The sequence below is a fragment of the Rhodococcus cercidiphylli genome, from assembly GCF_033042225.1.
Taxonomy (GTDB): Bacteria; Actinomycetota; Actinomycetes; order Mycobacteriales; family Mycobacteriaceae; genus Rhodococcoides.
In genome coordinates, this window is sequence record NZ_JAWLKE010000006.1 from 312,958 (window position 1) to 370,628 (window position 57,671).

General features: G+C 64.8%; 52 protein-coding genes (2 of these 52 only partly in view). 23 read left to right on the top strand and 29 right to left on the bottom strand.

What is annotated here, in order from left to right:
- The 3 genes from R3P95_RS17280 to R3P95_RS17290 form a co-directional block, all read left to right on the top strand.
- Positions 1–265 carry the 3' portion of a carboxyl transferase domain-containing protein gene (locus R3P95_RS17280; RefSeq protein ID WP_094669688.1) on the top strand. It extends 1,238 nt beyond the left edge of the window, so 265 of the gene's 1,503 nt are visible here — the last part of the coding sequence; its start codon lies beyond the left edge, outside the window; its stop codon occupies positions 263–265.
- Positions 266–359: 94 nt separating this feature from the next.
- The gene (locus R3P95_RS17285) at positions 360–1,112 is read left to right on the top strand and encodes an IclR family transcriptional regulator (RefSeq protein WP_068054358.1); all 753 of its coding nucleotides are present in this window, start codon (positions 360–362) and stop codon (positions 1,110–1,112) included.
- 67 nt (positions 1,113–1,179) lie between these two features.
- Entirely contained in the window at positions 1,180–2,355 is a 1,176-nt protein-coding gene (locus R3P95_RS17290) for a 4-hydroxybenzoate 3-monooxygenase (RefSeq protein ID WP_068284235.1), read from the top strand.
- Between the two features lie 77 nt (positions 2,356–2,432).
- Here R3P95_RS17290 and R3P95_RS17295 read toward each other — a convergent pair whose 3' ends face one another.
- The 6 genes from R3P95_RS17295 to benA all read right to left on the bottom strand — a co-directional run bounded on the left by R3P95_RS17295 (position 2,433) and on the right by benA (position 12,520).
- Positions 2,433–3,680: a benzoate/H(+) symporter BenE family transporter gene (locus R3P95_RS17295; protein ID WP_149407156.1), complete on the bottom strand. Its 1,248-nt coding sequence runs from the start codon at positions 3,678–3,680 to the stop codon at positions 2,433–2,435.
- A complete protein-coding gene (locus tag R3P95_RS17300) occupies positions 3,677–5,038 on the bottom strand; it encodes an MFS transporter (RefSeq protein ID WP_317548994.1) in 1,362 nt (453 codons plus the stop codon). The genes R3P95_RS17295 and R3P95_RS17300 overlap by 4 nt, the downstream gene beginning before the upstream one ends.
- Positions 5,039–5,189: 151 nt before the next feature.
- Positions 5,190–7,880, bottom strand: a complete 2,691-nt coding sequence (locus R3P95_RS17305; RefSeq protein ID WP_149407157.1) for a LuxR C-terminal-related transcriptional regulator — start codon at positions 7,878–7,880, stop codon at positions 5,190–5,192.
- 60 nt (positions 7,881–7,940) lie between these two features.
- On the bottom strand, positions 7,941–10,655 hold the full coding sequence (benC, locus tag R3P95_RS17310; protein ID WP_223145659.1) for a benzoate 1,2-dioxygenase electron transfer component BenC: 2,715 nt from the start codon (positions 10,653–10,655) through the stop codon (positions 7,941–7,943).
- On the bottom strand, positions 10,645–11,151 hold the full coding sequence (gene benB, locus R3P95_RS17315) for a benzoate 1,2-dioxygenase small subunit (RefSeq protein WP_149407159.1): 507 nt from the start codon (positions 11,149–11,151) through the stop codon (positions 10,645–10,647). The genes benC and benB overlap by 11 nt, the downstream gene beginning before the upstream one ends.
- 1 nt (position 11,152) lies before the next feature.
- A complete protein-coding gene (benA, locus tag R3P95_RS17320) occupies positions 11,153–12,520 on the bottom strand; it encodes a benzoate 1,2-dioxygenase large subunit (protein WP_149407160.1) in 1,368 nt (455 codons plus the stop codon).
- A gap of 251 nt (positions 12,521–12,771) precedes the next feature.
- Here benA and R3P95_RS17325 point away from each other — a divergent pair, with 251 nt between their 5' ends.
- The 5 genes from R3P95_RS17325 to R3P95_RS17345 all read left to right on the top strand — a co-directional run bounded on the left by R3P95_RS17325 (position 12,772) and on the right by R3P95_RS17345 (position 17,596).
- Positions 12,772–13,701 (top strand): LysR family transcriptional regulator, encoded by a 930-nt coding sequence (locus R3P95_RS17325; RefSeq protein WP_068054375.1) that lies wholly within the window; start codon positions 12,772–12,774, stop codon positions 13,699–13,701.
- Positions 13,698–14,801: a mandelate racemase/muconate lactonizing enzyme family protein gene (locus R3P95_RS17330; protein ID WP_149407161.1), complete on the top strand. Its 1,104-nt coding sequence runs from the start codon at positions 13,698–13,700 to the stop codon at positions 14,799–14,801. The genes R3P95_RS17325 and R3P95_RS17330 overlap by 4 nt, the downstream gene beginning before the upstream one ends.
- Positions 14,802–14,824: 23 nt before the next feature.
- Entirely contained in the window at positions 14,825–15,691 is an 867-nt protein-coding gene (catA, locus tag R3P95_RS17335) for a catechol 1,2-dioxygenase (RefSeq protein WP_068054380.1), read from the top strand.
- 5 nt (positions 15,692–15,696) lie between these two features.
- Positions 15,697–15,981 (top strand): muconolactone Delta-isomerase, encoded by a 285-nt coding sequence (catC, locus tag R3P95_RS17340; protein WP_094638852.1) that lies wholly within the window; start codon positions 15,697–15,699, stop codon positions 15,979–15,981.
- A gap of 112 nt (positions 15,982–16,093) precedes the next feature.
- Positions 16,094–17,596 (top strand): amidase, encoded by a 1,503-nt coding sequence (locus R3P95_RS17345; protein ID WP_149407162.1) that lies wholly within the window; start codon positions 16,094–16,096, stop codon positions 17,594–17,596.
- Here the strand turns inward: R3P95_RS17345 and R3P95_RS17350 are convergent.
- Positions 17,575–18,627 carry an NAD(P)H-binding protein gene (locus tag R3P95_RS17350; RefSeq protein ID WP_149407163.1) on the bottom strand — a complete coding sequence of 351 codons (1,053 nt, stop codon included), beginning with the start codon at positions 18,625–18,627 and terminating at the stop codon, positions 17,575–17,577. The two genes, R3P95_RS17345 and R3P95_RS17350, sit on opposite strands and share 22 nt — an antisense overlap.
- 87 nt (positions 18,628–18,714) lie before the next feature.
- On the opposite strand from R3P95_RS17350, the gene R3P95_RS17355 reads away from it, so the two are divergent.
- Both R3P95_RS17355 and R3P95_RS17360 read left to right on the top strand, forming a co-directional pair.
- Positions 18,715–19,515, top strand: coding sequence for an alpha/beta fold hydrolase (locus R3P95_RS17355; RefSeq protein WP_188078764.1), 801 nt, complete (start codon positions 18,715–18,717; stop codon positions 19,513–19,515).
- A complete protein-coding gene (locus R3P95_RS17360; protein ID WP_149407164.1) occupies positions 19,515–20,660 on the top strand; it encodes a PP2C family protein-serine/threonine phosphatase in 1,146 nt (381 codons plus the stop codon). Before R3P95_RS17355 ends, R3P95_RS17360 begins: the two co-directional genes overlap by 1 nt.
- Here R3P95_RS17360 and R3P95_RS17365 read toward each other — a convergent pair.
- The 5 genes from R3P95_RS17365 to R3P95_RS17385 form a co-directional block, all read right to left on the bottom strand.
- On the bottom strand, positions 20,637–20,996 hold the full coding sequence (locus R3P95_RS17365) for an STAS domain-containing protein (protein WP_068054398.1): 360 nt from the start codon (positions 20,994–20,996) through the stop codon (positions 20,637–20,639). The genes R3P95_RS17360 and R3P95_RS17365 overlap by 24 nt on opposite strands.
- Positions 20,997–21,065: 69 nt before the next feature.
- The gene (locus R3P95_RS17370) at positions 21,066–22,397 is read right to left on the bottom strand and encodes an MCE family protein (protein WP_149407165.1); all 1,332 of its coding nucleotides are present in this window, start codon (positions 22,395–22,397) and stop codon (positions 21,066–21,068) included.
- 131 nt (positions 22,398–22,528) lie between these two features.
- Positions 22,529–22,984 (bottom strand): hypothetical protein, encoded by a 456-nt coding sequence (locus tag R3P95_RS17375; RefSeq protein WP_068054403.1) that lies wholly within the window; start codon positions 22,982–22,984, stop codon positions 22,529–22,531.
- Between the two features lie 60 nt (positions 22,985–23,044).
- Positions 23,045–24,286: a DUF6745 domain-containing protein gene (locus R3P95_RS17380; RefSeq protein WP_068054406.1), complete on the bottom strand. Its 1,242-nt coding sequence runs from the start codon at positions 24,284–24,286 to the stop codon at positions 23,045–23,047.
- A gap of 156 nt (positions 24,287–24,442) precedes the next feature.
- A complete protein-coding gene (locus tag R3P95_RS17385) occupies positions 24,443–25,426 on the bottom strand; it encodes a sugar-binding transcriptional regulator (protein ID WP_094638970.1) in 984 nt (327 codons plus the stop codon).
- Between the two features lie 122 nt (positions 25,427–25,548).
- Between R3P95_RS17385 and R3P95_RS17390 the strand changes: the two genes are divergently transcribed.
- Genes R3P95_RS17390 through R3P95_RS17400 form a run of 3 tightly spaced genes read left to right on the top strand, consistent with a single transcriptional unit; the run spans position 25,549 to position 29,620 of the window.
- Positions 25,549–26,403, top strand: a complete 855-nt coding sequence (locus R3P95_RS17390; RefSeq protein WP_032379865.1) for an MIP/aquaporin family protein — start codon at positions 25,549–25,551, stop codon at positions 26,401–26,403.
- Positions 26,400–27,917: a glycerol kinase GlpK gene (glpK, locus tag R3P95_RS17395; RefSeq protein WP_094687540.1), complete on the top strand. Its 1,518-nt coding sequence runs from the start codon at positions 26,400–26,402 to the stop codon at positions 27,915–27,917. Before R3P95_RS17390 ends, glpK begins: the two co-directional genes overlap by 4 nt.
- Entirely contained in the window at positions 27,914–29,620 is a 1,707-nt protein-coding gene (locus R3P95_RS17400; RefSeq protein ID WP_149407166.1) for a glycerol-3-phosphate dehydrogenase/oxidase, read from the top strand. Before glpK ends, R3P95_RS17400 begins: the two co-directional genes overlap by 4 nt.
- Positions 29,621–29,680: 60 nt before the next feature.
- Here R3P95_RS17400 and glgX read toward each other — a convergent pair whose 3' ends face one another.
- Positions 29,681–31,723 (bottom strand): glycogen debranching protein GlgX, encoded by a 2,043-nt coding sequence (glgX, locus tag R3P95_RS17405; protein ID WP_149407167.1) that lies wholly within the window; start codon positions 31,721–31,723, stop codon positions 29,681–29,683.
- A 122-nt stretch (positions 31,724–31,845) separates the two neighbouring features.
- Here glgX and R3P95_RS17410 point away from each other — a divergent pair, with 122 nt between their 5' ends.
- A complete protein-coding gene (locus R3P95_RS17410) occupies positions 31,846–34,227 on the top strand; it encodes an ATP-binding protein (RefSeq protein WP_188078765.1) in 2,382 nt (793 codons plus the stop codon).
- On the opposite strand, the gene R3P95_RS17415 is transcribed toward R3P95_RS17410, so the two are convergent.
- Together R3P95_RS17415 and R3P95_RS17420 are read right to left on the bottom strand one after the other, a co-directional pair.
- Positions 34,221–34,607 carry a DUF5313 family protein gene (locus R3P95_RS17415; protein ID WP_149407169.1) on the bottom strand — a complete coding sequence of 129 codons (387 nt, stop codon included), beginning with the start codon at positions 34,605–34,607 and terminating at the stop codon, positions 34,221–34,223. The two genes, R3P95_RS17410 and R3P95_RS17415, sit on opposite strands and share 7 nt — an antisense overlap.
- Positions 34,604–35,056 carry a MarR family winged helix-turn-helix transcriptional regulator gene (locus R3P95_RS17420; protein ID WP_149407170.1) on the bottom strand — a complete coding sequence of 151 codons (453 nt, stop codon included), beginning with the start codon at positions 35,054–35,056 and terminating at the stop codon, positions 34,604–34,606. The genes R3P95_RS17415 and R3P95_RS17420 overlap by 4 nt, the downstream gene beginning before the upstream one ends.
- Positions 35,057–35,301: 245 nt before the next feature.
- Here R3P95_RS17420 and R3P95_RS17425 point away from each other — a divergent pair, with 245 nt between their 5' ends.
- The gene (locus R3P95_RS17425; protein WP_149407325.1) at positions 35,302–36,279 is read left to right on the top strand and encodes an alpha/beta hydrolase; all 978 of its coding nucleotides are present in this window, start codon (positions 35,302–35,304) and stop codon (positions 36,277–36,279) included.
- Between the two features lie 2 nt (positions 36,280–36,281).
- Here the strand turns inward: R3P95_RS17425 and R3P95_RS17430 are convergent, their stop codons facing one another.
- Genes R3P95_RS17430 through R3P95_RS17440 form a run of 3 tightly spaced genes read right to left on the bottom strand, consistent with a single transcriptional unit; the run spans position 36,282 to position 39,305 of the window.
- A complete protein-coding gene (locus R3P95_RS17430) occupies positions 36,282–37,232 on the bottom strand; it encodes an AraC-like ligand-binding domain-containing protein (protein WP_149407171.1) in 951 nt (316 codons plus the stop codon).
- Positions 37,233–37,252: 20 nt separating this feature from the next.
- Positions 37,253–38,254 carry a phenylacetaldoxime dehydratase family protein gene (locus tag R3P95_RS17435; protein WP_149407172.1) on the bottom strand — a complete coding sequence of 334 codons (1,002 nt, stop codon included), beginning with the start codon at positions 38,252–38,254 and terminating at the stop codon, positions 37,253–37,255.
- Entirely contained in the window at positions 38,247–39,305 is a 1,059-nt protein-coding gene (locus tag R3P95_RS17440) for a carbon-nitrogen hydrolase family protein (protein WP_068284223.1), read from the bottom strand. Before R3P95_RS17440 ends, R3P95_RS17435 begins: the two co-directional genes overlap by 8 nt.
- A gap of 291 nt (positions 39,306–39,596) precedes the next feature.
- Between R3P95_RS17440 and styD the strand changes: the two genes are divergently transcribed.
- From styD to R3P95_RS17475, 7 genes are all read left to right on the top strand, one after another.
- Positions 39,597–41,081 carry a phenylacetaldehyde dehydrogenase StyD gene (styD, locus tag R3P95_RS17445; protein WP_068054454.1) on the top strand — a complete coding sequence of 495 codons (1,485 nt, stop codon included), beginning with the start codon at positions 39,597–39,599 and terminating at the stop codon, positions 41,079–41,081.
- Positions 41,082–41,335: 254 nt separating this feature from the next.
- Positions 41,336–41,905: a TetR/AcrR family transcriptional regulator gene (locus R3P95_RS17450; protein ID WP_082899042.1), complete on the top strand. Its 570-nt coding sequence runs from the start codon at positions 41,336–41,338 to the stop codon at positions 41,903–41,905.
- Between the two features lie 88 nt (positions 41,906–41,993).
- Entirely contained in the window at positions 41,994–43,940 is a 1,947-nt protein-coding gene (locus R3P95_RS17455) for a primary-amine oxidase (protein WP_149407173.1), read from the top strand.
- Complete coding sequence (locus R3P95_RS17460; RefSeq protein WP_149407174.1) at positions 43,933–45,351, top strand: APC family permease; 1,419 nt, start codon at positions 43,933–43,935, stop codon at positions 45,349–45,351. Before R3P95_RS17455 ends, R3P95_RS17460 begins: the two co-directional genes overlap by 8 nt.
- Positions 45,352–45,356: 5 nt before the next feature.
- Entirely contained in the window at positions 45,357–45,839 is a 483-nt protein-coding gene (locus tag R3P95_RS17465) for a DUF5134 domain-containing protein (RefSeq protein ID WP_068054461.1), read from the top strand.
- A 116-nt stretch (positions 45,840–45,955) separates the two neighbouring features.
- The gene (locus R3P95_RS17470; RefSeq protein WP_262498522.1) at positions 45,956–46,522 is read left to right on the top strand and encodes a GMC family oxidoreductase; all 567 of its coding nucleotides are present in this window, start codon (positions 45,956–45,958) and stop codon (positions 46,520–46,522) included.
- A gap of 4 nt (positions 46,523–46,526) precedes the next feature.
- The gene (locus R3P95_RS17475; protein ID WP_262498523.1) at positions 46,527–47,474 is read left to right on the top strand and encodes a GMC family oxidoreductase; all 948 of its coding nucleotides are present in this window, start codon (positions 46,527–46,529) and stop codon (positions 47,472–47,474) included.
- Between the two features lie 30 nt (positions 47,475–47,504).
- Here R3P95_RS17475 and R3P95_RS17480 read toward each other — a convergent pair whose 3' ends face one another.
- The 11 genes from R3P95_RS17480 to R3P95_RS17530 all read right to left on the bottom strand — a co-directional run bounded on the left by R3P95_RS17480 (position 47,505) and on the right by R3P95_RS17530 (position 57,271).
- Positions 47,505–48,410 carry an AraC-like ligand-binding domain-containing protein gene (locus R3P95_RS17480; protein ID WP_269594699.1) on the bottom strand — a complete coding sequence of 302 codons (906 nt, stop codon included), beginning with the start codon at positions 48,408–48,410 and terminating at the stop codon, positions 47,505–47,507.
- Between the two features lies 1 nt (position 48,411).
- On the bottom strand, positions 48,412–49,719 hold the full coding sequence (gene paaK / locus R3P95_RS17485) for a phenylacetate--CoA ligase PaaK (RefSeq protein WP_149407176.1): 1,308 nt from the start codon (positions 49,717–49,719) through the stop codon (positions 48,412–48,414).
- A 16-nt stretch (positions 49,720–49,735) separates the two neighbouring features.
- Positions 49,736–50,830 (bottom strand): 1,2-phenylacetyl-CoA epoxidase subunit PaaE, encoded by a 1,095-nt coding sequence (gene paaE / locus R3P95_RS17490; protein ID WP_149407177.1) that lies wholly within the window; start codon positions 50,828–50,830, stop codon positions 49,736–49,738.
- A complete protein-coding gene (gene paaD / locus R3P95_RS17495; RefSeq protein WP_373454764.1) occupies positions 50,830–51,291 on the bottom strand; it encodes a 1,2-phenylacetyl-CoA epoxidase subunit PaaD in 462 nt (153 codons plus the stop codon). Before paaD ends, paaE begins: the two co-directional genes overlap by 1 nt.
- A 41-nt stretch (positions 51,292–51,332) precedes the next feature.
- Positions 51,333–52,250 carry a 1,2-phenylacetyl-CoA epoxidase subunit PaaC gene (paaC, locus tag R3P95_RS17500; RefSeq protein WP_149407178.1) on the bottom strand — a complete coding sequence of 306 codons (918 nt, stop codon included), beginning with the start codon at positions 52,248–52,250 and terminating at the stop codon, positions 51,333–51,335.
- Positions 52,251–52,278: 28 nt separating this feature from the next.
- Positions 52,279–52,641, bottom strand: coding sequence for a 1,2-phenylacetyl-CoA epoxidase subunit PaaB (gene paaB, locus R3P95_RS17505; RefSeq protein WP_149407179.1), 363 nt, complete (start codon positions 52,639–52,641; stop codon positions 52,279–52,281).
- Positions 52,638–53,585, bottom strand: a complete 948-nt coding sequence (gene paaA, locus R3P95_RS17510) for a 1,2-phenylacetyl-CoA epoxidase subunit PaaA (protein WP_149407180.1) — start codon at positions 53,583–53,585, stop codon at positions 52,638–52,640. Before paaA ends, paaB begins: the two co-directional genes overlap by 4 nt.
- 152 nt (positions 53,586–53,737) lie before the next feature.
- Positions 53,738–54,508: an enoyl-CoA hydratase/isomerase family protein gene (locus R3P95_RS17515; protein WP_317548995.1), complete on the bottom strand. Its 771-nt coding sequence runs from the start codon at positions 54,506–54,508 to the stop codon at positions 53,738–53,740.
- Positions 54,505–55,356, bottom strand: a complete 852-nt coding sequence (locus R3P95_RS17520; protein ID WP_317548996.1) for a 3-hydroxyacyl-CoA dehydrogenase family protein — start codon at positions 55,354–55,356, stop codon at positions 54,505–54,507. Before R3P95_RS17520 ends, R3P95_RS17515 begins: the two co-directional genes overlap by 4 nt.
- On the bottom strand, positions 55,353–56,075 hold the full coding sequence (locus R3P95_RS17525; RefSeq protein WP_149407183.1) for an enoyl-CoA hydratase/isomerase family protein: 723 nt from the start codon (positions 56,073–56,075) through the stop codon (positions 55,353–55,355). The genes R3P95_RS17520 and R3P95_RS17525 overlap by 4 nt, the downstream gene beginning before the upstream one ends.
- Positions 56,072–57,271, bottom strand: coding sequence for a thiolase family protein (locus R3P95_RS17530; RefSeq protein ID WP_317548997.1), 1,200 nt, complete (start codon positions 57,269–57,271; stop codon positions 56,072–56,074). The genes R3P95_RS17525 and R3P95_RS17530 overlap by 4 nt, the downstream gene beginning before the upstream one ends.
- 110 nt (positions 57,272–57,381) lie before the next feature.
- Between R3P95_RS17530 and R3P95_RS17535 the strand changes: the two genes are divergently transcribed.
- Positions 57,382–57,671 carry the start of a TetR/AcrR family transcriptional regulator gene (locus R3P95_RS17535; RefSeq protein ID WP_032380646.1) on the top strand. Its footprint extends 322 nt past the window's final position, so the window shows 290 of its 612 coding nt (coding positions 1–290); it begins with the start codon at positions 57,382–57,384; its stop codon lies off the right edge, out of view.

Genomic DNA, 57,671 nt, shown 5'->3' on the forward strand with positions numbered 1-57,671 from the left:
CATCGTTCACCGCGACACCGCCCACGCCGCGGAGATGGCGACGAAGCAGGGAGTGCGCTCGCTCGATCTCTTCCGAGCCGGCGTTGTCGACATCATCATTCCCGAATTGCCCGACGCGGCAGACGAATCGCAGCAGTTCTGCGACCGGGTGGGTGCGGTACTGCACCGGGAGCTCGCCGAACTGATCGCTCAGGACCCGTCGATGCGGATGATCGCCCGAGAGAAGAGATTCAACAGAATCGGCTTCGCGGCCGCCGCGGTGTAATTCCCGCCGAACTCGAAGTTATGGACGGTTTTCGGCCGAAATGTATCCATAACTTCGAGTTCGGCGGGTGGTCGGGGAGGCTATCGTCGTCCGGGTGGCGGGCAATGCGCGGGATCCAGGGGTGTCGGTGGCCTCGCGGCTGCTGGCGCTTCTGGCTGTGTTCGACGAGAAGACCCCTGCGCTGACGCTGTCCGAACTGGCCGACGGCGCAGGCCTGCCCATCGCCACCGCGCATCGGATGGTGCGTGAACTGGTCGACTGGGGCGCGCTCGTTCGCGGCGAGGACGGCCGCTACGTGGTGGGGCGTCGACTGTGGAAGTTGGGATTGCTGGCACCGGATCAAGCCGATCTGCGAGAGATCGCCTCACCGTTTCTGCACGACATCTACGGCGCGACACTCGCCACGGTGCATCTGGCCATTCGCGACGGCGACGAGGTGCTCTATCTCGACCGGCTTGCCGGGCACGCGTCGGTGCCTGCGGTCAGCCGGGTCGGAGCGCGTCTGCCCCTGTATGCGACCGGAGTCGGCAAGGTGTTGTTGGCCTACGCCCCGCGTGAGGTGCACGACCGCGTGTTGAGGAACCTGACCCGCATCACCGCGTACACGGTGACTCATCCGGGGAAGTTGGACAGCGAACTACGCCGAGTGCATCGCGAGGGGTATGCGCAGACGGTCGAGGAGATGACGCTGGGGGCGTGTTCGGTGGCCGTACCGGTCCGCGGCGAGGGCGAACGAGTGGTGGCGGCGTTGGGAATCGTGGTTCCGAGCATCGGACGAGATCGAGCCAGACTGGTTGCCGCTCTGCAGGTTGCCGCGCGAGGAATCGAGCGAAGTCTGCGGGGATGAGATCGATGTTTTCGCTGAGTGGAAACATGGTCTTGTTCGCGGCCCCGATGCGCGGTGTACTCGATGCATGCGAACACAGGTCGCCATCATCGGTGCAGGGCCCGCGGGTCTGCTGCTGTCCCACCTGCTCGGGGAGCAGGGAATCGACTCCGTTCTGATCGAGTCACGCACGCAGGAGTACGTGCTCTCGCGCATTCGGGCCGGCATCCTCGAACACTCGACGGTTCAGCTGCTCGACGACCACGGCCTGGGGGAGCGGTTGCATCGCGAAGGCCACGAGCATCGCGGAATCTATCTGCAGTGGCCGGAAGAGCGGCACCACATCGACTTTCGCGACCTGGTGGACCGAAGCGTGTGGGTGTACGGGCAGACCGAGGTGACCAAGGATCTCGTCGCGGCCCGGGAGAAAGCAGGCCAGCAGATCTTCTACGACGTCTCCGATACCGCGTTGCACGACGTCGAGTCCGACTCCCCGTACGTCACGTTCACCGATGCCTCGGGTACTCCGATGCGGATCGACGCGAATGTCGTTGCCGGGTGCGACGGTTCGTTCGGTCCGAGCCGCGCTGCGATGCCGGACTCGGTGCGCAACACCTGGGAGCGAACGTATCCGTTCTCCTGGCTCGGGGTGCTGGCTGACGTCGCGCCCTCGACCGACGAGCTCATCTATGCCTGGCATCAGGACGGATTCGCGATGCACTCCATGCGATCGTCGGCGGTCAGTCGGCTGTATCTGCAGGTGCCGAACGGGACCGACATCGCCACCTGGTCCGACGACCGAATCTGGGATGCATTGGCACGCAGGCTCGGTCACGGGCAGAACGGCTGGGAGCTCACTCCTGGACCGATCACCGAGAAAAGCGTCTTGCCGATGCGCAGCTACGTGCAGACGCCGATGCGACACGGCAACCTCTTTCTGGCCGGCGACGCCGCGCACATCGTGCCGCCGACCGGGGCGAAGGGCCTCAACCTCGCAGTGGCCGACGTCGCCCTGCTGGCACCGGCACTGACGTCGCTGCTGGGCAAGAACGATTCCCGCGCCGCCGATGCCTACAGTGACGACGCGCTCCGACGCGTCTGGCGTTGCACGCACTTCTCCTGGTGGATGACGACGATGCTGCACACCGGCGACGACCCGTTCGATGCGCAGTTGCAGCTCTCGCAGTTGAAATGGGTTGCTTCCAGCGAGGCCGGGGCAACGGGACTGGCGGAGAACTACGCCGGTCTGCCGATCGGCTTCTGACCCTCGAACTCTGCCGAACTCGAAGTTGTGGACGGAATATGCCCGGAATCCATCCATAACTTCGAGTTCGGCGGGAGCTACCGTCGACGATCCAACACGTAGGTCACCGCCACACCGGCGACCAGTCCCCAGAACGGAGCCCCCAGGCCCGCGACGTCGGTTCCCGAGACGGTGACCAGCAGGGTGATCAGCGGCGCGAGTACCGGACGGCCGGTCGAATCGGAGAATGCGGCGGTGAAGGCTCCGCGCAGTGCCTCGAGCATGGCCAGACCGGCGAGGGCGGCGATGAACGTCGCGGGTACCACGGCCAGTCCGCGCACCAACACCGGTGCCAGTACACCCACGACGATAGCCAGTGCGCCGCAGGTCATTCCGGCGATGTACTGCCGCGACCGTTCACCCACAGCGACGAGCAGTGCGTTGGTCGGACCGGCGAGACACGTCGACACCGCACCCAGCGGTGCGACGAGAAGCGACCACACCCCGCACGCGATGGTGACAGCGGTCATCGGAGGCCGATGGCCCGCGGAGCTCAGGACGGCAGCGCCTTGACCGTTCTGCACCGCGACCACGGTGATGGCGAGCGGTATCACCAACTGCGCCATTGCCGCCCCACTGAACGACGGCGCAACGAGTTCGGGCAGACCGATCAGAGGGAGCTCGGCCGCGGGGCCGGTCAGTGGGGTGTATCCGCCGGTGACCGCCAGCGCAGCGAGACCGGCCACCAATGCCGCCAGCACCGGAGGTATGCGCCTCGACCAGACATCGGATCGTGTCAGGGCCAACCACGCCACGACCATGGTGCCCGCGACCAGTACGTTCGACGAAACGGACTGCACCAGTCCGGTTCCGAACGACAGGAACGCGCCTGCAACCATCGCCATCACCACACTGTGCGGCAGAAAGGCCATCAGCTTCGCGACGACACCGGTGGCACCGAGCACGATGATCAGGACCCCCGTCGCGAGATAAGCCCCGACGACTTCCGGCCAGGTCAGCGACGCCAGCGACTGACCGACCAAAACGGTGCCCGGAATGGTCCAGAAAAAGCTCAGCGGCATTCGGTACACCCAGCTCGCCACCACGGTGAGAATGCCGTTGAGCACGAACACCCCGAACACCCATGACGCCGTCTGCGCGGCGGTGAGCGAGCCTGCTGCCGCGGCACCCATGATCACCGCAACTGGCCCGGTCGCGCTGAACAGCACGCCGGTCGCCCCTGCACCGACGTACAGCCCGCCGAAGTCCGCGCGCAGAGCACGCAGATTCGGCGGGCGACGTTCCGGTAGTTCGCTCGAGGTCGGCCTCTGGGAGATATCTGTCATTCAGCCACTTTCACCGGTTCTTCGATTGCTGGATCGGATCGACGCAGTGCCCGAACCGCAGGGACGGCTGTGGTGACGAGAGCTCCGAGCAGGGCAACGACGGCGAAGATGTAGAACGCCTGCGAGGACGCGATTCCCGCACCGAGCAGGATACCGCCGAGCAGCGGTCCGAGAATGCCGCCGAGGCGTCCGAAACCGGCGCACCATGCGACGCCCGCCGCCCTGGCGGTCGTGGGGTAGTAATTGGAGACGAAGCCGTAAATCAGCACCTGGGTGCCGATAGCGCCGATGCCGGCACCGGCCACGGCGACGAGCAGTACGCCGAGCGGGAAATTCAACGTCAACAACACCAACGACAGTGCGGCAAGGCAGAAGGTGGCGGCGATGACGCGCTGTGGTCCGGTCCGATCGGCGACGCGAGAGGCGATCAATCCACCGATGATGGCACCACCGTTGAGCACCAACAGGAATGACAGCGACCCCTTGGCGTTGTATCCGGCCTCGGACATGATTTGCGGGAGCCAAGTATTGAGGCCGTAGGTCAGCAGCAGGCCGGAGAAGCTCATCAACCCGAGGAGTGCCGTCGGGCGCAGCAGTGGTTTGCGGGCGAGCGCGGCGAATCCGACGCGATCGCCGGCGACTGCGGGCTCGGGCTCGGGCATCGGGATTCCGGTCTTCGCGCAGATCTGCTGGGCATCGGCGACGCGTCCGTGCGCCAACAGCCATCGCGGTGATTCCGGCATACGGAGCACCGCGAGGGGCAGCAGGATGACCAGCGGCAGTGCTCCGATCCAGAACAGTCCGCGCCAGCCGATGCTGTCCTGCAGAGCGATTGCGGCCAGAGAAGCCAAAACGCCGCCGGCGGGGATACCGCTGTAGACGATGGCGTTGAACAGATTTCGACGGCCTGCCGGTGCGAACTCGGCGATCATCGCGCCTACCGTGGCGACGAGTCCGCCGACTCCGATTCCGGTGACGAATCGAAGGATTCCGAAAGCGGTGATGTTCTGGGCCAGTGCGGTGGCCCCCATCCCGACCGAGAACCACACGATGCACGTCAGCATCGTTCGCCGACGCCTGATGCGGTCGCCGAAGGCTCCGGCTGTCAAAGCACCCACCATGACTCCGATGAGAGCGTACGAACCGAGGGCACCGGCCTGCTCGGGGCTGAGAGCACCGAGTTGGGTCGAGTCGGCCAGCAGTGTCGGCAGGACGGTTCCGTACACGACGAGGTCGTATCCGTCGAAAACGATTGCTGCGGTGGAGAGTGCGACGATCCAGATCACGCTACGTCGGTGACGGTCGCTGGCCCAGCCGGCGGCTGCGCTGCGGGGCGTCGGAATTGTCGGTGAGGTCATCGACTGTCCTTCGGTAGAGGGCCCGTCGTGGCGGGCGAATGCGGCACCCGGTCGGTGCAGTACGGCAAGTGTGTCGCACTGTGCCCTGGGTCACACCGGGTAAATGCCTAGGATCGACCCAGGGTTCGTGCCGAAAAGCGCTGTTGCACAATCATGGTGGCGTGCTCTCGGATGCACGGGCCGCGGCGAGTTCGGAACGGGATCGAACGCCGAGCTTGGCATAAACACGCGTGAGATGGAATTGCACGGTCTTCACCGACAGGAACAGTTCCGCGGCCACTTCTCGATTGGTCAGACCCGTTGCGACGAGGCTGGATACCGCGTCCTCCTGTGGCGTCAGCGCGTTGTGCGGCCTGTCCTTGAGGATCGCGTGCACTCCACCCGCCTTCAGCTCGCGGTCGCACCGCCGGACGTACGTCGTAGCGCCGAGAGAAAGGTAGTCGTCGCGGGCCGCGGTGACCACCACGTCGGCTTCGCGTCGCTTGCCTGCCCGCCGCAACGTCTGGCCGTACGCGTAGTTCACGCGGGCGCGGTCGTACACCAGGGGCAGTGGCATGAGCGAATCCAATGCATCCTCGAAAGATGCTCGTGCAGAATCCATGTCGCCCGTTGCGCCGTGCCATCTACCCCGCGCACACGCGAGCCGGGCATGTGCCGATCGGTGGCCGCGCTCTGCCACCCGGGCTTCGTGGGGAGTGAGGAAGGCATCGGCTTCGTCGAGCCTGCCCTCCACGATCAGCGCGTTGGCGTACACGTCCGGCCAGGCCCAGAAGCCCGGCTCGGAGACGTCGGCGTGTGCCCATTGCTGTGTCAGCGGACTCAGGGCGCGCAGGACACCGGCATAGTCGGCCCGAGCCTCGGAGATCGCTGCGCGGCCCAGAGCCGTGGGGACGCGCATGATCTCGTAATCTCTAGCGCCGGATTCACCTCGTCGTGAACTCGCCGCGGCGGCATCCCAGTCACCCCGAAGCGCGTGGATCTGCATGGCCGTCCACTGCAGGAGCGGGACGATGAGGGCGGCACCGGAACTGTCGGCCAGGTCGGAGGCGCGTCCGACTATCCGCAGCGCCGCGTCCCATTCTCCGGTGACGAAATACGTGCGGGCCAACCAGGCGTTGGCCCACAGTGCGATTCGGGTGGAGCCGCCGAGGAAGTCCGTCGGTGCCGCTGCTTCCAGTTCGGACCTCGCCAGCTCCACCGAGTCGGTGGCCAGGTGCAGCCAGCCGGCACCCATTTGCACTCGCTGTCCCACGGCTCCGGTACCGGCCTGTCCCCACAGATCCTCGTAGCTGGCCAATGCTTCTGCGACGCGGCCGGTTCCGGCCAGACCGAGCCCGCGGATGGCCTGCGCCTCGACGGCAGTCGGATGGTCCGAGCCGACGAGTTCGACGGCGCGGTCGGCCCAGTACACCAGTGCGCCGCCGTCGCATCGGGCGAGATTGTGCAGGACCTGGCGATGACAGATGACGGCGGCGACGTCGCGATCGTGGCGGGTTCGGACGAGCTGCCACGCCCGTGTCAATCGGGCGTCGGCCTCCTGCGGGCGGCCCCGCAGAATGGCGAGATAGCCGAGAACGGCGTTGCGGCTCGGTGTTTCGTGCAGACTCTCGATCTCGGCGATGTAGTCCGATGCTCCGCGAACGTCACCGGCACCGATGAGGGCGTCGACGCCGCGCACGAGTCGATCCTCGCGTAGGCCTGCGTCGCCGGACGCTCGGCTCGAGAGCATGAAGAGCCTGGCAGCGGTAGCCCATTCTCCGGTCCGCGCGCGTTCTGCGGCAAGTGATTCGAGCTCGTCGGCCATGTGTGGCTCGGGTAGCAGCGCCGCCTCGGCGCGGTGCGCGAGCCGATCGGCCGGGTCGGATTCGGCGGACGCCGCGGCTCTGTGGACGTCGGCGACGCCGGTTCTGCTCATGGTGGCCAGTACGGCTGCGCGAATCATCCCGTCCGGGCACTCGAGCAGAGTGATACCCGATCGACGGCGCACGAGAACAAGGCCCAGTGCCTCCGCCAGATCGAGTGCAGCACTGGGATCATCGATCTCTGCTACCTCGCACACCGTCGAGACCGGTCGAGCGCCATCGAGCACGGCCACGGCCTGCACCAACCGAACTGTGTCCGCCGAACTCTCGCTCAGTGCCGCTCGCACCGATGCCTGCACGTACTCGGGTGCGGGTAGTTCGGGCCGCACGCCCGTCCACATGTGGCCGGGCAGTTCGGACAGCAGCGCCGACACCTGTTTCGGGCGTCCACCCGTGTGCGCCGTCAGGTGCGCGGCCGACGACGGTGAGAGGATGACGCCGCGCAGCGCAGCGAGTTCTGCGACGTTGTCGCTTCCCAGCGGCTCGACGACGAACCGGGTATCGGCTGCGCGATCGAGTATCTCGTGCGATTCGATGCTCCCCGTGGGCAGAATCCGACGGATGCACACCACGGCAATCTTCGAGTCGCGGTGGCGTCGGACGGTAGAGGCAAGCACGCGAAGCGAATCCGCGTCGGCGTCCTGAGCGTCGTCGATCAACACGGCGGTCACCGAGGGTCCGTTGCTGCCTGCGATTCGCTCCGGCAGCGTCCGGCCGTCGGCGACGTCGATCTCGGGAAAGCACTGATGCGCGATCTCCCACGGCCTGCTCGTCTCCCACGGTACGGCGGACACCTGCCGGACGCGCGGGCGAGGCTCGGCCGCGTCGAGGCGCGCAGCCAGCTCTCGCAGCACCGCGGTCTTGCCGACACCTGCCGCGCCGTCCACGACGACGAACTTCGATCGGGCGTCGGCGTCCTGCACCTCGTCCACCAGCGCATCGAGCAGCTCGCCACGGGCAACGAGCGGCGCGGGGGACATGAGCTCACCGTAGCGGTGACGTGCGGGTACGTCCGGCAATCGAACCGACATCGCGCACACTCAGCCCGGGTCGCCGCCGGCGACGGGGAGCACCGTACCGGTGATGTACGACGCCTCGTCGGAGGCCAGGAAGCAGATCGCCGCGGCCTGCTCGTCCAGCGTCCCGTAGCGCTTGAGCAGGGACGAGTCGACGGTCTGATCGACGATGGCCTGGTACCACTGCTGTTCCTGATCGGTGCTCGGCGCAGGTCCGCGAGCGACTCGGCGCGGCGGTGCCTCGGTCCCTCCGGGCGCGGTCGCGACCACCCTGACCCCGTGCGGAGCCGCCTCCAGTGCGAGTGCAGAGGTGATGGCGTTGACTCCACCCTTGGCCGCGGCGTAGGGAACTCGGTGCACTCCGCGGGTCGCGACCGAGGAGACGTTGACGATGGTTCCGGTGCCTTTCGAGATCATGTGCGGGATCACCGCGCGACACGACCAGAGTGTGGGGAACAGCGAACGCGAGATCTCCTTCTCGACCTGCTCCGGTGGGTACTCCGCGAACGGCTTCGCCCAGATGGTCCCGCCCACCACATGGATCGACACGTCCACTCGTCCGTGCGCTGCCAGCGCCGCGTCCACGGCGCTCGACGCACCGGCCCAGGTTTCGAGATCGGCCAGCACACTGGATGATTCGGTGCCGTCGCGGCCGAGCTCGGCGCTCAGTTCCTCGACGAGTTCGGATCGATCGGCCAGCATCAGGGTGCCGCCCTCCGCGGCGATTCTGCGTGCGACGCACTCTCCGATGCCCTGCGCCGCACCGGTGATCAGGACGACCTTCCCGGCGAACCGGCCCGGGCTGACGAATCTGGGTCGCTTGCTCGCGGCCGAGTCGTGCATGGCGCGCTTCATCGTGGTCTTGGAGCGGTCGGCATGGTCGGCGATCAAGGTGCGGGCGCGTTCTCGGTCGCCTGCCTCGAAAGCGTCGACGATGTCGAGGTGATCCTGGGCGCACAACGGGTCACACCACGTCGCATTGCGAAGCACGTCCTCCATGGCAGCTTCGACCCCGAGGGCCCGATATGCCTGCAGCAGATGCTCGTTGCGTGTCTGGGTGAACAGGTAGTCGTGGAAGGCGGCGTTGGTTTCGGTGTACGCGGCCGCGTCGACGAAGCGATCGCCGTCCACGTAGCGCGTGGTGGCTTCCGCGAGCAATCGGTAGCCCGCGATCTGCTGGGAGCTGAGCCTGCCGATGACCAACTCCAGTGCGCCGAGTTCGAGTGCGCGTCGGGCCTCGAACACCGCATCGGATTCGTGCACCGAAGGATGTTCCTCGCCGATCTCGTAGTCGACGGTGGCTGCGGCAGGCTCGACGCGGTCGAACAACGGCTCGATATCTCGGACCGGCCATATGCGTTGACCGGCGACCGACTGGGCATCGGGTGTGACCGCGAGACCGTCCGAGGCCTCGTCGAGTGGGTCGGCGCTTCCGGTGCCGTGGGAGACGATGCGCTGCCGGGCGATCGAGGTGATGGCGAGGGCTTCGTCGCTCGCCGAGATCGCAGTGCCGGCGCGGAGGGGATTCTCGTCGCGAGCATCGAAGAGCGTTCGGCCGCAGACGGATCGAGCGTCGGTGGCAGGCCGGTCCTCGGTGACGAGGTCTTGCGCTTCGGCACCCGTCGCGGGAACCCGTTCGACCGCAACGGGCGTGGAGTCCACAGCAATCGGCTCCTCGACGGGATCAGGACGCTCGACGGCCGGGGCAGACGGCGCGAACTTCTCGTAGTAGAAGCCGGTCGGTTCGATTCCCGACTCGGCGAAGTGCGTACGCACGGCCTCCACCATCGGCGGAGGACCGCACAGGTAGACGGCAACATCGCCGTCGTACAGGTGTTCCTCGCTCAGCAGCGACGTGACGTAGCCCTTGTTCGCGGCCGTGCTGTTCGGATCCGACACACAGTGATCGAAAGTGAATGCATCGAGTTGCGAGGCGAGTGCGGCCAGCTCGTCGAGGAGTACGACGTCCTCGTCGGTGCTGACGCCGTAGACCAGATGCACGGGACGCGAGGATGATTCGGCGGCCAAGGTGCGCAGGATCGACAGGATGGGAGCCAAGCCGGTTCCGCCGGCCAACAGCAGCGCGGGCCGTTGCGCTTCCCGAAGGAAGAAGCTGCCGTGCGGCCCGGTGAACGAGATCTTGTCCCCGACGGCTGCGGCGTCGGCCAGGTAGGTCGACATCGACCCGTCGGGGGTCAGCTTCACCAGGAACTCGAGCTCGTCGGACCCGGACACGCAGCTGAACGAGTACGACCGGGTCTGCTCCGATCCGGGCACGGTGATGTTGACGTACTGGCCCGGTAGGAAGGTGAGTTCGTCGCCCTGCGGTGCCTCGACGGCCAGGCGAACCGTCGTCGGTGAGAGTCGATCGACTGCGGTGACCACGGTTTCGTGCGTCGCCGCTCGGGTTTTCGCAACCGCGGAGGTGCTGGCGATCTGGAGTACGAGGTCGGACTTCGGAGTCATGCTGCACGGCAGGCAGTAGCCCTGCTCCGATTCGCCGGCGCTGAGCGCGTCGTCGAGGTACGTGCCGCCGTCGAAGTCGCCGGATTCGCACAGTGCCTTGCAGGTTCCGCACGCCCCGTCCCGGCAGTCGAGGGGGATGTTGATTCGCGACCGATAGGCGGCGTCGGCGACGGTCTGGCCGTCGGAACAGGTGATGAATCGGGTTACGCCGTCCTCGAAGGACAGTGCGACGGAATGGCTCACGAGGGGTCTCCTTTCCTGATCAGAAGTGATAGATGTCGACGACGTGGTGGATGTAGTCGTTCTTGAGCACCACGGTCTTGCGGCGGATCAACGGTGATTCGCCCGAGAAGTCGATGGTGTAGAAGGACGTCCCGTAGTACGGATCGATCGTCTTGTATCGGAAGTACATCGTGTGCCAGTTGAAACGCACATCGACCAGGTCGCCTCGGCGTTCGATCACCTCGACGTTGCTGATGTTGTGACTCGTGCGCGGCTCGGGAATCGAGGTGGCACTGGAGCGCTCGGTGCGGATGCGGAACACGCGGTCCTCGAGGCCACCCTTGTTCTCGTAGTAGATCAGCGAGATGTCGGTCTGCGGATCCTCGGTGAGCAGATCGTCGTCGCCCCAGCAGGGCATCCAGTACTCGACGTCGTCGGCGTAGCAGGTGAGCCAGAGTTCGAACTCCCGGTCGTCGAGGTATCGGGCCTCGCGGTAGAGGAACTGCTCGATCGCGCTCTGCGTGACGCGAGTTTCGGTGGAGGTCATGTCATTTCACCCGGCTCTCGGTAGCTGTCCTGTCGATGGCAGCGAGCAGGGTGCTGCGCCAGTAGCCGTGCTGAACGGGGAAGAGTCCCTCGTCCTCGTTCTTGACTCCCGCGGAGATCACCCCGTGCATGTCCAGTGCCTCGGCCACTGGATCCGGCCCGGTCAGCCAGTGCTCGGCACCGCGGCTCATGTCGTTCCACGGCGCATTGGTCGCCTGGAACGTCAGCTGGCAGGAGCGGAATTCTTCCAGGTCGTCGGGGGTGGCCATGCCGGACGCGTTGAAGAAGTCCTCGTACTGCCGAATGCGGTGCGAGCGAGCCTCTTTGCTCTCACCCTTGGGAGCGATGCAGTAGATGGTGACCTCGGTCTTGCTCGGCGCGATCGGGCGGAAGTGCCTGATCTGGGTGCTGAACTGATCCATCAGGTACACGTTCGGGTACAGGCACAGGTTGCGTGAGCCCTTCACCATGAATTCGCCCTTGGCATCGCCGAATTGCTCCTTGAGCGCATCCATCTGGTCCCACAGCGGCCGATCCTGGGGGTTGGCGGCCCACGTCCACAGGCACAGGTGCCCGTTGGGGTAGGACCAGTAGCCGCCACCGGACTTGCCCCAGCCGCCTGCGTCGAGGGCCTTGGTGGTGTTCTTCGATTCGCCGTTGTTGCGCCGCGAGGTGGTCGCGGCATAGTTCCAGTGCACGGCACTGACGTGATATCCGTCGGCACCGTTCTCGGCCTGCACCTTCCAGTTGCCGTCGAAGGTGTAGGTCGAGGAACCCCGCAGTACTTCGAGACCGTCCGGTGATTGATCGACGAGCATGTCGATGACCTTGGTGGTGTCGCCGAGGTGCTCGGCGAGCGTCGATACGTCGTCGTTCAGGCTGGCGAACAGGAACCCTCGGTAGCTCTCGAACCTCGGCACCTTGGTGAGGTTGTGCGAGCCGTCGACATCGAACGTGTCCGGATAGCCGGCACCCTCGGGATCTTTGACTTTGAGGAGTGTGCCGTCGTTGCGAAATGTCCAGCCGTGGAACGGACATGTGAGGGTGGGGCGATTGTCGGTCTTCCGGCGGCACAGCATCGCGCCACGGTGCGCACAGGCGTTGATGAGGCAGTGCAGCTCCCCGTCCTTGTCGCGGGTGATGACCACCGGCTGACGACCCATGTGCACGGTGAAGTAGTCGCCGTTGTTCGGAATCTGGCTCTCGTGGGCGATGTAGATCCAGTTGCCCTCGAAGATGTGCTTCATCTCGAGCTCGAAGATCTCCTCGTCGGTGAAGATGCTCCGATTGGCTCGATAGATGCCGGCGTCGGCATCGTCGATCACCGCTCCGTCGATGGCGGCGTGCGCCTGATCCAAGATTTCCGTCATGGTCGTGTCCTCGCTGTCGTTCGATTCCGCGGCGGTGCAAGTCGCGTGGCGGTTGTCTCCGACTCTGACACCGAGTGGCACCGGTCACACCAGGGCTTTGCCTAGGCTCGACCAGGGTGCCTATTGATCACGTTCACTTATCAATCGACCGGAAATAGGTCTTTGCCGTCGATGGATGTGCGGCTTACTGTGGGCAGGGTCACGCCGAGGAGTACGTCGGCTCGGAACGCGATATCGGAGAGGAAGTCACCGTGGAGCTGCGGCACCTGTATCAGTTCGTGGCGGTGGCCGAGACGTGCCACTTCGGTCAGGCCGCCAAGCGCCTGCATCTGGCGCAGCCGGCGCTCTCCCAGTCGGTTCGTCAACTCGAGGCAGAACTCGGCGTCACGCTGCTCACTCGCACCACACGGCAGGTCAGCCTGACGCCTGCGGGCGAGTTCTTCTACCGCGAGACGGTCCGAAACCTGGAGAACATCGAGCGAAGCACCCACGGTGTTCGACGCATCGCCGAGGGGCGCTACGGGCTGGTGCGTATCGGTTTCACCGGTACCGCTGCCTTCGATCAGCTGCCGCCGATCGCCAGAGCGATCAAGCAGCGCCTGCCCGGGCTCGCACTCGAGGTCCACGGGGATCTGCTCACTCCTGCTCAGGTGGAGGGGCTGCGCTCCGAGCAACTCGACGTGGCGGTACTGCGGCCGCCCGTGGCGGGCGACGATCTGGTCATCCGCACCATCACCACCGAATCTCTTTTGCTGGCAGTGCCCGTCGACCATCGGTACGCCGCCGAGGCCGCACTCGAGGTAGCAGACCTCGCCTACGAGGACTTCGTGATGTATGCGGACTCGCATTCGGTGGTCAACGAGGCAGTTCTACGTAGTTGCCGCGCAGCGGGTTTCAGCCCCCGGCGTGAGCACGAGGCCCCCGACACGTCCGTGTTGCTGGCCCTGGTCGCTGCCGGGCTCGGGGTGGCTCTCGTTCCGGAATCCGTCCGAGCACTGCAACTCACCGGGGTCGTCTTCCGTGACATCGCGGGCGCAAGCACCATAGATCTGGCATTGGCCTGGCATCGCGACCGACCGTCGGCCCTCGTCGACGCATTGGTCGGCGCTCTCGAAGAGGCCGGGGTCCTGCCCCGCGTCGACACGCTTTCTCCATCACCCGACCCGAAGGCAGTTCTATGAAGATCGTTGCAGTCGAGGCGATTCCGTACAGCATTCCGTATGTCAAACCGTTGAAATTCGCCAGCGGAGAGGTGCATGCCGCCGAGCACGTGCTGGTTCGAGTGCACACCGACGACGGTATCGTCGGCACCGCAGACGCGCCCCCACGTCCCTTCACCTACGGCGAAACTCAGCGCGGAATCGTCGCGGTAATCGAAAGCCTCTTCACCCCAGCGATTCTCGGACTGACCCTGCTCGATCGGGAAGTGATCCGTTCCAGGCTGACCCGCACCGTGGGCAACCCGGTGGCGAAGGCTGCGATCGACATGGCCGTCTGGGACGCGCTCGGCCGCACCCTCGACCTGTCCGTCACCGAGATGCTCGGCGGATACACCGACCGGATGCGGGTGAGCCATATGCTCGGATTCGACACTCCGGCAGCGATGGTCGACGAGGCGACTCGAATGCGCGACACCTACGGAATCGAGGTGTTCAAGATCAAGGTCGGTCGCCGGCCCGTAGCCCTCGACACCGCCGTCGTGCGCGCGCTCAGGGAAGGTCTCGGCGAGGGCGTCGAACTGTACGTGGACGGTAATCGCGGCTGGACTGCTGCAGAATCGGCACGCGCCATGAAGGACATGGCCGATCTCGGACTCACCCTTGCCGAGGAACTGTGCCCGGCCGACGATGTTCTCGGTCGCCGCTGGCTGGTGCAGCAACTCGATGTCCCCTTCGTCGCAGACGAATCGGCCACCACGCCTGCCGAAGTGACTCGCGAGATCCTCGGGGGATCGGCGACGGCGGTGAGCATCAAGACCGCCCGCACTGGGTTCACCGACTCGACGCGAATCCATCACCTGTGCGAGGGCCTCGGCCTGGATGTGGTGATGGGCAACCAGATCGACGGTCAACTCGGCTCGGCCTGCACCGTTGCCTTCGGTGCCGCCTTCGACCTGACGTCGCGTCGAGCCGGGGAACTTTCGAACTTCCTCGACATGAGCGACGACCTGGTGACCGAGCCGCTCGAGATCCGCGACGGAGAACTCACCGTCCCCACCGGTTCCGGTCACGGCATCGACATCGACCCCCACAAACTCTCCACCTACCGCATCGACACCTAGCCCCGAGAACGAGGAGTTTCACCATGAGTATCGACCACGCAGCATCGACAGATCTGTCCGCGGAGGTGGCCACCGCCGCCGCGTCCGGCGCGAACGCCACCCAGCGCTTCACCTCCGACAAGCAAGCCGCTGCCGACACCCCACCCGAGCGCGTGAGTCTGCTTGCTCGCCAGGTCATTTCGGCGATCCACGACACCGTCCGCGAACACAAGGTCACGTACGACGAGTACAACGCCCTCAAGGCATGGCTGATCAACGTCGGGCAGACCGGAGAGTGGCCGCTCTTCCTCGACGTATGGGTGGAACACGTCGTCGAGGAGGTGGCCGGAGAGTCCCGCGAGGGCAGCAAGGGCACCATCGAGGGCCCCTACTACGTTCCCGATGCACCCGAACTCGGTTCCGCAGCGATCCTGCCCACCCGCGACGGCGAGAAAGGCACCCCGCTGCTGTTCAAGGGGCAGGTCCGCGGCGTCGACGGTGCCGCGCTGCCCCATGCAGTCATCGAGATCTGGCATGCCGACGCCGACGGCTTCTACTCGCAGTTCGCACCCGGCATCCCGGAGTGGAACCTGCGCGGCACGGTCACTGCAGATGATCAGGGACAGTTCTGGATTCACACGATGAAGCCTGCGCCGTACCAGATTCCGACCGACGGAGCGTGTGGAAACCTGATCTCCGCTGCCGGTTGGCATCCGTGGCGTCCGGCGCACCTGCACCTCAAGGTCGCCGCAGCAGGCCACCAACAGATCACCACCCAGCTCTATTTCCCCGGTGACGCCCACAACGACGACGACGTCGCGAGTGCGGTCAAGCCCGAGCTCATTCTCGACCCGCACGACGTCGACGGCGGACAGGAAGTCACCTACGACTTCGTTCTCGACAAGGCCTGAGCGGCATGCTGTTTGCAGTGAAGATGGACGTCGCGCTCCCGCAGGATCTCGATGGGGACGTGCGAACCGACACTCTCGCCCGAGAGAAGGCGTACTCGCAGCAGTTGCAGCGCGACGGTGAATGGGTCAACATCTGGCGGCTCGTGGGCCAGTACTCGAATCTGAGCATCTTCGACGTGCGAGACAACGAGCGACTCCACGAGATTCTGTGGAATCTGCCGCTGTTTCCGTACATGAGCATCGACGTGACTCCGCTCGCCGGGCACCCTTCGGACATCGCCGCGGGGTGAAATCAACCTCCCGCCTCGTCGAACTCGCAGTTGTGCACGATATTGGGCCGAAATCCCTGCACAACTGCGAGTTCGGCACTCCGGCGACGGTCTCGGGACCTAGGCTGACGCCATGCGTATCGACGAGTATCGCAAGTACGACGGCCTCGGCCTGGCAAAACTGGTAGCCGACGGTGAGGTGACGCCGCGCGAGTTGCTCGATTGTGCTCTGGCACAGACCACATCGATCGACCCGTCGCTCAATTCGATCGTGCGCCTCATGTCGGAGCAGGCGGACGAGCAACTGACGGGAACGCTCGACGGGCCGTTCGCCGGTGTGCCGTTCCTGATCAAGGATCTCTCTCAGGACTACGCCGGGGTGCCCACCGCGAGCGGATCCCGCTCGTTGACGAATCTGCCGATGCCCGAGCACGCAACGGTGGTGCAGCGCTGGCTCGACGCAGGCCTGGTCATCTTCGGCAAGACCAACACCCCGGAGTTCGGTGCCAAGGGAATCACCGAGCCGACCGTGTTCGGCCCGGCTCGAAACCCGTGGGACCCCAGCCGAACTCCCGGTGGCTCGTCGGGCGGATCTGCCGCAGCGGTCGCGGCCGGGATCGTCCCGGTGGCAGGGGCCAGCGACGGTGGCGGTTCGATTCGCATTCCGTCGTCGTGCTGCGGGCTCGTCGGCCTCAAGCCCGGCCGCGGGCTGGTGCCGTCGGGACCGACGTTCGGTGAGGCCATGCACGGAGCGGCAGTGCAAGGCGTCGTGTCGAGATCGGTACGCGACACCGCCGCGATGCTCGACGTGTTGGCCGGTGGCGAGGCGACATCCGGTTACTCGCCCGCCCGGCCGGACGGGAGCTTCTTGTCACGGACGGAGCAGGACCCCACGGCCTTGAAAATCGGCATGTACGCGACGACGTCGGTGAATCCGAGTCCGGATCCGCAGGCCGTCGCTGCGATGGAGTCTGCCGCCAAGACACTGACCGAACTCGGCCACACCGTCGAACTTCTCGACGCCCCGCCGTACGACGATGCCCGCCTCAATCGCGAGTTCCTGCTGGCCTGGTTCACCTACCTGGCCTACGAGATGGACGAGGTCAAGCGTCGAACCGGTTGCGGTGACGACTCTTTCGAGCGGGACACCCGGATCATGGCGGCGCTGGGAAGATCCGCCAGTGGCGTCGACTACCTCCAGGCGGTGGAAGGTCGCCACGTGCACGTGCGGGCTCTGGCCACGTACTTCGAGACCTACGATCTGCTGCTGACCCCGACGATTGCCGAGCTACCGCCCAAGATCGGTGCATTCGATCTCGCGAAGCCACTGGAAATGGCGTCGGACTTGTTGTTGCGCAGTAGAACCGCCGGTCTGCTTCGGCACACCGGCATCGTCGACCAGATGATCGACGACAACATCTCGTGGATTCCGTACACCCAACTCGCCAACGTCACCGGCCGCCCGGCGCTGTCGCTTCCGCTGCACTGGACGCCGAGCGGACTCCCGATGGGCGCGCACTTCACCGCTCCGCTGGGCGGCGAAGCATTGCTCGTCCAACTGGCCGGACAGTTGGAACGAGCCGTGCCGTGGGCCCACCACTACGCCGATATCGGTCAGCGGGTAGCCCCCAGCTGAGCCTTTCCGAGGATGCCCGACGGCCGCTGCCGCACCTGGCCGTCGACGATGTCGACGACCCCTCCTGCCCACTCGGGATCGGTGTCGGCGGCAGCCTGGGGATCGGCGTGGGCATCGGTGCCCTCCTCGGCGGTCACGGTGATCGAACGCTCCAGTGCCTCCTCGACGCTCATCAGCGAGGTACCGGGCTCGGCGAACACCTCCGTTGCCGCGTTCCCGCGCCGCACCACCATGTCGTGGGTGAGGCTGTCGACCAGCGAGATCACCGTGCCGGGAGGCATGCCGGTGATGATGGCGACGGCGCGCCCCACCAATCCCGTCGGCAACAGCGGCACCGGAATCTGTGCGCGACGCAGACCGGCAACGCTGCCGTACGCCTGCAGCAGCTCCGGGTAGCTCATCGTTTCGGTTCCGCCGATGTCGAACGTTCCCGGGCGTGCGGTGTCGCCGAGGGCGCGGGCGATGATGGCGACCACGTCGACCACGGCGATGGGCTGCACCTGCCTGCGCATCCACGTCGGAATCGGTGTCAGCGGTAGACGCTCGGTCATGCGACGCACCAACTCGAACGAGGTCGACCCGGAACCCAGGATGATCGCCGCACGCAGCACGGTGGCGTCGACCGAACTGTCGAGGAACACCTCCTCGACCTGCAGGCGAGAGCGCAGATGATCCGACAACGGGGTGCCGTCGTCGGGGATGAGGCCGGAGAGGTAGACGATCCGGCGCAGGCCGTTGCGCTCGGCGGCGGCGGCCATGGACTGCGCGGCGTGGCGATCCTTCTCGACGAAGTCGCCCTCGTCCATCGAGTGCACCAGGTAGACGACGGCGTCGACATTCTCGGTCGCGGTGTCGAAGGTCTCGTGATCGTCGAGGTCGAAGTGCACCGCGGTGACGTGCGCGCCCCAGGCGAAGCGAGATTTCTTGCTCGGATCGCGCATGGCCGCGTGCACCTCGTGGCCCTGCTCGAGAAGGACCGGGATCAGCCGGGATCCGATGTATCCGGTTGCACCGGTGACCAGTACTCGCATGAGATTTCTCGATTCTGTAGGTACAGGCCATACCCGGTCGGGGCAGTCTCACTCCCCGCTGTCGTAGCCAGGTGACAGACTGTGCGGGTGAGTGCGCGCATCAGGAACAACGTCAAGGTCGTGGGGGCTGCCGACGGTCCCGTGGTGATGTTGGCTCACGGCTTCGGATGTGACCAGACGCTGTGGCGCTCGGTCACCGACATCCTGGCCCCGAATTTCTCGGTCGTGCTCTTCGATCACGTCGGATCAGGAGCGTCGGACCCGGCGGCCTGGGATGCCGACAAGTACGCGCCGCTGGAGGCCTACGCCGACGACATCATCGACATCGCCGAGGAACTCGACCTTCGCGACGTCACGTTCGTCGGGCATTCGGTGGCGTCGATGATGGGCGTTCTCGCAGTTCAGGCGGCACCCGAGCGATTCTCCAAGCTCTTTCTCCTGACGCCGTCTCCGCGATACATCGACGACGGTGACTATCGCGGCGGTTTCAGCCGCGAGGACATCGACGAGCTGCTCGAGTCGTTGGACAGCAATTATCTGGGCTGGTCCGCTTCGATGGCACCGATCGTGGTCAATGCGCCGGATCGGCCGGATCTCGAGAACATGTGGTCCGCGAGCTTCTGCCGAACCGATCCCGAGTGCGCACGGGTGTTCGCCCGCACCACCTTTCTGTCCGACAATCGCGCCGATCTGGCCGGGGTCACCCTGCCCACGATGATCGTCGACTGCGCACGGGATTCGTTGGCTCCGCCGCAGGTCGGCAGATACGTGCACGAACACATCGCCGGCAGCACTCTGCAGACGCTCGACGCCAGCGGGCACTGCCCGCACGTCACTCAACCCGAACAAACCGCCGAGGCGATTGCGGCCTTCGTGAGACCGGCGTAATGCACGAGCTCGACATCGAGGACCTGTACGAGAACGCGCCGTGCGGTTACCTGTCGGTCTATCCCGACATGCGGATCGCGAGGCTGAACGCGACGCTGGCGGGTTGGCTCGGCTTCGAGGTCGACGCCCTGATCGGGACCGACTTCACCCAACTTCTCACCGCCGGTGGCCGCATCCACTACGAGACCCATTTCGGTCCGATTCTGCGGATGTACGGTCAGCTCGACGGCATCGCGCTCGATTTCGTGACGTCCGATCGACGTCGGCTGCCGGTGTTCATGACCGCGAACGTCAAGACCGACGAGTCGGACACGCCGGTGCTCATTCGCATCACCGCGCTCGACGCCAGGGACCGTCGCACCTACGAACGCGAGTTGCTCGAGTCCCGGACGCGAGCAGAGCTGCTGGCCAAGACACTGCAGCGGTCGCTGCTGCCGCCTGCCCTGCTGCCGCCGTCGGGAATGACCGCTGCCGCGCACTATCACGCGGCATCGAGCGACGAGGTGGGTGGAGATTTCTACGATCTGTTCCCGCTGTCGGACGATCGCTGGGGATTCTTTCTCGGCGACGTGTGTGGCAAGGGTGCGTCGGCTGCAGCCGTGACGTCGTTGACGCGGTACACCCTGCGCGCTGCCGCGGTGTACGACCACGACCCGGTCGCTGTACTGCACAATCTGGATTCGGTTCTGCGACAGGAATTCCGCGAGAACAACGCGCAGTTCTGCACGGCGGTGTTCGGGGTGCTCAGTCGTTCGGCCGATGGATTCGAGGTGTGCATGGCCAGTGGCGGTCATCCGCCGCCACTGGTGATGCGTGCCGACGGCAGCGCGCACTACGTCCACATGACGGGCGGGCAACTCGTCGGAATTCTGCGTCATGCGCGCTTCGTGCCTGCCACCGTGACGTTGAGCGCGGGCGACACCCTGATGCTCTACACCGACGGCCTCACCGAGGCCAAGGTGGGCACGGGTCGATACGACGACGAGGGCGCGCTGTTGGAATTCGCGACTGCCCACGCCCCGGCGTCGCCTGCAGTCATCGTAGAGGACCTACGGGTACTGCTGAACAGCTTCGGCGACGGCTTGGCCGACGACGCAGCAGTGATGGCGCTGGGAGTGGGGTCAGTCGAGAGCGGCGAGAGCTGACGCGAGATCGGCGTGCAGCGCGAATTCCTGATCGAGACCCATCAGTTTGATCGGGCGGCTGGTGGTCGGCCCATCGGCGACGACCGAGAAGGCAACGGTGTCTCCGTGGTCCTTCTGCGTCGACGCCAGCACGGTCATGGCAGCCGAGGCCAGAAACGAGACCTTGCTCAGATCGACGATCAGGGCAGCCGGTGTGGTCGAAATCTGTGCTTCGATCGCGGACGACAGCGCGGGGGCCGTGGTGACGTCGAGTTCACCGGCGACCGCGATGACGGCTGCGCGCCCGTCGTTGCTGGACTGGATGGAAAATCCGGCGGTGTTCGTATCGGCTGGCATGTGTGTACTCCTGAATCGTTACCCGACGCGCTCGTCGACGGGGTCTGCGGTCCATTCAATCAGTAGGTCCTACCTGAACGTGACCTGCGTTCCTCTGAGTGCGGGAGCGCCGACCGTCGTGGTCCAGGACGGCACGGCGTCGGGCTCGATTCCAGTGGCCCCGCCGTAGACGACGGCCAAGGTCTGTTGCTCGGTGACCGAGTTCGCGTACGAAGCCGGTACGGGGGAGAGCTGCGGAGCCGGAAGTGACGGAAGGTCCTGCTGCCCGGGGTTTCTCGACGGCACCTGGTACGAGCCGTCGTTGGGGGAGCCGCCCGGGTACTGCGGGAAGTATTCGCCCGCCGAACGGTCGAGGGGGCTGGGGCAGCTCGGGGGACGGTTCTGCTCGAACAGTCGCGGTTCGTCCTGGTTCGGCAGGTACCGCCCCTTCGGGTTGACGAAAGGCATCGAGACGTTGATGCCGGGATACTCGTCGCCGACGCCGGTGACGATTCGGCCGCGTCTGGCACCCTCGGCGAATTGGGCGACGGTGCAGCCGACAGCCGGGGAGAACTCGGCGAACACCTCGAGCGCCTCGCGTGAGTTCGCGGCCAGTCCGATGATGTCGGCGGAGTTGGCGTCGAGGAAGTCAGCGGTCGTGCCCGAGGCCGACGTGACCGAGGAGTACAACGTTTCGAGTGCCGGGCGCTTCTCGACGACGGTGTTGCCGGTGGTCCGCAGGTTGTCGAGCGCGTTGATCAGTGCGGGTGCCGCGTCGGCGTAGGTCTGCGAGAAGTCGGCCAGTCCGCGCAGGTCCTCCTGAATGGCCGGAAGCTCGGTGTTGAGCCCGGCAAATATGTTCTCGAGTCGGTCGATCGTGAGGCCGAGTTCCTCGCCGCGACCGCTCAGACCCTGCGCCAGCGCACCGAGGGTGTTCGAGAGGTCCTCCGGCGGCACGGCCTGGAGCAGCGGCAACAGGCCGTCGAGAACCTGTCCGACCTCGATGGCGTTGCCGCTGCGATCCTGCTTCAACACCGTGCCCTCGGTGATCGGCGTCCCGGGCCTGCCGTCCGGCAACTCCAACGCGACGTATCGCTCGCCGAACAGTGTCTTCGGCAGCAGTCGCGCGGTGGCGTTCGACGGAATCATCTCGGCCATGTCCGGTTCGATGGCCAACTCCGAGGTCACGACGCCACCGGACGTCGTCGCCGATCGCACTTCGCCGACGATCATGCCGCGAACCTTGACGTCTGCGTTGCGGGGAAGTGCGTTACCGACGGAATCGGTCTCGAGGGAGACCGTCACGACGTCCTTGAACGTCTTGTTGTACGAGGTGACGCTCCACCCGACGAACATGACGATGAGTACGACGAGACCGATTCCGAGGAGTCGGTTCTGGACCGGTGAGGGGGAGCCGGTCATGGATGAGTCGCAACGACGACAGCAGTCATGTCGCGAACCTTAGTGGTACACAACGTCACACTTACTACCGAAAATTGCTTTGTGAGATGGACCTAGCACTTCGGCAACAATGTGATGCGAGCCACTGATTCTCAGTCGGCGATCAACTGAGGCGCATGGAACCAGCCGCCCTGTCCGCCTTCACGCTGACGGCCGATGACGTATCGACCCGGAGCGATTCCGGTGGCTCCGTGTTCGGGGTGAATGAGGTACGCCGTCTGCGAGTTGGCCAGAATTCCCAGGGCGAGACCTCGGACGTCGTGGACGGGACTGAGCCACGTGCAGATGCCGCCGTCGGCGACCAGGCTGTGCGGGTTGCCGCCCGCAGCGCTGCGCAACAGTTCGATTCCCGTCAAGGGCACATCCTCGCGACGGGTCTGCTCGGTGGGGACGACTATGCCGTCGAGCAGTACGTACGGTACGACGATCAGATCGCCCTGGGCTTGCAGGCCGTCGATGACGGGCACGGAGATCTCCTTGTCGAGATAGTCGAATACGTCGAGGCCGGTGAGGTCGGTCAGTGCGGACAGCGTGATGTTCGAGTTCATGTTTTGTCACCTTGGGTGTGTTGTAAGGGTGTGTGGTCGGGGTGTGGTGTCAGGTTGGGGTCAGGTTCTGCGGAGTAGTCGGCCGTAATCGGCTCCGGCCAGACCGTAGGTCCAGCCCGCGGCATCGACCGCGGACGAGAACGCGCCGGGGACGCGAAGCCCGTAGCGTCGGCGCTCCCCGTCTCGTTCTCGAGAACCGTTGACGGCAAGCAGTATTCGACCCTCGTCGCCCCATCCAGCGGGCGTGGCGAACAGTTGCAGGGTGCAGCCGGGGTTACCCGGGTCGTCGTCGGTGTCGACCAGTCGTAAACCGGCCTGGTCCAGATAGGAATCCCAGCCGATCCGTTCGATGGCGCTTCGCCGGATCTCGACGTTGCGTTCGACGGTGATGCGTTCGACCGTCGGATCATGGATCACCCAAGCGGGAATCACTGTCCCGTTCAGGACATGGACACCGCTGCCGTCGCCGAACTCGACCGCGGGGGAGGTCGAATGATGCAGTCGCACTTCGCCGTGCACCGGATCGGGAATCGGTTCGGTGTGCAGAGCCGTCGGCCGTTCGGACATCACTGCGATGTCGTCGAACGCCCACCACCATCCCGTCGACTCGATGAGGGCGGATTGAATGTCGAGAAGCTCGTTGTCCTCGCGCCCGAACGTCATGAGGCCGAAAGAGCGATAGATGTCGTAGTAGGCGACGCGATGGGCTTCTTGTTGTCCGTACCAGCTGACGGTGCCGAAGGGGTGCGGAGCGAGGGTTCGGACAGCCGTGGCCACTCCATCGAAGAGGCTGGTGTGCAGAGACTTTCGCACGGTTCGGCGAATGATCGGATCGGGACTGATGCCGGCGCGGGCCGCGTCTGTCGGTGAGCGGCGTGCGACATCGATACGCGCCTGCAGATCACGCTGTGCATTGTTGTCGGAGTAGTAGTACTGCTGTGGCCATTCGATCTGTCGTCGATCGATTCGCTGGTCCATTCGTCGGCGTGAACTCGACAGCAGTGATGCGATGAGGGAGCCTGCACCTGCGCTGTCCGCTATCGGTCGAGATGTCATGAATTCGGCGGCGGCTGCAGGAGATGCCACCCACACGAATTTCGGCTCAGGACGCCCCGATCTTCGATACAGCTGTGCCACAGCCGATTCCGCGGCTGTTCTGTCGGAGGGGCCGGCCTTCAGGCCGTAGGCGAGCCATCGATCGCGCTGCGCGCAGATTGCGCGAATGCTCTCGGCATAATCTTCGGGATTGTCACTGAATGTGCCGCGACGGGGAAATGTCGACGGCATCGGCACGGCGCTCACGTGAGGGAGGCGGTGTCCGCCTTTCCGGTTGTCATGAAGAAAAGAGTGACACGAGAATGGGATGAGCGCAAGGCACACGTGCACGAAACTTCGTAGCAGGGGTCGAGGTGTCTTTTGGTCGTTCCTGCAGGCTCCACTCCTACCCGCTCACGTGGGTCAGCCGCGCGAGCGGAGAATCAACTGGGCCGCGCTGATGTCGTCGATGACGAGGTCGGTGATCAATCCGCCGCGCAGCGCGGCGGTGAGTGCATCGAGTTTGGACGCCCCGGCGACGATGCAGACTCGGCGCGGCACCACCTTGAGTCGGTCCAGGCTCGGTCCACTCGATCTGTCGTTCAACGCAATTCGATCGTGGCTGCCGTCGGAGCGCAGGAACACGGTGGCAATGTCTCCGACGACGCCGTCGCGCTGTAGCTCGGCTCGATCCTCGCGCTCGAGATAGCCGGCGCTGTAGACGTGACTAGGAACAGCACTGCTCATGACGCCGATGCTGAACACGGCGAGGTTCATCCGGTCCTGCAGTTCCAGTACTCGCTTGATGCTCCGCTCGCGCCACAGGTGTCGGCGGGTTTCGGGGTAGTCGAAGAATGCGGGAACCGGAAAGCCCTGCGCCACAGCGCCGTAGGCGTCGGCGAAAGTTCGGACGATGTCGGTGGCGTAGGAGACCCCGGTGGTGCGGGTGTTCGCTGCGCCGTTGAGCTGCACGACGGTCGAGTTGTGGGTTCGTTTGGGTGCGAGCTTGCGACTGACGGCGCTGACGGTGGTTCCCCACGCGACGCCCATCACCATGTCCGACTCGAAGAACGACGTCAGCAATCGGCCTGCGAAGGTGGCGACGCGGTCGAGGCGCTGCAATTCGTCGACGGTTTCCGACACGGGGACGACATGTGCACGAATGTCGTACAGATCGGCGAAAGCCCGCTCGATTCGTGGTGCCTGACCGAGAGGGGTGGAGATCTTGATTTCCACCAGTCCCGATGCCCGCGCGAACGTGATGAGCCGGGAGACCGTCGAACGAGATACGCCCAGCTCACGGCCGATCGCCGCCATCGTCATGTCCTGGAAGTAGTAGAGGCGCGCTGCCTGGGTGGCATGGCCGGTCCGCAGATCCGATTCGGGTGCGATGCGTTGGTCCGTCACCATCGCCAGTGTACGACCGCTTTGCACATATGTGCATCAGCTGTGCAACGCAGTGCAGGCCGTCTACCGTGGCAAACAGCACGCAATGTGGCGTGCATCACCAACTTTGCGGAGGCTACACAATGGCTCGTAAGGAACCGGAATGGGGACTACCGGCGCACATGGCTGCCGAGTTCGCCGGAACCATGATTCTCATTCTGTTCGGCGTCGGCGTCGTCGCGCAGGTCGTCTCGGGCGGTGAATCGGGAAGTCTCGGAGACCACGACTCGATCGCCTGGGCCTGGGGGCTCGGCGTGATGTTCGGCATCTACGTCGCGGGTCGGATCACCGGCGCGCACCTCAACCCCGCGGTCACGATCACGTTCGCACTCTTCCGCGGATTCAGCTGGAAGATGGTTGCGCCGTACATCCTCGCGCAGACCGCAGGTGCCTTCGTGGCCGCTCTGCTGGTGCGCTGGAACTACAACGACATGATCAACGCAGTGGACCCCGGGCACACCACCGCCACCCAGACGATCTTCTCGACGCTTCCCGGTAACGGAACTCTGCCGGTCAGCGTGTCCTCGGCGCTGATCGACCAGATCATCGGCACCGCGATCCTGCTGTTCCTCATTGTGGCCGTGACCGATTCGCTCGGCACCGCGCCGATGGCCAACATGGCACCGCTGATCGTCGGCCTCATCGTCGTCGCCATCGGTTTCGCGTGGGCCACCAACGCCGGCTACGCGATCAATCCGGCCCGAGATTTCGGACCTCGCCTGGCGTCGTACATCACCGGATACGGTGGAGCCTGGCGAGATCAATACGGCGGCCTGTACTTCTGGGTCCCGATCGTCGGACCTCTCGTAGGCGGACCGATAGGAGTGTTCCTGTACGACCTGCTCATCGGAAAGAACCTACGCAAACAAGAAGGTTCGACGCCCGAGCCGCCATCACGACTCCCAGCAGACACCCAGACCACAGGAGAGAAGCCATGACCGAGTTCGCAGGAAAGTACGTCGCCGCGATCGATCAGGGAACCACGTCTTCACGCTGCATGATCTTCGATCACGCGGGCACCGTCGTCGCGGTCGATCAGAAGGAACACCAGCAGATCTTTCCGCAGGCCGGTTGGGTCGAGCACGACGCGTCGGAGATCTGGGACAACGTGCGCGCCGTCGCGGCCGGTGCCATGGCCGCAGCGGATCTGACGCGCGAGGACATCGCCGCCGTGGGTATCACCAACCAGCGCGAGACGGCGCTGGTGTGGGATCGCGCGACGGGCAAGCCGATCTACAACGCCATCGTCTGGCAGGACACCCGTACCGATCGCATCGCCACCGCGCTGGGCGGCGGCGACGCCAACAAGTACACCGCCAAGACCGGTCTGCCCCTGGCCACCTACTTCTCCGGCCCCAAGATCAAGTGGATCCTGGACAACGTCGACGGTGCACGGGCGAAAGCCGAAGCGGGAGAACTGTGTTTCGGGAACATGGACACCTGGGTGCTGTGGAACATGACCGGCGGTGTCGACGGCGGGTTGCATTACACCGATCCGACCAACGCCTCACGCACCCTGCTGATGGATCTCGACTCCCTGCAGTGGGACGAGAGCATCTGTGCAGACATGGGCATTCCGATGTCGATGCTGCCCGAGATCCGCTCGAGCTCCGAGGTGTACGGAACCGGCCGTGAGCGCGGACCGTTCAGTGGAGTGCCGATCGCCGGCATCCTCGGCGATCAGCAGGCAGCGACCTTCGGGCAGGCCTGCCTGTCTCCCGGTGAAGCCAAGAACACCTACGGCACAGGTAATTTCGTGCTTCTCAACACCGGTACCGAAAAGGTGATGAGCAAGAACGGTCTGCTGACCACGGTGTGCTACAAGATCGGCGACCAGCCGACGGTGTACGCGCTCGAAGGTTCCATCGCCGTGACGGGCTCGTTGGTGCAGTGGCTGCGCGACAACCTGGGCATGATCTCGTCGGCCGCGGACATCGAGACCGACGCACGGTCGGTGGACGACAACGGCGGTGCCTACTTCGTCCCCGCCTTCTCCGGTCTGTTCGCACCGCACTGGCGATCGGACGCCCGCGGTGCCATCGTGGGATTGACGCGCTTCGTCAACAAGGGGCACCTGGCGCGTGCCGTCCTCGAAGCCACCGCGTATCAGACGCGTGAGGTGATCGAGGCCATGAACGCCGACTCCGGCGTCGATCTCGAGGTGCTCAAGGTCGACGGCGGCATGGTGGTCAACGAACTGCTGATGCAGTTCCAGTCCGACATCCTGAACGTCGACGTGGTCCGTCCCGTCGTGGCCGAAACCACTGCTCTCGGAGCGGCTTACGCCGCCGGACTGGCCGTAGGCTATTGGGAGAGCGAAGACGACATTCGCCAGAACTGGGCCGAGGACAAGACATGGACCCCGTCCATGGACGAAGACCAGCGGGCGAAGTTGTACGCCGGCTGGAAGAAGGCAGTAACACGAACTCTCGATTGGGTTGATGAAGAATGAGTTCCACCACAACGGCCATGAGTCCTCAGGCACGCGCAGATGCGCTGGCGAGGATGGAAGCCGAAGAGCTCGACATTCTGGTGATCGGCGGCGGCGTCGTCGGTGCCGGAACTGCACTGGACGCCGTGACCCGCGGATTGAAAGTGGGTCTGCTCGAAGCGCGTGACTACGCGGCCGGCACGTCCAGCCGCTCGAGCAAGCTCTTCCACGGCGGTCTGCGCTACCTCGAGCAGTTCAACTTCGCGTTGGTGTTCGAGGCGCTCAAGGAGCGTTCGCTGGTACTGAACAAGCTGTGCCCGCACCTCGCTCGCCCGGTGCCGTTCATCTATCCGCTCGAGAAGGTGATCGACCGTCCGTACGTCGGGCTCGGCATCGGCGTGTACGACGTCATGGGTGCCGGACGCGGCGTCCCGAGTCACCACAAGCACCTCGGCAAGAAGAAGACGCTCGAGTCCTTCCCGTCGGGCAAGCGCTCGGCGATCCGCGGTGCGGTGAAGTTCTACGAGGGCCAGGTCGACGACGCTCGGCACACGATGATGCTCGCTCGTACCGCGGCCGCCTACGGCGCGTTGTGCGCCAACAGCACTCGCGTCACGGGCTTCCTTCGGGAGGACGACAAGGTCGTCGGCGTCGTGGCGAGCGACCTGGAGACGGGCCGTTCCTTCGAGGTGCGGGCCAAGCAGGTCATCAACGCCGCCGGGGTGTGGACCGACGAGGTGCAGCAGATGGTCGGTGGCCGTGGACAATTCCAGGTTCGCGCCTCCAAGGGGGTGCACCTGGTGGTGCCGCGCAATCGCATCAACAGTGCCACCGGCATCATCACGCGGACCGAGAAGAGTCTGCTGTTCGTCATCCCCTGGGGTAGTCATTGGATCATCGGGACCACCGATACCGACTGGAAGCTCGACCTGGCTCATCCGGCCGCGAGCCAGAGCGACATCGACTACATCCTGGGCCACGTGAACAAGTTGCTCGCCGATCCGTTGGACCGCACCGACGTCGTCGGCGTGTACGCCGGACTGCGCCCGTTGCTGTTCGGCGAATCCGATTCCACCAGCACTCTGTCCCGGGAACATGCGGTGTCCAGCCCGGTCCGCGGACTGACGGTCATCGCCGGTGGCAAGTACACCACCTATCGCGTGATGGCCAAGGACGCAGTCGATTCCGCGGTGCACGGACTCGAACGCACGGTACCGAAGTGCGTCACCGAGGACATTCCGCTCGTCGGTGCGGACGGCTACCTCGGCGCGTACAACTCACGCGCTCTGACGGCCGAACGCACCGGTATGCGCGTCTCACGCGTCGAGCATCTGCTCGGTCGGTACGGCACTCTGATGGGTGAGCTGCTGGACTTGATCGACGCCGATGCAGAGCTCGGAAAGCCGCTCGAGAGTGCACCGGAGTACTTGAAGGCAGAGGTGGTCTATGCGGCCAGTCACGAAGGCGCGCAGCATCTCGACGACATTCTGACCCGTCGGACCCGAATCTCGATCGAGGTTCCCGATCGTGGTGAAGCGGCGGCCATCGAGGTGGCTCGTCTGGTTGCACCCATCCTCGGGTGGGACGATCAGCATGTTGCCGAGGAAATCGAGCACTACCGGCTTCGCGTTCTGGCAGAACGGGATTCGCAGGAGCAGCCCGACGACGACACCGCCGATGCAGCTCGACTCGGAGCACCGGACGTGCGCGCCGGGGTGAGCTGAAACGAACAATGGCGGCAGTCCTCGTGACGAGGACTGCCGCCATTGTCGGCTGTTGCGGGGTCAGCCCTGCAGCAACGTGAACGAGTGTTCGCGAATCAGAATCGACGGCCCGCCTGCCTCGTATGCCTGATCGGGGTCGCTCGAGGTCGACTGAGTCCAATGTCCCTTCGGCAGAGTGAATTCCACGGTGCCGGGCGAGGCGTTGACCATCCACGCGAACGACGCATCGGATTCACCAGCGCGCATGAGGACCAGAATGCTGTGCGCATTGCCGTCCGACCAATCCTCGTCGGAGAGCTTCTCGCCGTCGGCGCGGTAGAAGTCGACGGTGTCCGGTCCGGCTCCTTCCTCGTCGGAATCGCTGTCGTGGCGGAACCACGTGGGGCGCAGAGCCGGGTGTTCGTCGCGTAGAGCGATCAAGTGGGTGGTGAAGTCGATGAGGTCCTGATCGGCTGTGCTCCAGTCGAACCAGGAGACCTCGTTGTCCTGGCAATAGGCATTGTTGTTGCCGTTCTGCGTCCGGCCGAGCTCGTCGCCGCCGAGGATCATCGGCACGCCGGCCGAGAGCAACAGCGTGGCAAGGTGATTGCGCTGCTGACGGGCCCGGAGTGCGTTGACGCCCTCGTCGTCGGTCGGGCCCTCGGCGCCGCAACCCCACGAACGGTTGTCGGACTCGCCGTCCTGACTGTCCTCGCCGTTCTCCTCGTTGTGCTTGTCGTCGTAGGAGTTCAAGTCGGCCAACGTGAAACCGTCGTGTGCGGTGATGAAGTTGACGCTGGCCAACGTGGGTCGACGAGTGCTCTCGTAGACGTCCGGACTGCCGGTGACGCGTTGCGCCAGGGCGGGTAGTGCGCCGCTCTCGCCGCGCCAGAAGTCACGGACGTCGTCGCGGAACTTGCCGTTCCACTCCGACCATCGGGCAGGGAAGCCGCCCACCTGGTAGCCCTGGGTATCCCACGGTTCGGCGATCAGTTTGACCGGCGCGAGCGTCGGATCTTGGTGTACCAGGCTCAGGAATGCGCTGTGCACGTTCAGGTCCGAGTCTTGACGCGTCAGCGTGCTGGCGAGGTCGAAGCGGAACCCGTCGACGTGCATCTCCGTCACCCAGTAGCGCAGCGAGTCCAGGATCAGTGCCAGGGCAGCGGGGTGGCCGACGTTGAGACTGTTTCCGGTGCCGGTGGTGTCGTAGTACGCGCTGCGGTCCTCGTCGACCAGACGGTAGTGCGAGCCGTTGTCGATTCCCTTGAGCGAGAGCGTCGGTCCGAGGTGATTGCCCTCGGCGGTGTGGTTGTAGACGACGTCGAGAATGACCTCGATGCCGTTCTCGTGCATGGCCTTGACCAATGCCTTGAACTCGTCCACCTGGCCGCCGGTGTCGCCGCTGCTGCTGTACTCGTTGTGCGGTGCGAAGAAGCCGATGGAGTTGTAGCCCCAGTAGTTCCGCCGCCCCTCCTCGAGCAGATGCGAGTCCTGAACGAACTGGTGGATGGGCAGCAACTCCACCGCGGTGACGCCGATGCGTTTGAGATGTGCGATCGCGGCGGGATGCGCCAGACCGGCGTAGGTACCCCGAATATCTTCGGGCACGTCGGGATTGGTGGCAGTGAAGCCCTTGACGTGTACCTCGTAGACGACCGTGCGATCGAGTGGTGTGCGCGGTGACTTGTCGCCGGACCAGTCGAAGTTCGACTCCACGGCAACGGAATACGGCATGTGCGGGGCCGAGTCCTCGTCGTTGCGGGTCTCCGGCTCGGCGTGGAGGTGGCTGAACACCGATTCGTTCCAGTCGACCTGACCGGTGATGGCGGTGGCATACGGGTCGAGGAGCAACTTCGCGGAGTTGTGCCGCAGCCCCGACGCGGGATCCCATGGACCGTCGACGCGCAGTCCGTAGCGTGTACCCGGCGTGACGTCGGGAACCAGATCGTGGAAGACATGGCCGGTACGCAGCGTCAACGGTGTTGTACTGCGCTCTGTTCCGTCGTCGTTCAGCACGACCACGGACACCGAGTCCGCGGTTTCGGAGTAGACGGCAAGGTTGGCACCGTCGTTCGACAGACGCGAGACGCCCAAGGGATACGGGAGACTTGATGAGAGGGGCATGCTCGCGGCAGTACCCCCGTGGGGGATCAGCGAAACGCCTGCATACCGGTCGTTCGGCTAGTATCGATGCCGAGATCGCGCCCGCCGGACTGGAGCGGAACGACAGTACGAAGGACGAGGCGATGAATTCCCCACAACCCGATGGCAGTTCGGCCCAGCTGGACGAGCTGTTCCCGGGTGACAACGCCACCGACGCGCGATTCCGGGAAGTGGACTGGGCGGCGACCGATCTGGGGCCGGTGGAGAGTTGGCCGCAGGAGTTGGTGACGGCCGTCCGCACCGTCATGCCGTCGACGATCCCGATGCTGATCTGGTGGGGCCCGCATCTGGTGCAGATCTTCAACCACACGTACACCGATTTTCTCGGGGACAAGTTTCCGCAGGCCGCAGGTCAGCGGGCCCGCGAGAGCTGGTCCGAGATATGGGACGACGTCGGCGTTCTCTGCGCCCACGTGGTCGAGGACCGCAAGGCCGTGCACGGCGTTCGGCAGCTGTTCGTCATGAATCGGTTCGGCTACCCCGAGGAGACGTACTGGACCTTCTCGTACAGCCCGATCTTCGGGGCCGGACGGACGGTACTCGGCGTGTTCGTCGCCACGACCGAGGTCACGATGCAGGTACTCGGCGAACGGCGCATGCACGCGCTGCTCGCCCTGGGCTCACTGACCGGTGACGGCGCCGAGGGACCGGTAGGCATCTGTCGCGCCGCGGTCGAGACGCTGGGTGACGAGGCCCGCGAGTTTCCCCTCGTGGTGGCCTACCTGCGCCGCGACCTCGCCGAAGACGGGCAGCTCGATCACATCGTGACCTCGGGCGCACTCGGCTGCGACGACGCGACCTGGGACCTTGCCCACGTTCTCGAAGTGTGTGACGGACGCGTTCCCTGTTCGACGGTCGAGATTGCCGGATCCGTCGCGCAGGCGGTCATCGTTCCGCTGACGCTCGCGGGACATGCTCAGCCCATCGGAGCCCTGTTGGTCGGAGTCGACGAATTTCGCGCCCGCGACGACTCCGTCGTGTCCTTCTCGATCGCGGTGGCCGAGCGGGTGTCCACGGCCCTGACCGCCTCGCATGCTTTCGAGATGGAGAGGCGACGCGTCGCGGCACTCGCCGAAGCCGACGAGGCGAAGACGCGGCTGCTGGAGAACGTCGGACACGAGTTCCGCACGCCGCTGACCTTGCTCGCGGGACCGTTGGATTCGGTACGCGAGAGTGTCGACTCGACGCTGACCGACGTCGATCGTGAGTCCTTGGACGTCGTTCACCGCGCCTCGACTCGGTTGCGTCGACTGGTCGACGATCTCCTGGACGTGGTCAGTGCCGATGCCGGTCAGCTCCGTCCCCGCCTCGAACCCACCGACCTCGGAGCGGTGACACGTGACTGCACGTCGCTGTTCGAGGCGGTGGCGTCGGGCAAGGGTCTCGAGCTCGTGGTCGACGTCGCCGACGATGTCGTCGTCCTCACCGACGGTGAGATGTGGACGAAGATCGTGTTCAACCTCGTCGCGAACGCCGTCAAATACACGCCGGTCGGTCGGATCTCCGTGCGCCTGCGGACCGAGAGCGACGTGGTCCGCCTGGTCGTGGCCGATACCGGCCTCGGGATCCCCGCAGAGGACCTGCCGCTGATCTTCGATCGATTCCATCGAGTGGAACGATCGGGTGCCCACAGCATCGAAGGATCCGGTATCGGACTGGCACTGGTATCGGACCTGCTCACCGTCTTGCGCGGCCGTATCGACGTCGAGAGCGAGGCGGGCCGTGGCAGTACCTTCACGGTCGTGGTTCCGCGCCTGCCCGCCGAGGCGGCTGCAGCCGTCGAACGGCCGGCCGCCCCCGCCGATTCGGTGTCGGCGATCTTCGCCGCGAGCGACTCGATGACGGTGACCACCGAGCGTGCGGACATTCTTCTCGTCGAGGACAACGTCGACATGCGTAACTACCTGGTGCGCCTGTTGACCGGCGAGGGCTGGTCCGTCACCACCGCGGGCGACATCGAGACCGCACTCGGCAGCGCTCGATCGACGATGCCTGGCCTCGTGCTCTCCGACGTTCTGCTGCCCGGACGCAGCGGTCTGGAACTGGTGGACGAGATCCGTCGCGACGACGCCTTGCAGCGGGTGCCGGTGATCCTGTTGACCGCGCGAGCGGGAACCGACTTCGTGCTCGACGGGCTCGGGCGCGGGGCCGACGACTACATCGTCAAACCGTTCCACGACCGAGAGTTGGTGGCTCGAATTCGAGTGCACCTCGAACTCTCGCGCGTGCGCGAACAACTCATCCAGGAAAGCGGCAACGAGGCCGCGACACTACGGACTGCACTCGACACCCGCGGATCCATCGGCCGAGCCGTCGGAATCCTGATGTCGGTGTACCGCATCGACGCAGACGCTGCCTTCACGCAGCTGACCGAGCTCTCGCAGAACACCAACCGCAAGACCCGCGACTTGGCGGCGATGATCGCCGACGATTTCACCGCCGGGCTCGGCCGAGAGCGTCAGTGATTGCGGCGGTAGTTCTCTCGCTCGCGTTCCATCTCGGCCATCTTCTTCGGGCTCTTCAGATCGGCCGGTAGCCCGTGGATCTCGAGGCGTCGAGCGCGGTTCTGGTCCATGTAGGCGGCGGTGTAGAACAGCGCGAGCAGCAAACTGAGCAACACCATCGACGCGCGTAGCCAGATCGCTCCCGGAAACAGAACGAAGAATCCGATGAAGATCGGCAGGAACGGGATCATCGACCGCAGGATGTGACGTGGTGTCGCTCCTGGGCCGACGAGGTCGCGTCGAACCCAATCCTGCATGGAGTCAGGCAGTTTGCGGCCGAGGACGGCGTAGCCCAGCCACTGACCGAAGCGCGGGCGGGTGCGGGTAGAACGAGTGTTCACGACAGTGCTCCTGCTGCGATGGCCGCGTCGTTGACGCGGGTGAGGACGCGTCGTAGTTCGTCGAGTTCGGCGAGTGACGCTCCGAGTTTCGAAACGACGGTGGGTGGAATTTTCTCGGCTTTCTTGCGAAGCGCGGCCCCGGCCGGGGTGAGCGCGACGAGTAGAACGCGCTCGTCCTCGGCGCTTCGATTGCGGGTGAGCAACCCCATCGACTCCAGACGCTTGAGGAGCGGCGAGAGGGTGGGGGAGTCGAGTTGCAGGGCCGATCCGATGGCCTTGACCGACATCGGCGATTCGCCCCACAGCGCCAGCATCACCAGATACTGCGGATGCGTCAGTCCCATCGGCTCGAGCAGTGGCCGATACACCGACAGCACGGCGCGGTTGGCGACGGCGAGCGCGAAGCAGACCTGGCGGTCGAGCGCGAGTGGATCTTCGGTGGTCGTCACGATGCCCAGGCTACCAGTATTGGTTAGTGCACTAACTATTAGTGGACGAAGCAATGCGGTGAAATCGGAACTGGATGCCCGAAAAGCGTTGCAAAGAAGGGTGAATGCTCGTGCAGTGATGTGTTGCCAGAGTCCCGGTCGGTCCGAATCGGGTGGATGTTCGTACGGCGTTCCATCCGGTCGGTTGCTGTGCAATGCTCCATGCAATTCGCCGTTCCCCTGTGACAAATCCCGAGAGGATCGCCATGCGTCGTCGACGCATCTTCACCACGTTCGCCGTCGCCGCCGCGCTGTCCGTGTCCTCGGTCGGCATTGTGTCCGCCGATCCCGCCGTCTCGGCCGCCCGCATCGTCGATACCGTGATCGCGTCCGACACCCTGCGCACGCTGAGTGTGGAATCGCCTGCGATGGGGGCCGTTGTCGACGTGCAGGTGCTGACTCCGGCAGCGAAGACCGGATCGCGGCCGACGCTGTACATGCTCAGCGGAATCGGTGAAGAGGATCCGAACAACAGCATGTGGCTTCGCAAGGGTGGTGCGGCCGAATTCTTCTCCGACAAGAACGTCAACGTCGTGCTACCGCTGGCCGGACCGGGCAGCTTCTACACCGACTGGCAACGAGACGATCCGAAACTCGGCCGCTATCAATGGGAAACGTTCTTGACCGAGGAGCTTCCTCCGCTGATCGACGCGTCTGTGGACGGCAACGGACGCAACGCGATCGCCGGGCTGTCGATGGGGGCGCAGTCGGCCATGATGCTGGCCGCACGTAACCCCGATGTCTACTCCGGGGTGGCGTCGTACAGCGGGTGTTTCGCCTCCTCGGAGCCCATGGGGCAGGCGAGTATCCGCGCGATCGTCGGAGCATTCGGCGGAAATGCCGACAACATGTGGGGCGGTCCTCTCGATCCTGCCTGGGCGCAACATGATTCGGTGGTCAATGCCGAAAGCCTGCGCGGCACCGACGTGTACGTGTCGGTGGGAACGGGAGCGCCGGGTCGCCACGAAAGTTTCGACAGCGCGTCGGCGCTCGACGTGGTGGTGGTCGGTGGTCTCATCGAGGTGGGCGCGAACTACTGCACCCATCGACTGGCGGATCGACTGAGCCAGCTGAACATCCCCGCGACGTTCGACTTCACCGAAACCGGAACCCACTCCTGGCCCTACTGGGTGGAACAACTGCCCAAGAGTTGGCCCACGCTGGCGGGATCGCTCGGGATCTGAGCTCACCCGCGGTTGGTGTCGCGAAAGTCCTTGGGAGTGCACCCGAAGCGCGCCCGAAAGGCGCGGCTGAAGTGCGCCGGGTCGCTGAATCCCCAGGACGCCGCCAGGGCTCCGATGGTGGTGCGGGAATTCTGGTGTTCGCACAGAGCGCGTTTGACGCCGTCGAGTCGCTGCATCCAGATCCATTCACTGGCGGTGCACGGTTCACCGGCGAACGCGCGATGCACCGTACTCAGCGACAAGTGCAGCGAGGCTGCCACTTCCGTCACGGTCAGATCCGGATCTCGCAGCCGCGCGGTCATCGCACGCTTGATTTCGCCCAGCCGTTCGGAGGCTGAGTAGGGCGCAGGCTTCTCCACCCCGGTCAGCCCGACCAGGCCTGCGACCAGGATGTACTCGACGCTCTGCGACACGGCCTCGGCCGACGCGGTACTCATGTCGGCGTCGTCCATGATCGACGAGATCATGCTCACGAGTAGTTTTCCTGCCCCTTGCCGTCCGGACACCGCCCGTGCGGTCAGCGAACCCGTGTCCCGGACGAGCGTTCGCAGCGTTGCGCCGGGGAGCATCAGCACGTACTGGGCAAACGGATCGTCGAAGCGAAGACTGTACGGCCGGGTGGTGTCGTAGAGCGCGAAGTCTCCCGGTTCCAGGACCGCCGTTCGGTCGTCTTGCACGACGAACCCCGTTCCCGACGTCTGGACGCTGACCAGAAAGTAGTCGTCACTGGTTCGGGAGATACCTGCGGGCGTTCGTAGGACGGTCTGAGCTGTCGCAGACACTCGCGACAATCCGAGGGTCGCAAGTCCGGTCGACTCGATATGCCCGGTGATGGCCGACGCGTTCTCGGGAATCGTGCACTCGAGATCGACGTACGTCCGACTCACCGCAGCGGTCCAGAAATCGACGCTGTCGGCCAGATCGACGGAGTCGGTGCGTAGCGGATCGGCCATGTCAGGTACCTCCCGTCTTCTCACAGGGTAGAACGCTCCGCAGCGGTACGCAGTAGACCCGTGCGGTCGTGGCAGCCGAAATACTCGAAGTACTGCTCGTCCGCCGCCGCGACGGTCACCTCGTGATAGAGCCGTAGCGACGCCGCGGGCCCCATCGTCGAGAGATACTTCAGCGCGGCTCCGAAGATGGCGACATGCGTCGGATGCGACTCGGCCCATGCTTCGAGGTCGCTCAGACTGCGCCACCAACTCATGCCGAAGGACTTGTCGGTATCGACGCCGTTGTCGTCGACCACCGTCATGTACCGGTTGGAGTAGCAACCGATGTCCAGGCCGTCATCGCGAAGAAACTCCATGCCGGCGCGCAACACCGGTTCGACGTCCCGCAGGTACATCTCTCGTTCGGACCCGGCCGTATCGGCCCAATCCTGCCCGGATCGGATGAGGCAGAGGTTCTCCTGCGGCACAATCGTGACTCTGTCGCCGTCGCGTACGACCTGAGGCTCCCCGCTGGGAGCAAGTGAGTCACTCTGCGACAGGGGGATTCGATCCCGGACCCCACCCCAGTAGGCATGTTCCTCGATGGAACCACTGAGCGAATCCGTCAAAGTGGCAACACCTTCCATGCGGCCGGTGGAGGAGAAGAGCGTCTCGTAGCGGTCGACGGTCGGTCTGATGATTTCGACGAAGCGGCCTCCGACGCTGGTCCAGTGCCGACCGACGGTATCGAACCAGCGGTCGAACACTGCGACGTCGTCCCAGTAGCCGATGAACACCGTCGTGTCGATGCCCTCCTCGTCGGTGTAGCGGGCTCGGTCCCTTCGGGAGGGACCCTCGTCACCCCACGGGGAAGCGTCGGGCATGCCCTGTATTCCGAAGTAGCCCATTACGACTCGTTCGGTGGATACCGGAAAGCGGGCGACGTACGACGGGAAGGGTGGCTGGTAGCCCTCGGGTGTGCGACGCGGACACGACCGGGGAACGACGAGATGGGCGGGAATTGCCGACTCGAGTTCAGACACGAGCGGCACCCTCGTCGAGAGCGAGCTGCTCGGTGATCTCCAGACGTAGCTCGGCCGCGACGTCCTCGGTGAAGTCGTACCGCGCGTTCGCGACGGGCTGCGCTCCCGACACGACGCGGTCGCCCGGAGTCTTGTTGAGCCACAACCGTGTCACGTCGGGACGGGAGTAGTGGCCGGCCGGGTCGGCGGCGGCCTTGGCGATCGAAATGAGGCTGGTGTCGATGTCGGCGTAGACGATGCCTTCCGCGTCGGGTGCGAGCGGCTCGTGCATCAGTTGGCCGTCGGGCGCGAAGATGCGGGCATGACCGCCGCCTGCGGTGAGCATCGCGCACTTGGCGTCGTCGGTGCACATGATGTCGATCATCTCGGGGGAGACGGTCGCGCAGGGACTGATGACGAAGCAGCCGCCTTCGACGGCGTAGATGCGGCTGGCAGCGGTGTTGACCTCCGGCCCGAGGGCGTAGGCCGCGCCGGTGTAGAGCGAGAAGCTGGGCCAGGCACCGATGTGCACCTGCTCGTTCTGGGCGTACATCGCGTACTTCGACAACGGTTGCAGGTGCTCCCAGCAGCACAGTGCGCCGACGCGTCCGAGGTCGGTGTCGTATACCGATAGGTCGGAGCCGTCACCCTCGCCGTACACGGTGCGTTCGACGTGAGTCGGCTTGAGCTTGCGGCGCATCGCGACGGTCTTGCCTTCGGCGTCGATGATCCACTGGGCGATGTAGAGGCTTGCCTTGTATCGCTCGCTCAGGCCCATCACGACCATGATGTGGTTGTCTTTGGCGGCCTGCGCAATTCGAGCTGCCTGGGGTGTTCCGTACTCCAGTGAGTTGTCGAAGTAGCGCTGCGTGAACTGAAATCCCCACGCCGGTGCGTCGAGCCAGATGTACCAGGGATAGCCGGGCAGGTAGGTCTCGGGAAACGCGATGAGTTCGGCTCCGGCGCGGGCCGCGTCCTCGATCAGGCCGACCGCCTTGTCGATCGAGGCGTCGAGATCGAGAAATACCGGCGCGGCCTGGACTGCCGCGGCGCGAAACTGGTGGTGTGTCATTGCGGGCCTTTCGTGTGGGAGGGCACCAGTTTTGCCTGCTGAGAGGCCGATGGATGGCCTCGATGTGTCGGAATAATTGACTCTCCGTCGCATGCCAGGGCGGTGAAACACGGCGGTAACCGAGGCCGGGTGTCTCGACACACGATCGTCACGCGAGGAGGTCGATCGGCGGTGCGCATCTACCGCACAATGTGTGCGCGATCACACAAGACCTTCTCGCCTGTCCGGGCGCAGTCTGGACCGGACACGCCACAGGTGCCGCGATCGGCACCCGAGAAGGAGCCAACACACATGACTGCAGTCCAGGAATCGGCCGCACCGTCGTTGCCGACCGACACCGCCACCGAGCTCTACATCGCGGGGCAGTGGCACGGCGCTTCCGACGGAGGCACGTTCACCGACATCAACCCCACGACGGAACAGCCACTCGCCGAGGTTGCTGCAGCCACCGCGTCGGACGTCGATGCAGCGGTGCGTGCCGCCCGTGCCCAGCTCGGTGGTGAGTGGGGCGCGACGCCCGGAGCAGTGCGCGGGAAGCTGCTCAACCGGATTGCCGACCTCATCGAACGTGACGGGGACCTACTGGCCCGGCTCGAGGCTCTCGACGTGGGCAAGCCCGTGGGTCAACCGGCCATGCTCGACATTCCCAATGCCGCAGCCACGTTCCGGCACTTCGCCGGCTGGGCCGACAAGATCACCGGCAGCTCCATCCCCACTGCGGGCTACTTCGGGCAGCCGACGCACTCGTACACCGTCCGTGAGCCGGTGGGCGTCATCGGCATGATCGTTCCCTGGAACACCCCGCTGATGATTGCCGCGTGGAAGCTCGCGCCCGCGTTGGCCGCCGGAAACACCGTGGTCGTCAAGCCGCCGGAGGATGCGCCGTTGTCCATCCTGCATCTGGCTCGTCTGATCGACGAGGCGGGAGTACCTGCCGGAGTGGTCAATGTTGTTCCAGGACTTGGAGAAGTGACCGGCGACGCGTTGGTCGGGCATCCGGACGTAGACAAGATCAGCTTCACCGGCAGCCCTCGGGTCGGCAAGCTCATCGCCAAGAAAGCTGCAGATACGTTCAAGCGGACCACGCTCGAACTCGGCGGCAAGTCCCCGCAGATCATTCTCGAGGACGCGGATCTCGAGGCGGCGATCAACGGAACCGCGATGGGATTGTTCTTCAACCAGGGCCAGGTGTGTGCGGCCGGTACGCGGGTTCTGGTGCATCGCTCGCTGTACTCGCAGGTGGTCGACGGTCTGGCCGCTGCGGCGTCGGCTCAGGTTCTGGGTGATCCGTTCGATCCGTCGACGACGATGGGTGCGCTGGTCAACGCGAAGCAGCGCGACAGCGTTCTGGGGTACATCCAGGCCGGACGCGACGGTGGAGCGCGAGTGGCGGCGGGTGGCGGCCGGCCCGACGGCGCAGGGTATTTCGTCGAGCCGACGATCTTCACCGACGCGGACAACGACATGAAGATCGCGCAGGAGGAGATTTTCGGCCCCGTCGGCACGGTGATTCCGTTCGACACCGCCGACGAGGCCATCGCCATCGCCAACGGCACGGTGTACGGACTGGCCGCGAGCATCTGGACCCGCGACGTGTCGAGGGCGCACACCCTTGCTGCGCAGGTTCGATCCGGCGCGGTGTGGGTGAACGGGTGGGCCGCAATCGATCCCGCCCTCCCCTGGGGCGGCATGAAATCCAGTGGCACGGGCCGTGAACTCGGATGGGCCGGTATCGAGGCCAACACCGAGGAAAAAGTCGTCACGATCGTTCTGTAGAGCTGACGCAGGTGAGCGGGAGTGGAGCCTGCGGAACGACCCAGGTGAGCGGAACCTCGTAGCAGGGGTCGAAGTTCCGCTCACGTGGGGTAACGCGGTGTTTACCGACGGAAGCGCGATTCGTAACGAGCAGGTCGGAGAATTTAGTTCAACGGACGTAGAACAACGTCCGAACGGATCGGAAGGCGATGATGACGATGCCCGAACCCTAGGTCCGAGCAGGGAGCCGCTACCGTAGGGCTGTGCCGAAGCTCGTGGATCACGACGAACGCCGCCGCGCGATCACTGCGGCAACCTGGCGTTTGATCGCTGCCAAGGGGATCGATGCCGCGAACATGCGGGACATCGCGACCGAGGCGGGATACACGAACGGTGCACTGAGCCACTACTTCGCGGGCAAGGACGAGATTCTCCGCACCGCATTCGAGCACGTCTTCGAGGCAACGAACCGCCGTATCGACGAAGCTCTCGGCGATGCAACGGGATTCGATGCCCTCCGCATCTTTTGCCGAGAAGTGATGCCGACGACCGAAGAGACTTTGCTCGAGGCGAGAATTGCAGTCTCGCTGTGGCAACGCGCGATGTACGACGAGCACATGGACGACACGAACCGTCGATCCTTGGTGTCGTGGCGGGCGCGGATGGCGGAGTTTCTCGAGCAGGCTCGCGCAGAAGGCGACGCCGGCGACTTCGACGTCGATCTCGCCGTCGAAACGTTGCTCAACATGATGATGGGTATGCAGATTCTCGGCGTGCTCACTCCCGATGACACCACTGCCGACCGGCAGTTCGAGATGCTCGACCGGTTCATAGCTCAGCTGTAGCCACCCTGCGGGCGGGCGATTCGGCCCTGCCCACATGCCTTCGTTATTCAACGTCTGTAGAACCAACACCCGACCTCGAGGAACATCCATGCCAACCCTCACGCCCCACGCAATCGACCACGCCTTGTCGTTGCCCACCGAAGACGAGATCGCACAGGTTCGGAATGTCGTCGATGCCGCCGGATTCGTCACTGCTGCAACCCGGTTCGTCTACGTCGGACTGGACGAACCGGACAAGGCCGAGCTGTACGCCGCCGAACCGACCACCCGACGTACCTTCCGGGTGCTGTTGCACGACATCTCGACACCCGATGCCGTCGATCTTCTCGTCTCTCTCGACGAGCGTCAGGTGATCGGCTCCACGCGGCTCGACGCGATCCGTGACGGCCAGATGCCGGTGCTCGACGAGGAATTCGAGCTCGTCGAGAGCGTGCTCTCCACCGATCCGGACTGGCTTGCCGCGCTGGCCGCGCGCGGACTGGACGTAGCACACGTACGAGTGGCACCCCTGTCAGCAGGGGTGTTCGACTACCCGGGCGAGCATGGTCGACGCATCCTGCGCGGCCTGGCCTTTCGTCAGGACTACCCGGCCGATCATGCGTGGGCGCATCCCATCGACGGTCTGGTCGCCTTCGTGGACGTGATGAATCGGACGGTGGACAAGGTCGTCGACCTGGGTGCGGTTCCCATTCCGGAGGAGTCGGGAAACTTCGACGATGTGTCCGTTACCGGCCCGCTGCGCACCACGCAGAAGCCGATCGAGATCACTCAACCCGACGGCCCGAGCTTCACGGTTCGGGGCAATCGCGTCGACTGGGAGAAGTGGTCCTTCAGGGTCGGCTTCGATGTGCGTGAGGGCCTGGTGCTGCACCAGATCGGGTTCGAGGACCGGGGTACCGTGCGCCCGATCGTTCACCGCGCTTCGATCGCCGAAATGGTTGTCCCCTATGGAGATCCGTCCCCGGTTCGGTCGTGGCAGAACTACTTCGACACCGGTGAGTATCTGGTGGGACGGTACGCGAACTCACTCGAACTCGGGTGCGACTGCGTCGGCGATATCACGTACTTCGACGCCGTGATCGCCGACGAATTCGGCAACCCGAAAACGCTGACCAACGCCGTGTGCATGCACGAGGAGGATTTCGGGGTGCTCTGGAAGCACACCGATCTGTGGTCGGGCTCGCAGGAGACCCGCCGCCAGCGCCGACTCGTGATCTCCTTCTTCACCACCATCGGCAACTACGACTACGGATTCTTCTGGTACCTCTACCTCGACGGCACCATCGAATTCGAGGTCAAGGCAACCGGAATCGTATTCACGTCCGGGCATCCCGGTGGTGACTACCCCTACGCAACAGAGATCGCCCCGGGACTCGGAGCGCCGTGCCACCAGCATCTGTTCAGTGCGCGACTCGACATGATGGTCGACGGTATCGGCAACTCCGTCGAGGAGATCGAGACCCGCCGGGTACCGATGGGACCGGACAACCTGCACGGCAATGCCTTTGCTCTGCAACACACCCCACTGGCCACGGAAGCCGAGGCGCAACGTATCGCCGACGGCACGGTGGGCCGCGTCTGGCACGTCACCAATCCGACCTCGCTGAGCCGGCTCGGAAAGCCCGTCGGATACACGCTGCACCCCGAAGGCCAGCCATTGCTGCTGGCCGACGACAACTCGTCGATCGCGCGACGTGCCACGTTCGCCACCAAGCATCTCTGGGTGACGCAGTTCGACCGAAGCGAACGTTATGCCGCAGGCGATTTCGTCAACCAGCATCATGGGGGAGCGGGTCTGCCGGCATTCGTGGCGTCGAACCGTAGCCTCGTCGACGAGGACATCGTGCTGTGGCACACCTTCGGGCTCACCCACTTCCCGAGACCCGAGGACTGGCCGATCATGCCGGTGGACTACACCGGCTTCAAACTGAAGCCCGCGGGATTCTTCGATCGCAACCCCACCCTCGACGTGCCGCGCTCGAGTTCTGCGCACTGCGCCGCCTCGAGCTGCGCGAGCGGTGAGCAGAATGTCTGAAACGCAATCGAATTCGACGGCAGGTGCGCTCCGCGGATCCATCGGCGTCGTCGGAATCGTGTTCCTGGTCATCGCCGCTGCAGCGCCGCTGACGGCCATCGGTGGGGCCCTGCCGGTCATGATAGCCACAGGTAACGGAGCGGGCGCTCCGCTCGCCTACATCGTCGCGGCGGTCGTCCTGCTGATCTTCAGCGTCGGGTACGCGGCCATGAGCCGACACATGGTGGACACCGGTGCGTTCTACGCCTACGTGGAGAAGGGGCTCGGGAGAACCATGGGCCTCGGTGCCGCGGGTCTGGCGCTGCTGACGTACACCGCCATTCAGGCGGGCATCTACGGCCTCGCCGCATCGACCGTCGACAGCCTGGTCGTGAAGTACGGCGGACCCGACCTGCCGTGGTGGTTGTGGGCGCTCGGTCTCGTCGCGATCGTGGCGCTGCTCGGCTACCGCAGCATCGATCTCGGTGCCAAGGTGCTCGGGGTGCTGCTGGTGCTCGAGATCGGCATCATCGTGATCCTGTCGGTCGCGGTGTTCGCCAAGGGCGGTGCCGCGGGCATCGACGTCGAATCGTTCACTCCCTCGGCCTTCTTCAGCGGATCACCGGGAATCGCCCTGATGTTCGCAATCGCCTCGTTCATCGGTTTCGAGGCCACCGCGATCTACGGCGAGGAGGCGCGTAACCCCACGCGCACCGTTCCGATTGCGACCTACGCCGCTGTCGTCACCATCGGACTGGTGTACGCGGTGTCGAGTTGGGCCGTCGTGCTCGCCTTCGGCAGCGCGTCCGTCGCGCAGGCCGCTGCCGACGACACGGCGGGATTGACCTTCGCCGCTGCCGCCCAGTACCTGGGCCCGATGTCGGCGGACATCATGGAAATCATGTTGGTCACCAGTCTCTTCGCCGCTCTGTTGGCGTTCCACAACGCAATCGGTCGGTACGTCTTCGCACTGGCCCGGAAGGGCGTCGCCCCCTCGTTGTTGGCGCGCACCCACTCCCGGCACGGCTCCCCGCACATGGGGTCACTGTTCCAGACCGCCTCGGCCGCGGTGGTTCTCGCGGTCTTCGCGGTGGCGGGCGCAGACCCGGTGCTGCAACTGTTCACCTGGATGTCAGGACTGGCTACCGTCAGCATCCTGGTTCTGATGATCCTCACCGGCGGCGCCATCATCGCGTTCTTCCGTCGATCGAGTGTGGACACACGGACTTGGCACACCGTCGTCGCGCCTGCGCTGGGAACTCTTGGCCTGGTGGCGATTCTGGGCCTCGTGCTGGACAACTTCACACTGCTGATCGGCGGTTCGGGAGTGCTCGCCGCCCTTCTGTTGATCGTCGTCGTGGCATTCTTCGTGGGAGGAACAATGACGGCACGAGCGACTCGGAGCCGAACTCTCGAGACGACGGAGGTCTGACACCGATGGTCATGACGGTGCTGATGGCGCTCGGTGCAGTGGGTGCTGTTCTCCCGCTGCTCGGACGTGGCAAGCACACGGGGCGGGTGCGGTGGGCTCACCTCTGCATGGGCATCGTCATGGCCTCCATGGTGGCCTTCGGTACCGACCCATCCATGGCGCTGATATCGATACTCGCTCTCGTCGCGGTTGCCGTACACGTCACCGCAGACGTGCCGAACAGAACCCGATCGATTCCATGCGCGGTGGACCTGACCTGCATGGCCGTACTACTGATGATGCTGCCGCCCATGCACTCCCACGCGGAATCGCAGGCGACGACGCGGCACCGGCACGGAGTCGAGGCCGATCCAAGGGTCATCGCCGCGCTACTCCTGGTGGGGTGGATGGCCGTAACGATCCACCTGTTGCGCACCAACCCGCCCGGACGACGAGTGACGGCAGGTTCCGCATTGATGATCCTGGGAATGGCGCCGATGGCCTTCTGACCGAGCTCGCTCATGGTGGTGCGCATCTGCCCCAGAATGTGTGCGCTCAGCGACATGTTTGTGTTCGCGGATTCGGCCACTGTTGTGTCGACGGTCACAACAGAAAGAGGCAGCGCATGTCGACGGATTACATCGTAGTGGGAGCAGGATCAGCAGGAAGCGTCATCGCGCGGCGCTTGCTCGATGCCGGGCACACCGTGCACGTGATCGAAGCCGGACCGGTGGATACCGACCCGGCGATCCACTCACCCCAGGGCTGGCCGACGCTGCTCGGCGGATCACAGGACTGGGGACTGTTCACCACCCCGCAGAAGCACGCGAACGATCGGCGGATCTTCTGGCCGCGTGGACGCGTACTCGGCGGCAGCTCGTCCCTCAACGGAATGATCTACGTCCGAGGACATTCCAGCGACTACGACGGGTGGGCGTCCGCCACCGGCGATGCCGGGTGGTCGTGGGAGAACGTACTGCCGCTGTTCAAGCGCTCGGAGTCACACGAGCTCGGATCCAACGAGTTCCACGGCGGCGACGGTCCGCTGCCGGTGTCCATCATGGGCACCCCGCATCCACTGGCGGCTGCCTTCGTCGACGCGGCAGTCGAGCACGGGCACAAGCTCATCGACGACTTCAACGCCGACGAGATGGTGGGCGCGGGCTACAACCACACCACCACGCGACGGTGAGCGGATGAGCGCGTGGAAGAGCTTCGTCGGGCCGGTGTTGAACAATCCCGATCTGACCGTCACCACCGGCGCGCTCGTCCACAAGGTGGTGCTCGAGAACGGTCGAGCGGTGGGAATCGAGTTCAGTCGCGGCGACTCCGAAGTACAGCGTGCGTTCGCCGACCATGAGGTCATCCTGTGCGGTGGAGCACTCGGCTCACCGAAGACGTTGATGCTCAGCGGAATCGGGCCATCGGATCACCTGTCTGCTATCGGGGTCGACACAGTCCTGGACCTGCCCGGCGTCGGCGAGAACCTGCACGACCATCTGCTGCTCAGCAACATCTACGAGTCACTCGAGCCGCTCGCGGCCGGCACCAACAACCTGCTCGAGGCGCAGCTGTACGCCCGCAGCACAGGATGGGTCGGCGCCGCACCGGATCTGCAGCCGCTGTTCATGCACATTCCGTACCCGGCAGACGGATACCCGGTGCCAGAGAACGGCTACACCATCGCACCCGGCATCGTCGCTCCACGCTCGCGGGGGACCCTGCGGCTGGCGTCCTCGGACCCCAGCGAACTGCCACTGGCGGATCCGAACATCCTGGCCGATCCGTACGACCTCGAAGCGATGGTCGACGCGGTGGAGATCTGTCGCGAGATCGGTGCCTCCGACGCGTTCGCACCGTGGCGCAAGGCCGAGGTGGTTCCGGGGCCGAGCGCGCGCACCCGCGACGATCTGCGAGCCTACGTTCGCCAGACCGCGGGTACGTATCACCACCAGGTCGGAACCTGCAAGATGGGTGCGGAATTGGACGCGAATTCCGTTGTCGGAGCTGATCTTCGAGTGCGAGGAGTCGACGGCCTACGAGTCGCGGACGCGTCTGTCATGCCGACGGTGCCGTCGGGCAACACCAACGCGCCGTCCATCATGGTGGGCGAGCGGGCCTCGGATCTGATTCTCGGAACGTGATTCGTGGTCGGGTGAGGGCGGCGTACGCCCTCACCCGGCGCGATACTCGCGCGGCGACATGCCGTACGTCTCCTTGAACAGTTTCGAGAAGTTCGAGGAATCGATCAAACCGTTTCGCGCGCAGATGGTTCCGATGCTGTCTGCGGCGAAGCGGGGGTCGCGTAGTTCGCGGTGGCATCGGTCGAGTCGCCTGGATCTGATCCAGCCGGCCACGGTACGGCCGTCGGACTCGAACAACTTCTGCAAGTAGCGCGTCGAAATATGCAGTCGCGCAGCGATCGACGCCGTGGACAGTGTGGGATCGGACAGATGCGACTCGACGAGGCTCTTGGCCTCGATCAGTAGCGTGGAACCCGGCGCATCATGGGGAGCCGCATCGTCGAGCGCGGCACAGAGAAGGTCGAGCACTGCGTTCTCGAGCATCGGCGTCGCCGGCAGTGTTCCGTCTGCGGCGTTGCGGCGCAAATTGAACAGAAACGGCGAAACCAACGCGCCGACGCCGTGATCGCCCTCGATGCGACGCGCGGCAACGGTTGTCAACTCACGGGAATCGATGCGGAGCGCGTCGCGGGGGAACATCACCACGAACATCTCGAAGTCTCCGACGAAATGCAGATCGTACGGGGCACTGGTGTCGTACACCGCGAAGTCGCCCGGCTCCAGCACGGCCTCGCGGTCGTTCTGAACCAGCGTGCCGCGGCCGGTCAATTGCAGTCCGACCTTGATCAGGCCGGGATCGGCACGCTTGATGGTGGCGCGGGTGCGCCGCACGTCCACCTCGCGCCCGGCGACCTCGCTCAGTTGCAGCGATCCCAACGTCGACGACACCAGGGTGCCCTGGAACGGAGACTGCCCGGTGGACACAGCGTCGAGCGGCACGAACGCCGTCGAGACGTTCTCGCGCCATTGCTCGAAATCCTGTGCCACCGGGCTCATGTCATACGGCCGGGCGGTTGTCTATCAGCCTGCGGGCCTTACCGATCGAACGCTCCAACGCCGTCTGCGGCAGTACGTCGACGTTCACCGTCACACCGATCCGATTCTTCACCAGCTTCTGCAGCGTCACGCCAAGGCCGGCGTACTGATCGGACGGCACATCGGGCCTGGCCTCCACCCGCACCGTCAGGGAATCCATTCGGCCTGCACGATCGAGTACGCACTGAAACTGAGGTGCGAGCGCGGGGACACCCAGGATGAGCTCCTCGATCTGCGTCGGGAAGAGATTGACGCCGCGCAGGATGATCATGTCGTCGGTCCGGCCGGTGACCTTCTGCATCCGACGCATCGTGCGGGCCGTGCCGGGCAGCAGACGCGTCAGATCCCGGGTGCGATACCGCACGATCGGCATCGCTTCCTTGGTCAGGGAAGTGAACACCAATTCACCCTCCTCGCCGTCGGGCAGAACTTCGCCGGTCACCGGATCGATGATCTCCGGGTAGAAATGATCCTCCCAGATGTGCAGTCCGTCCTTGGTTTCGACGCATTCCATCGCCACACCCGGTCCCATCACCTCGGACAGGCCGTAGATGTCGACGGCATCCATCGCCAGAGTGTTCTCGATTTCGGTGCGCATCTCCTCGGTCCACGGCTCGGCACCGAACACACCGGTCTTCAGCGACGTCTTCGCGGGATCGATCCCCTTCTTCACCATGGCGTCGACGATCGTCAGCATGTAGGACGGGGTGACCAGGATGGCGTCGGGCTCGAAGTCCTGGATCAGTTGGATCTGACGATCGGTCATGCCACCGGACATCGGAATGACCGTGCAGCCGAGTCGTTCTGCGCCGTAGTGCGCGCCGAGCCCGCCGGTGAACAGTCCGTACCCGTAGGCCACGTGCACCTTGTCCGAAGGCTTGACGCCACCCGCGCGGAGACTACGGGCGATGAGATCGGCCCAGTTGTCGATGTCCTTGGCGGTGTAGCCGACGACGGTCGGACGACCGGTGGTGCCCGAGGATGCATGAATGCGCGAGACCTGGTTCTGCGGCACGGCGAACATGCCGAACGGGTAGTTGGCCCGCAGGTCCTGCTTGGACGTGAAGGGGAACTTCGCCAGATCGCTCAGGTCCTTCAGGTCGCTGGGATGCACTCCGGCATCGTCGAATGCCTTCTTGTAGTGCGCCACATTGTCGTAGGCATGCTGCAGAGACCACCGCAGACGCTCCAACTGGAGAGCGGATATCCGGTCGCGAGAAGCGAACTCGATGTCGGGGGTGTCGGTGGGGGTGGACAAGACGCTGGTCATGGCAGTCTCCGGGGGATCAGGCGTCGAAGTCGACGGTGACGGTGTCGCTGACGGGGAAGGTTTGGCAGGTGAGCACGAAGCCGGCGTCGACCTCGTTGTCCTCGAGCGCATAGTTGCGACGCATGTCGACGTCGCCGAAGGTCACCTTCGCGCGACACGTGCCGCACACTCCGCCCTTGCAGGCGAACGGAAGATCGGACCGCAGCTGCTCGCCCGCATCGAGAATCGACTCGTCCTGAGGCAGTGCGCCTTTCACCTCACGGCCGTCGAGGATGATGGTGACCTCGCTGCTGGGCCCGGTGACGCCGGGCTCACGGTGCTTCTCCTGCGGCGGCGGTACGTCGTCGACGTAGAACAGTTCGTGGTGAATGCTGCTCTTGGCGACGCCGAGCTCCTTCAGCACGTCCTGTGCGTCGTTGACCATCCCGAACGGACCGCAGAGCCAGAAGTGATCGATATCCGGCGTGGCGACGACAGTGTCGAGTATTTCGCGCAAGCGCTCGGCATCGAGCCTGCCGCTGAACAGTTCGACCTCGCGTGGCTCCCTGGACAGAACGTGAATGACGTCGAATCGACTGCCGTACTGGTCTTTGAGGTCGGCTATCTCCTCGGCGAACATCACCGTGCGTGTGCGCCGATTGCCGTACAGCAGAACCACTTCGGCATCGGGGTTGGCGAGCACGGAGGCCGCGATCGACAGCATCGGGGTGATGCCGGATCCGGCCGCGATGAGAACGTGCCTGCCCGCCGCTGCCGGGTCTGCATGGAAATTTCCGGTCGGACCCTGAACGTCGATGCGGTCGCCGGCCTTGACCTCGCGGACGAGCCAGGACGAGAACAGGCCGTCGCTGACCTCGCGAACGCCGACGCGTGGACGCGAGCCCGCGGGTGCACAGATCGAGTAAGAGCGGCGATGCTCCACACCGTCGATCGTGCGGCTGAGCATCAGCGACTGACCCGGCTTGAAATCGAATTCCTCGCGCAGATCCTCCGGTACGTCGAAGGTGACGGCCACCGCGTCGTCGCACAGTGATTCCACATCGGCGACGGTCAGGGTGTGAAACGGCTTGTTGCGTTGGGTCTTCTGTACGGGCTCGGCGGTGACGGTCATCAGATTTCCTTGACGTGGTCGAAGGGTTCGAGGCAGTCGTCGCACCGATACTGGGCCTTGCACAGCGTCGCGCCGAACTCGGACGTCAGACGGGTGTTGACGGAACTGCACTGCGGGCAGGCGATCTCACGGGGTTTGACCGTCAGGGTCAACGGAACCGGGCCGGAGGTTCGGGTCGGAGCAGGACCGGGCGTCGAGTAACCGGATTCGCGTAGCTTGCGCAGGCCCTCCTCGGAAATCCAGTCGGTACTCCACGCCGGGGTCAGGCTGGTGACGATCTCGACGTCGGAGTACCCGTGATCGGTCAGCTTGTGCGCGATGTCGTCGCGCATCGTCGCCATCGCCGGGCATCCCGAGTACGTCGGGGTGATGGTGACGAGCACGCTGCCGTCCTCGCGGACTTCGACGTCACGGAGGACGCCGAGGTCGTCGAGGGTGAGCAGCGGCATCTCGGGATCCATGACGGTAGCGGCGATCTCACGCGCCGTTCGTTGAAGTGTGGTCACCAGACTCCCTCCGGATGTGCTCTGGCCACTACCTGCATCTCGGCGATCAACGGTCCGAATGCCTCGGTGTGGATTCCGCGTCGGCCACCGCGGCCGCCGATGGTGCCGACGGATTTACCCTCGGGTGCCTCGAGCTCTGCGGCGTGCAGAACCTGTGCGAGAACGGAATCGAACTCCTCGCGAATATCCCGGGGGTCGACGGCGACGCCGACCTTCGCCAGGGCGATTTCCTCGTCCGTGGGTACGAACAGTTCGGAGACGTACGGCCAGATTCCGGTCACGGCGTCGCGCACTCGTTGCTTGGATTCATCGGTTCCGCAACCCAGCGTCACGACCCAGCGCGCGGCGTAATCACGATGGTAGGTCAGCTCTTTGACGCCTTTGCTCGCGACAGCGGCCAGAACCGGATCGCGAGATTCCTGCAGACGGGTGAAGACGGCGAGCCGCCACGTCGCGAACACCAGCAGGCGGACCTGGGATTTCGCGAAGTCACCGTTGTCGAGTTCGGTGAGTCGCACACACCGGAAATCTGCCTCGTCGCGGAAGAACGACAGTGCATCCTCGGCCGGTGCGGGAGAGGTGTCCGAAATGAACGGCACCACCGTCGGGTCTGCTTTGGCGGCGCGGGCCAGCAGCAGCCGAGCCTGGCCGAGGAGATCGAGGCCGACGTTGGCCAGGGCCACTTCCTCTTCGAGCTCCGGTGCGCGGGTGCTCCACTGCGCCAGTCGCTGCGAGCTGATCAGCGCGTCGTCGCCGAGCATGAGGCAGTATGCGGCAAGGGCTTTCAGGTCGACGTCGTCGGGGACGGTGGTGTCGACTCCGGCGAGCGGGTCGTCGAAACTCGTTCCGAATGCCCACTGCCCGTGTGAATCCTCGTCGACGAGGCCCTCGTAGGCGCTGTCGTGATCAGTCATCAGTGCTTGTCCTCTTGAAGAATGGGTCTCACATGTGGGGGACGTTGTCGGGGATCTCGTAGAACGTCGGGTGGCGGTACACCTTGTCGCCACTCGGTGCGAAGAAGGGATCCTTCTCCGACGGGGACGACGCGACGATGGAGTTGGACGGAACCACCCAGATGCTGACGCCCTCGTTGCGACGGGTGTAGACGTCGCGGGCGTGCCGCAGTGCCATGTGGTCGTCGGCAGCGTGCAGCGATCCGACATGCACGTGGTTCAGGCCGCGCTTGCCGCGCAGGAACACCTCGTACAACGGCCAATCGGCCTTGACGGCTTCTCTTTTCGGCTCGACCGGAACGTTGTCGGTGGGAACTGCTCCGTGGCCGCCCTCGGCGGTGAACTCGTTCATGATGCTGCGTTCCTTGCTGCGAATGCGGTTGCGGCCTCACGGACCCAGGCACCGCCGTCGTGCGCTGCGCGACGGTTCGCGATGCGCTCGACGTTGGAGGCGCCGTTGCCCTTGATCACCTGCATGAACTCGGACCAGTCGGGCTCGCCGAAATCGTGCGACTTACGTTCTTCGTTCCACTTCAGATCCGGGTCCGGGAACGTGACACCCAGAGCCTTTGCCTGCGGGATCGACATGTCGACGAAGCGTTGGCGCAGTTCGTCGTTGGTGTGACGCTTGATGCCCCACTTCATCGACTGCTCGGTGTTGGGGGACTCGTCGTCCGGCGGACCGAACATCATCAGTGCCGGCCACCACCAGCGGTTCACCGACTCCTGGACCATGGCGCGCTGCTCCTCGGTGCCGCGCATCATCGTCGCCAGTAGTTCGTAGCCCTGGCGCTGATGGAAGGATTCTTCCTTGCAGACGCGGATCATCGCGCGTGCGTACGGTCCGAAACTGCTGCGGCACAGGGGAACCTGATTGCAGATAGCTGCGCCGTCGACGAGCCAGCCGATGGTGCCCACGTCGGCGTACGTCAGGGTGGGGTAGTTGAAGATCGAGGAGTACTTCTGCTTGCCCTCGATGAGCTTGACCGTCAGGTCGGCGCGGTCCGCTCCGAGCGTCTCCGCGGCGGAGTAGAGGTAGAGGCCGTGGCCGGCCTCGTCCTGCACCTTGGCCATCAGAATCGCTTTGCGGCGCAGCGACGGCGCGCGGGTGAGCCAATTGCCCTCCGGCTGCATTCCGATAATCTCGGAATGCGCGTGCTGGGCGATCTGCCGAATGAGCGACTTGCGATAGCCGTCGGGCATCCAGTCTCGCGGCTCGACGCGCTGCTCACGGGAAATGGTGTCGTCGAACCCGTCCTGCAGCGTTTCGGCGGACAGGGTGTTTGACGTGGTCATAAATCCTACTTTCATTACCGAATGATCGGTTGGTAACCAGTATGCCTCGAAGTGACCCCGGGCACAAGAGCGGCTGCGCCGCACGTGCGCGAGGTAGGAGTGGAGCCTGCGGAACGACCGAAGACACTTCGTAGCAGGGGTCGAGTTTCTGTTCACATGCCGACGAAGGAGGCTCTTTTTTTCGCCAGAAACGCATCCACCGCTGCTTTGTGATCTGCTGTTTGTCCCAGAGCGGTTTGTGCCTGAGCCTCGCGGTCCAAGGCGTCGGACAGTCCCGATCGAGCGATCAGCGACTTGACCTGCTTGTAGGCCTGGGTGGGCCCGGCCGCGAGCGAGGTGGCGAGCGTGCGCGCGGTCTCGAGTACGTCCCCGTCCTCGACGACGCGATGCACCAGACCCCAGTCGAGGGCCTGCGCGGCGGTGACCCTGTCGCCGAGCAGCATCAGACCCGCGGCCCGGCTCGATCCCAGAGCCTCGACCAACGAGTAGCTCAACCCCGAGTCGCTGGCCAGGCCGATTCCGGTGAACGCCGTCGCGAACGAGGACTTGGTGCCCGCAACCCGAATATCTCCGGCCAAGGCAATCCCGAGACCTGCGCCGACGCATGCACCGGGGATAGCCACGACGATCGGTACCTCGAGCGCAGCCAGTCCGCGAATCACCGGGTTGTAGTGCTCACCGACGGTATCCATCGCCGTCGCCGGATCGTCCTCGAGTGCGGCGACGTGCTCGCCGAGATCCTGGCCGACGCAGAAGTTCTTCCCCTCTGCGGTGATCAGCACGGCGCGCACCTCGGGGGCAGCGGCCTTCTGGACGGCCTCCGCCAACGCGAGCTTCGTCGTCACATCGAGGGCATTGTGTGCCTCGGGGCGAGCGAGAGTGATGGTCGCCAAGCCGTCGGCGATGTCGAACCGTACCGTCATGCGTTCGTCCAATCGTGAAAGCCGCGACCGGACTTGCGTCCGATGTCGCCGCGAGCAACCATGTCTCGCAACAACTGCGGGGGTGTGAACCTGTCGCCGAGGGTCGACGCCAGGTGTTCTGCGATGGCGAGCCGAACGTCCAACCCGACGAGGTCGGTCGACCGCAACGGTCCCATCGGGTGCTTGTAGCCCAATTCCATGGCGCGGTCGATGGATTCCGCGTCGGCGACGCCTTCTTCCAACATCCGAATGGCCTCGAGCCCGAGGCAGACACCGAGCCGCGAGGTAGCGAAGCCGGGGGAGTCGTTGACGAGCACCTCGGTCTTGCCCAGGAGTGACACCCACTGCTGTACTCGCTCCACCACGTCCGCGGAGGTGGCAGGCGCGCGCACGATCTCGACGAGAGTCGACGCCGGAACCGGGTTGAAGAAGTGCATCCCGATGAAGCGGCTCGGATCACTCAGTGCTGCACCGAGTTCGGCGATGGAGATCGAGCTCGTGTTCGACGCGATGACGGTCTTTTCGGATGCGACTTTGTCTATCAGCGCCAACACCTCGACCTTGAGCGCCGGAATCTCGGGCACGGCTTCGACCACCAGGTCGAGGTCGGCCGCGAGGTCCGCGGGCCCGGCGACCGTGGAGACCCGCGCGAGAATCGCAGCGGGATCCTCACTGAGTTTGCCGCGCTCGTGCGCCCGATCCAACCCGGTCGAGACTCGTCCGAGGGCGGCCTCCTGGTCGGCGGCTTCGGCGATGACGACGGTGGAACCGAGGGCGGCGAATACCTGCGCGATGCCTGCACCCATGCGGCCGCCACCGACCACTGCCACCTTTGATGGAGCTGTCATTTCTTCTTCTCCAGAAATGCCGTCATTCGGCGTTGTTTGTCTTCGGTCTCGAACAGAACAGCCTGCGCGATGTCGTCGGCCCACGGATGTGAACCGGGTGCATCGACAATCTTCTTGGTCAGCTTCAGCGCCAGAGGTGCTTGCTTGGCAATGCGATCCGCGAGGGAATGCGCTGCGGCCAACGGCTCGTCGACGACGTCCAGCACCAGGCCGGAGCGCAGTGCCACCTCTGCGTCGAGCGTCCGGCCACCGAGGAGTACCTGCTTGGCGACGGACACTCCCACCAAAGTCGGCAACCGGTAGCTGGCCCCGGCGGCCGCCATGATGCCCAGCCCCGGTTCGGGATTGCCGAACACCGCCGTCGGCGAGGCGATACGGATGTCGCAGGCGTAGGACAGTTCTGCGCCACCGCCGAGGGCGTAACCGCGGACCGCGGCGATCGTCGGCAGGGGCAGTGCGGCGATGCGGTCGAACAGGTTTCGGTTGATGCCGCGCAATGCGTCGTCGCGGGTACGGGCGCGCAGCTGGTTGATGTCGGCACCGCCGGCGAAGTGCTCGCCCTGCCCCGTCAGGATGACGATCTTGGGGTCCTGCTCGACGAGCGCGCACACCTCGTGCAGCTCACCGATCATCTCGGCATCGATTGCGTTGCGATGTTTCTCGCGATTCAGGGTGACGACAACGCGGTCGGTCAGCTCCTCGACGACGAGCGTGTTCACGGTGCCTCGATCAACATCGACACGCCTTGCCCGACGCCGACGCACAGCGTCGCGAGCCCACGGGACGCCTTCTCACGTTCCATCCGGCCCAACAGCGTCAACAGGATTCGAGCACCGGAGGAACCTAGGGGGTGGCCGAGGGCGATGGCCCCGCCGTCGGCGTTGACGATGTCCTCGTTCAGCTTCAGTTGACGGATGACGCCGAGGGACTGGGCCGCGAAGGCTTCGTTGAGTTCGACGGCACCGAGGTCCTCGACAGACCACCCGGCGCGAGCGAGCGCCTTCTGTGTGGACGGCACGGGCCCGAGCCCCATGATGTGCGGCGCGATGCCTGCACTCGCACTGGTGACGATGCGTCCGCGAACGTCGAGGCCGTACTTGTTCACGGCCTCCTCGGAGGCCACCACCAATGCCGACGCACCGTCGGTGAACGGTGAGGACGTTCCGGCGGTGACGATGCCGTCCTTACGAAACACGGTCTTCAGAGTGCTGAGCTTCTCCAACGTGGTTCCGCGTCGCGGCGTCTCGTCCTCGGTCACCTCGCCGTTCTTGGTCGAGACGGGCACGATCTCGTCGGCGAAGCGTCCGGCATCCTGGGCGGCGATGGCACGCTGCTGGCTGCGGAAGGCGAAGGCGTCGGACTCCTCGCGGGTGATGCCCTCGCTGAGCGCGACCTCCTCGGCGGTTTCACCCATCGACAGGGTGATCTTGGGATCGGTCCCCGCGTCGTGGGAGGCGAAGGTCGGATTGGTGAATCGCCAGCCGAGGGAGGTATCGAAGATCTCCCCGGGCTTGGCCCATGCGGTTCCCGGCTTGGCCATGACCCAGGGCGCGCGCGTCATGGACTCGACGCCACCGGCCACGATGATCTCGGCCTCACCGCTGCGAATGGTGCTCGCGGCGTTGGCGACTGCGGTCAGTCCGCTCGCGCACAGGCGATTGACGGTGTATCCCGGCACGGTATGGGGGAGTCCTGCGAGCAGAACTGCCATTCTGGCCACATCGCGATTGTCCTCGCCTGCCTGGTTCGCGGCACCGAGAATCACCTCGTCGATCCGGTCGACGGGAACGCCCGCGCGCCGGACCGCCTCGGCGACGACGATCCCGGCCAGATCGTCGGGGCGCACGGTCGACAGCGCACCGCCGTAGCGCCCGTGCGGGGTGCGTGCGCCGGCCACCAGAAATACTTCGCCCACTTCGAACTCCTTCGTACGGTTGCGTCATTGATAACCGAACATTCGGTCGTTTGGCAAGGTCTGCTGCCCGTGGTGCTGTGGAATCGGCCATCGGCTGAGAAGATGTGGCAATGACAACCGCACGCGCGCCGCGCAAGACCGGACAGCCAGGGCGGCCGGGATACGACCTCGATTCCCTCCTGGCAGTGGCGGTCAAGGTCTTCAACGACCGCGGATACGACGGCACCAGCATGGAAGTTCTGGCGAAGCGGCTCGGCATCACCAAGTCCTCGATCTACCACCACGTGTCCGGCAAGTCCGAGTTGCTCGAACTCGCGCTGTCGCGGGCTCTCAATGCACTGTTCGCCGTCACGACCGAGGATCGGGCGACGACCGGGCGATACATCGACCGCCTCGAATA

Excerpts from the sequence above, each read along its gene's own strand:
- R3P95_RS17290 (WP_068284235.1), top strand. The coding sequence starts at position 1,180 with ATGCGAACACAGGTCGCCATCATCGGTGCAGGGCCCGCGGGTCTGCTG.
- R3P95_RS17295 (WP_149407156.1), bottom strand. The coding sequence starts at position 3,680 with ATGACAGATATCTCCCAGAGGCCGACCTCGAGCGAACTACCGGAACGT.
- R3P95_RS17300 (WP_317548994.1), bottom strand. The coding sequence starts at position 5,038 with ATGACCTCACCGACAATTCCGACGCCCCGCAGCGCAGCCGCCGGCTGG.
- R3P95_RS17305 (WP_149407157.1), bottom strand. The coding sequence starts at position 7,880 with ATGTCCCCCGCGCCGCTCGTTGCCCGTGGCGAGCTGCTCGATGCGCTG.
- benB (WP_149407159.1), bottom strand. The coding sequence starts at position 11,151 with ATGACCTCCACCGAAACTCGCGTCACGCAGAGCGCGATCGAGCAGTTC.
- benA (WP_149407160.1), bottom strand. The coding sequence starts at position 12,520 with ATGACGGAAATCTTGGATCAGGCGCACGCCGCCATCGACGGAGCGGTG.
- R3P95_RS17330 (WP_149407161.1), top strand. The coding sequence starts at position 13,698 with ATGAAGATCGTTGCAGTCGAGGCGATTCCGTACAGCATTCCGTATGTC.
- catA (WP_068054380.1), top strand. The coding sequence starts at position 14,825 with ATGAGTATCGACCACGCAGCATCGACAGATCTGTCCGCGGAGGTGGCC.
- catC (WP_094638852.1), top strand. The coding sequence starts at position 15,697 with ATGCTGTTTGCAGTGAAGATGGACGTCGCGCTCCCGCAGGATCTCGAT.
- R3P95_RS17345 (WP_149407162.1), top strand. The coding sequence starts at position 16,094 with ATGCGTATCGACGAGTATCGCAAGTACGACGGCCTCGGCCTGGCAAAA.
- R3P95_RS17350 (WP_149407163.1), bottom strand. The coding sequence starts at position 18,627 with ATGCGAGTACTGGTCACCGGTGCAACCGGATACATCGGATCCCGGCTG.
- R3P95_RS17360 (WP_149407164.1), top strand. The coding sequence starts at position 19,515 with ATGCACGAGCTCGACATCGAGGACCTGTACGAGAACGCGCCGTGCGGT.
- R3P95_RS17365 (WP_068054398.1), bottom strand. The coding sequence starts at position 20,996 with ATGCCAGCCGATACGAACACCGCCGGATTTTCCATCCAGTCCAGCAAC.
- R3P95_RS17370 (WP_149407165.1), bottom strand. The coding sequence starts at position 22,397 with ATGACCGGCTCCCCCTCACCGGTCCAGAACCGACTCCTCGGAATCGGT.
- R3P95_RS17375 (WP_068054403.1), bottom strand. The coding sequence starts at position 22,984 with ATGAACTCGAACATCACGCTGTCCGCACTGACCGACCTCACCGGCCTC.
- R3P95_RS17390 (WP_032379865.1), top strand. The coding sequence starts at position 25,549 with ATGGCTCGTAAGGAACCGGAATGGGGACTACCGGCGCACATGGCTGCC.
- glpK (WP_094687540.1), top strand. The coding sequence starts at position 26,400 with ATGACCGAGTTCGCAGGAAAGTACGTCGCCGCGATCGATCAGGGAACC.
- R3P95_RS17400 (WP_149407166.1), top strand. The coding sequence starts at position 27,914 with ATGAGTTCCACCACAACGGCCATGAGTCCTCAGGCACGCGCAGATGCG.
- glgX (WP_149407167.1), bottom strand. The coding sequence starts at position 31,723 with ATGCCCCTCTCATCAAGTCTCCCGTATCCCTTGGGCGTCTCGCGTCTG.
- R3P95_RS17410 (WP_188078765.1), top strand. The coding sequence starts at position 31,846 with ATGAATTCCCCACAACCCGATGGCAGTTCGGCCCAGCTGGACGAGCTG.
- R3P95_RS17425 (WP_149407325.1), top strand. The coding sequence starts at position 35,302 with ATGCGTCGTCGACGCATCTTCACCACGTTCGCCGTCGCCGCCGCGCTG.
- R3P95_RS17430 (WP_149407171.1), bottom strand. The coding sequence starts at position 37,232 with ATGGCCGATCCGCTACGCACCGACTCCGTCGATCTGGCCGACAGCGTC.
- R3P95_RS17440 (WP_068284223.1), bottom strand. The coding sequence starts at position 39,305 with ATGACACACCACCAGTTTCGCGCCGCGGCAGTCCAGGCCGCGCCGGTA.
- styD (WP_068054454.1), top strand. The coding sequence starts at position 39,597 with ATGACTGCAGTCCAGGAATCGGCCGCACCGTCGTTGCCGACCGACACC.
- R3P95_RS17455 (WP_149407173.1), top strand. The coding sequence starts at position 41,994 with ATGCCAACCCTCACGCCCCACGCAATCGACCACGCCTTGTCGTTGCCC.
- R3P95_RS17460 (WP_149407174.1), top strand. The coding sequence starts at position 43,933 with ATGTCTGAAACGCAATCGAATTCGACGGCAGGTGCGCTCCGCGGATCC.
- R3P95_RS17465 (WP_068054461.1), top strand. The coding sequence starts at position 45,357 with ATGGTCATGACGGTGCTGATGGCGCTCGGTGCAGTGGGTGCTGTTCTC.
- R3P95_RS17470 (WP_262498522.1), top strand. The coding sequence starts at position 45,956 with ATGTCGACGGATTACATCGTAGTGGGAGCAGGATCAGCAGGAAGCGTC.
- R3P95_RS17475 (WP_262498523.1), top strand. The coding sequence starts at position 46,527 with ATGAGCGCGTGGAAGAGCTTCGTCGGGCCGGTGTTGAACAATCCCGAT.
- R3P95_RS17480 (WP_269594699.1), bottom strand. The coding sequence starts at position 48,410 with ATGAGCCCGGTGGCACAGGATTTCGAGCAATGGCGCGAGAACGTCTCG.
- paaK (WP_149407176.1), bottom strand. The coding sequence starts at position 49,719 with ATGACCAGCGTCTTGTCCACCCCCACCGACACCCCCGACATCGAGTTC.
- paaE (WP_149407177.1), bottom strand. The coding sequence starts at position 50,830 with ATGACCGTCACCGCCGAGCCCGTACAGAAGACCCAACGCAACAAGCCG.
- paaD (WP_373454764.1), bottom strand. The coding sequence starts at position 51,291 with ATGGATCCCGAGATGCCGCTGCTCACCCTCGACGACCTCGGCGTCCTC.
- paaC (WP_149407178.1), bottom strand. The coding sequence starts at position 52,250 with ATGACTGATCACGACAGCGCCTACGAGGGCCTCGTCGACGAGGATTCA.
- paaB (WP_149407179.1), bottom strand. The coding sequence starts at position 52,641 with ATGAACGAGTTCACCGCCGAGGGCGGCCACGGAGCAGTTCCCACCGAC.
- paaA (WP_149407180.1), bottom strand. The coding sequence starts at position 53,585 with ATGACCACGTCAAACACCCTGTCCGCCGAAACGCTGCAGGACGGGTTC.
- R3P95_RS17515 (WP_317548995.1), bottom strand. The coding sequence starts at position 54,508 with ATGACGGTACGGTTCGACATCGCCGACGGCTTGGCGACCATCACTCTC.
- R3P95_RS17520 (WP_317548996.1), bottom strand. The coding sequence starts at position 55,356 with ATGACAGCTCCATCAAAGGTGGCAGTGGTCGGTGGCGGCCGCATGGGT.